Below are 55204 nucleotides of genomic sequence, written 5' to 3'. Positions count from 1 at the left end.
AGATCGGTACTGATCAGTCCAATGATTTCCGCTTCCGGGAGCCATTCTACCCCTAAACCAGTTGGTGGAGCTTCCTGAACGCCCTGAGCCTCCGGTTGAAGCATCCTGATAGACGGGCAGGCCAAACTGCTGGTCCTCGGGTGCCAGCCCCATGGGATCGTTGAAGCTTATTGGGTTGTTAAATGCATACTGATACGGCGTAACACCACTCATCTGGTGGGTTAGCGCATCCGCTCCGGTAAACCTTCCTGTAGCAGGGTCATATCGCCTGAAGGGTGTCATGTACTGCCCGGTGTTTTCATCCAGTTCAGAACCGCTGTTATAGAGATACTTGTTTTTCAAACTCGTTACCCGGGTCCAGCTTGAGGCATGCTGCAAGCCAAAAGGGTAGTAATCTGTTACCGCTATTACCGGATGCTCATTGACTGTTATGCTCAGATCATCAAAGTGAACATCCACCAGGTATGGGTTCTCATTACTCACATATACCATGACATAGCCATTGGCAGGTGCTTCAAAGCCTTCAACTTTCAGTTCATCAAAGGGACGGTTGACGCCATCGCCCACCGGTTGGGTAAAGCCTGCACTCAGTTGGTCATACGCAAAAGTAGTACCATGCTCCAGGGAGATCACTTCTCCTTCCGGCAGGAACATCACATTCAGGAAAGCATATGGGGCGTTCTGATCCTCATAAGGGAATCCTGCACTTCCTATCAGGGAGCCTTCCCCAAAACTGTTGTGTATAGACTGGCTGCCTGTTTCAGCTACCCCTGTTGAGCCTGTAAAAGCCCCCACCAGGGTACTGGCAATGGAGGTTGTGGCTCCTGAGAGGGTCTCTGTTACTTCTACATATTTGGCAAAAGCCTTTGCCGTGACCTTGTCGCCTGCACCTACCGGAATGGCTATCACTGAGCCTACACGCTCACCCTCACTGCCACGTAGCAATTGGGAGTGCTTGGCCGTGGTACCGGCGTCGGTGTGGTCCATCAGGTTGTTCTCATGGGTGGTCACAGCCTCAAAAAGATCCGCATCATCGGGCATGCTTTCATTGTTCTCATAATTGAGTGTAAACACGATCTCTTTGGGCTTTGTAGTAAAGGCTGTCCGTGTGTTGCCCTGGTGGTCGCCTATAAAATACTGATACTCATAGCTACCATCAGTTGTGGGTACAATGCGCCCTTCAGCATGCATAATGTATTGAAGCAGATCGTTTTCGTAGATATAGCCTCCTGCATAGTCGGTACGCTTTAGCAGGGTGTTGGCATCGTCATATATCTCTTCTGCCAGTTTTTCTCCTGCACCTGTGTAAATGTACCGGATTCTGCTTCCGTCTTGTCGCGTTATGGTGTCTGGCAGGTTCAGGGTATTGTATGTGATCTGGCTTATCTCGTTGTTCAGGTCCCGGGTCATATTACCGTCCTGGTCGTAAATATAGTCATTGCCAGTCATATGTCCATCATCAAACCCAGCCTTACCGGTAGCCCCGTTATCGCTGATGCTCATAAGTTGGTGACCGTCATATACATAGGAGAGCTCATCCATATTTTCTCCCTGTGCTCCTTTTCTGTTCAGGGACTTGATATTGCCCCCGGCATCATATTGCAGGCCATTTACGCTATAGGCATCCATCAGGCTCTTACCTGCCTGGGTTACTTCAAAATAGCCTGCGGCCTGCAGTCTGCCAAAGTTGTCGTAAGTATAGTCGTAGCCTTTCTGTTTTACATTTCCTGCCTGGCCGCTACTCCAGGTCAGGCTGTTAATTTTTCCATCTAAAGCATTGTACTCGAAGGCCATACCAAAGTAATCGGTATTTTCATCATTATCAGCGCTTATAGTCAACGTAGGGTTGTTGATGCTGGTAAGCCAGCCTTTTATGTTATAACGATAGTCTATGGACTGGGCGAAGTTCAGTCCATCTTCGGCATGCAGTTTTTTATCTATCAATTGTCCCAGGGCATTGAATTCGTTACGCGTAAGTATTACGTCGGGGCCGTTGTCGATATTGTGTACTACTTCCAGAAGCCTGCCCTGATGGTCGTAGTTATAAGTGTAATGCTGGCTGATGCTCTGGTGGGAGGTTTCTACCTCCAGAGCCTTGCCTTCGAAGTCATACTTTACCGTGGTGACGTCGGTGCCCCCCAGGTGGTGGTCGTTCAGGTTTTGTATGGCCCTGCCACGGTCGTCATAATATACCACGGCATGTAGCCAGGCATTGTCCTGCCCAAGTACTTTTACCTTGGAGCCTGTTACGGCCCCTTTAACATGGTCATGAGCGTTTTGATGGCCTAACGCCTGCTGCATGGGGTAAGCAGAGGCGTGGGCAAAGTTGTAATCGTCATAATATACTATACTCAGGTAGTTGTTTTCATCGGCTTCCTGCGGGTAGGCATTGTTGGTATATCCATGTACCGCATTCCCCCTGTCTTCATGATATACGGAGCTGTTATGTACTGCCAGACGGATGGCGGCTACATCTGCGCTTAGTTCGGTAATACCGGTCAGGATAGTCCTGTTGTAGCGATCATACTTAACGAAAGACCATTCACCTGCCGACCTTGCCCTTTGATTGCCATTCTGGCTCAGCACAACGCGGTTTCTTCTATCGTATACCTGATACACAGGCGCTATGCCCGGCGCCTGGCTTTCTATTATTCTTCCGTACTTGTCGTAGGTGTATTTATATAAGTATTTTTGGATAAAGGTCTCATCAGGCTGATAATTGGCCTGTTCCAGAGCCAGTGGGGGTATGATATACACCAGCCTGTCGAAGAGGTCATACACATAATATTTACTTAGTGTTTCTCCGGTCGGGGCTATGCTTTTTTCCAATAGCACACGGCCTCTTTTGTCTACAAAGGTCTGGGCTTTTGCCCCCTGGCTGTCGACCACCTCACTCATGGATACCTGGCTGGCAGGGTACTCACTGGTGCTGACTGGTTTTCCCTGGGCATCCAGCTCCCACTTTCTGACTCCTGCTACATTGTTTTTCCAGTCATACCGGGTGGTATGGCCACCGGGTTGCCAGAGGCTGCCTGCACTTCCGGCTTCACGTATGGTGTGTAAGGGGCTGGCCTCGTATACGCTTGTGGCGTAGGGATCGTTATCGTGTGCTACTGCGGGAGTGTTTTGGTAAAACTGATATTGCTCACTGGCCTGGTAACCTCCTTCGGCGGTTAGTGCTTCTTTGTGGTAAGAGCCATCGGCCAGGTTACTTACATAAGGCATGTAGGCGGCTACGGGACGGCCAAACCGATCGTAGGCCGCGGCATGTACCACGTCCTGCCCTTGCGGCGAGGCTTGCAGGGCTACCTCCTGGAGGGGGCGCCCGAAGCCATCTTTGTAGGTGATGGACGATCGCTTATCTGCATTGTTGAGTGTAGAGAGGTCTGCACGGGCTACGCCGGGCTTCAGCACGCGGGTAATAGCGTGGCTGTTATAACCAGAGGAGGCAAGCATATCATCACTAATCACGGTGACAGTGACAGGTGTTGAGGACAGCTCGCGGCCGGCACTGGTAGCCCTTACTTCATAAACACCCGGAATAGAGGTGGTAATATGTTGCGAGGTGTAAGGTATTTGTACACCTCCCCGGTACCACTGGTAGGTATCGAAGCCTTCCAGCGCAGTAAGGGTAACGTTTTCACCGGCATACAGGGACAGGCTGCCGGATACATCAATGGTTGGCGCCATAGATGCGGTTACAGGCACACTGTTTTCAGACTCACACCCTGCTGCTGAAACGGTGGAAACCCGGAAGGTACTTGTGGTGGTGATGAAGGGGCTATAGGTTGCCGTGTTTGCTCCTGCAATGATGTTGTCTTCGCTATCATACCACCGGTAGCCGGAACCACTGCCTCCGGAGACTCTCAGGGTAACTGTACCCGGTCCATAGCGCAACTCATCGTGGGCAGTGGTGGGGCCGTCCGGGATGGTGTTTACGTTTACATTCACGGTAGTAACATCACTCCAGCAGCCCGTGCTACCCCTGGCCCTCAGGTATAGGGTGCCCGGTTGGGTGAGGTCTTTATAACTGTCATTGGCTGCGCCGCTGGTAGTGGTGCCGGAGGTCCAGTAGTAACTTATTGACGAAGTATTGGCAGGCTTATATACACGGGTGTCACCACAGTTTTCTGTCATCGAAGGTATCCCCGGAGTGGCAGGTTTGGTGCTGGTGGTTACATAGACCCGGGAAGATGAAGTGCTCCAAAGGCCGCTACTCGTACTATAGGCCCGCAGGTAATAATAACCGGAGCTGGTGGCTGAATAATACAAAGCTGAGGAGGACTTGGAGGTACCACTGGAGCTTTTTCCCTGCCAGTACCAGGTTACTCCACTTGGAGGTGAGCCTCGCTTGATGGTATAGGTGCCGTCGCAGTTGTTGCTATATAAAACCGGGGTACCAGGCGTACCCGGAGGGGGCACGGCTTCTACCTTCACATACAGCTTGGCGGTTTGGGTACCCGCAGAGGTATTGGCCGTACATTGTACATAACGGTTGGTGCCGGCACTGGTCCATTTTACCTGTACCCACCCCTGGTATTCACTTACTTTTTGTCCTCCATATACTGTCCACTGGTGGTTGCTTTGAGAGCTTGCCCCTATGAAGTAGTACATATGAGTGGTGCCATTGTCTACTATGGCAGGGCCGTCGATATAGGGGTCGGCGCTGCTACCGCCACCACCAAATTGAGCCTGTCCGGTGCTATAGGTTTGTAATATTACACTTATTGCTAGTATCAATACGGACCAAAACGGACGGGGTCTGGCATTATTCATTCTTAACAAGGGCGTTGTTTTATATATATTGATCATTATTATTTGCTCCAAGGGTATATATTAATTCGGTATCTCTCTCAACATAGGAACTTCTACATAGCTGGAATAGGCACCATTGGCATCCTTTACCCGCACGCGAACACTGAAGGCTCCTGAATAGGTCTCTCCACTCCCGGTGGTGGGAAAGGTGAATGCTTCCTGAGGTGCACTTCCCGTGCGGAGCAACTGCCAGGTGTCGCTGTCTCCTTTGGCTTCCCAGTACCACGTAAGGCTGGGTTTTCCATATTTTACCGCGGTGGTGATGGTATAAATATCGTCATCAACACCTGCACCCTGATAGTCGATCTGTACGGTTACGTCATCATCTTCCAGTACAGGTGCGGCATAGTCCACATTTACCGTCAGTGTGGCTTCTGGGGTAGCTGCATAATACTCATGGGTTTGATAAGCTGTTACGGTATAGGTACCAGGGGTTTGGTAACGGTGCTTAAAAGTGTTGCCATGGCTACCATCGCCATAGTCTATTACAGTTTCAGCATCAGGAGGGTTACTGTTCAGAACAGGAGAAAAGCTGGCTTCCTGATTTTGTATAACGTTGTATATGGTTGGGTTGAAGGCAAGGGTCATCGTGCCGGAGAGCAAGTGATGGGCTTCCCTTATTGTTTCTATGCCCTCAGGATGTTTTATAACCAGCCTGAGGGTTTTCCTGCCCAGTCTGTGAAACTGATAGTTTTGTGATTGTCCGGAGAGGCTGGTATTATCGTCAGGGAGCTCCCAGGTATACGTGGTACCTGTTAGGTTGGCTTCACTGCCTGATACACTTAGTGCCACCTGCCGGTTGCCCAGGTCTTCTATCTGTATTTCACCGCTAAGCTCTACATATACCTGCCTGGTATAAACGTCTATAATGTCTTCTCCATCACTAATGGTTAGTGTTACGGTATGTGCTCCTGGCTGGCTGTAGGTTTTGTTTACCGTTTGGCCATTCAGAGCAGCTTGTCCATCGCCAAAATCCCAGGAATAGTCCAGTGCAGATCGTCCATCGGAAGTGGCAAAGGAAAAGGCTGAAGGAGTTCCCAATAGTAGGGGTTGGTGCTCTATAAACCCGGCTATACCCACCACACCATAATTTAAGTGGCTAACAATATTCCCATCCTGGTCTTTTATCAGCCTTTTGCGATGTAGGCCATCATATTCATAGTATACTGACTGGCCGTTGACACCGGTGCTGCTGGTCAGACCGATATCTGGTTTGTAAGTAGAGGTTTGCATCAGGGCTCCTTCAGGGTAGAGTCGTACCTCATCGATCAATGCCCCGGTATTATTGATAGTTATGCTACCTCCGCTGAGGCCTTCCCATACATAATAGGTCCATGCAGGGCTGGTGGTTTTTGATTTACCCGCTATGGTGATGCTATGACCTGTGCCTTTGGCCCATAGTGCTACAGTATAGGTTCCTGCAGGTAAGCAACATTTGCTGAGCGAGCCGCTGTAGGAACGGTTACCGGTTTTGCTGTCATGTTCCTCAATCATATTGTCGTCCAGGTTTTCCCAGTTGCCGGGGGCAGTGGCTTCAAAGCTACCATATGCTATCTGGTTATGATGGGCATGGCTTACGCGTGCTATGGCTACTTTATCGGCGTAGCCATAAAGCATACTCTCATACTGCCCGGTCTTGTCGGTCACCTCTATAAGGGTGGCATCTTCATCATAGGTATAGGTGGCATTCAGCTCGTAGGGGCTTGCTGGCTCTCCGTAACCGTTATAGGAGGTCCAGTTGTTCGCGGGGGTTTCCAGTACTGCGCTGTAGTTACTCGACGGTACGATCATGTTATTGATGTGGTCAAAAAGGGTGACCTGGCTTCCATATAACTTTTCCGTGCCGTTTTCCTCTACCCATTGTTGCTGGTCAATGATAATGCCCAACTGGTTGAGGGATTTTATTATTCCCACTACTCCGTTCATCGCAGCATCGTCGAAGTCGGTCACTCGCCGGTACTTGGATTTGTAGGTCTTGCCAGTACCATCTACGGCCCACTCTTCGCGGGTAAGGTAGGGGTAGCTGGTATTATACAAATATTGCGTGGAAGACGAGGTGGCATTACCGGTAAGGGACTCTTTGCCATCATAGGCTACCCGGGTAGTGCCTTGCAGTGAAATTAGAGAGGACTGGTAGGTATAGCCTGCCATTTCCAGGTATTTACAGCCTTCATTGGCGGGCAGGTTGATTTTATCTACCAGACCAGACAGTATCCACCCTTTTACGGCCGTCTTGGGGGTGGTGATATAGTTATAGGTAGTTTCTTTCACGGGGTAGTAACCAGACTGATAGTAGCGTTCCACAGTGGATTTTTTGAGGTAGCCTTTTCTTGGTTCAGTTACGACGGGAGGTACTCCGGGAAGTGGTGTTTGCTCATAGCTCGATGATGGCAGGCCGGAGTCAATAATGTAGCCATAGTTAGGTTCATCGGAGGCATTGTAGTATTCATAGATTACCCTTCCATTTGAAGGTTGTTGCTCCTCACCTTCATATACAGTGACATAATCATACCCTACGTACCCTCCCTGAGCTGAGGTGGCCAGTGGTACTACACTGGTAGATTGTGCAATAAGGTAAGTGCAGTTGTGTACTGCCACTACGTTGTTACCCAGGTCCGTCTCATAGTAGGGCATATCACTATAGTAATAGTATTGGGGCCTGATCATCAATCTGCCGGAAGAAGTTGTAGTGCCAGGATCGGTGTATTCATACCTTTTTACCAGGGAAGGGTTCAGCCCCTGTCCATCTTTTTCTACAATTTTTTTGACCCGCAGCCCACCTCCATGAGAGATGTAGCCCGGAACTCCAACTTTCGTATATGTATTATAGTTTACCGAAATAGAGGCTTTTTGACCACCGTTTTGATGGTCGACATTTCCCGCATAGTCTACCCACATTTCATAATTGCCCATAGGAAGCGTAAGGGACTGGGTACCGGAGATTTCGCCTACATCCGGCAGATTCTTGGTAAAAACTATTGCCCCCGTACCGGTGTTTTTGATATGAACTGCGGTTTTAGTGGTTACATTGTTGTAGGTTTCTTCGGTGCGTTTCAGGTGATAGTTCACCTGCACAAGGCTGTTTTCGCGGTTCAGACTGAAGCTGGATGTACCGGTAACTTCATTGCCCGCACATTCGGTAAAGCCTCCATAACAAAGTTCGCGGCTCTGGGGCACGGGCTCATACGTATAAGTCTCTGTAACAGTGTAAGGCTTATACTGTTGAGATTCATAATCGTACTCAGTGATACTACCCTGAGGGTGGTCTATACGATGGAGTACACCGTATTTCACTTTCTCAATATCGGTGTCGCGGTTAGCGCCATCATAAAAATGGGTAGAAGAAGTGTTAAATGCCGGGACCAGATCTTCATTATTGGCAGCATTATAGTATCCCCAATGGTCCTGGGCGTAGGAATCTACACCTGGAAGCAGGGCTTTGTTGTAGTAGCCGAATCGGGTTGGACGCAGCATACTGCCATCTTCTCCGCTCTCCTGCATACTCATAAGCCATAGGCGCTGTTTGGAGGCATCGCACTCATATTGAAAGGAAATTTTTTTGAGTAACTCATCCTGGTTGTGGTATATTCTAATCGCGTCTACCTTTTTTGCGCCGGGAAGGTCGCACCGCTCAGATGTCACAAACTCTATTCTGGAGTCGTTTAGGATGATTTCTGCAGGGTAGAAAGTGGTAATGGTCTCATTCCTTTCTACTTCTGTGGTTTTACTTTCGCAGGCAGTACCTTTGATCAGGTGGTGACGGGTTTTTAGTGCGGGAAGGGGTTGTGTAAAAGATACCTGCTCATAGTTAAAAACGGCCACTTCACCGCTTAGGTCAGTTATTTTCTTTAAATACCAGGCTGTAGCTACATCATTGCTGGTTTCTACATGGCTGGCTCCTCCAAAAGTATATTGGGTACCGCTCAGGGTCGTAAGTACCCATGTGCCTGTAGGCCCATCCGGTTTTTCTATTTTAAGCCCGAACTGGTCCAGCACCACCGGATGGCCGTTGTTGTCAAATACAAATTTGCCAGAACCTCCCGGAAACGTAAAGTAAAAAATATCGGGACTGCTATCACGGGTACCTCCAAGCATTTGTTCTACTTTGTTATATTGGTCAGTGCCATTCACAAGGCAGGATTTATTCAGGTCCGTAAGGTCAGCAACGGGCATATTCAGATGCCCCCGAGTATCAAAATCATCTATGCCTCGTACCACCCTACTGATCGTACCTCCGGCTGAAAGAGACCAGCCAAGCCCTACACTGGAAGCGTAGTCTTCCACTTTTACGCCTCCGGCATGGTAGCTCATCGATAAGCCCACTGATAAGCTGTGGCTGTCAATACCTCCTACAGGGAGACTAATTCCTGGAATACCGGAATACAACCCTACAGGGTTTTGTGCAAAGCGGTTGGTGGCAGCCACGTCCGGGGATTGTCCTTGTACAACTCCTAACTGCAGCCCTAACGAAACCAAAAGAAAGAATAACACTACTAAAGAGGATGAATACCCCTTAAACAACAAAGTATTAGACATTAGATAAATTTATTGGTTAATAACTGTTGAATATGTAATAAAACGGTTCTTTACAGGAAACACGCAAGAAGCTTGTAGCCTTGACCTCAGTGGCTCAACTGATGAACAGGGCAACTTAATAGTTACACGAAAAGCAGTCTCAGGTGTAGCCGGTTCGAATGCTGCAGCAGCATGCTCCCCAAAGAAATGAAAAATTAATTGCAGAATACCATTCCAGAATACAGGTTGGATAAGGTGGATAACTAATAATGAACCGGTCATAAACGCTTTTTGAAAATTTTAACACCAACCTGTAACGCCACAACCTGCCCTGCCCATCACCTTTACCGGTCCTGGTATTTTATTCTTTATTTTTGTTTGTCTAAGTTCTACAGAAATGCTGTACATATGGGGAGTGCAAGCGGCCTGTGGAAAAATCGCCCGCAATAAAAGTATTCAATCCCTGAAATCAAAATATATACTAAATTAATTTGATTATTTTATGACCTAACCTGCAGTATTTAACTTATCTCAGGGGTAAAGTGCAGTTTATTTGCAGTGTGGATGCTCATACTACCATAGCATGCGAAAACATTCACTTTTATACGACTGTTCTTTATGAAGAAAGTTTAATCTCTATTCATGCCCGCGTCATGTCATATAAAACCTTTTTGCCTGGAACATTTGTACTTAGCATCCTCTTCGCATCGTGCCTTACTCAACAACCTATTCCTAAAACCGACCACACCCCTAACGACACCCTGCCCCCTCCATATGCCACCAAGGGCGTGGCTAATTTCAGTAAAGTGAAAGGTTGGAACGGCCGTAAACCAAAAGCACCGGAAGGCTTTACTGTTTCAAAATACGCAGACGGACTGGAGAACCCGAGATGGATGTATGTGCTGCCGAATGGTGATGTGCTGGTAGCCGAAAGTAATTCCAATTACGGGCTGCTCAAGAAAATTGGTGCCGTGCTCATAGGAGCACACAGATCAAAAAGCCTTAAACACAGTGCCGACCGGATCACATTGCTGCGTGATGCCAATGGTGATGGATCCCCGGAAAGCAGCTATATTTTTTTGAAAAACCTGAATCAGCCTTTCGGTATGCTGGTTCTGAATGGATGGTTTTATGTCGCCAATACTGACGGTGTATGGCGCTATCCTTATAAATCAGGTCAAACAGCCATAGAAGGTAAGGGTGAAAGGATAACCGTGCTTCCGGCGGGCAAGCATAACCAGCACTGGACAAGGAATATCATTGCTAACCGGGATGGGTCAAAGATCTACATAGCGGTTGGCTCGGGCAGCAATGTGGCTGAAGATGGCATAAAAGCCGAGTTTATGAAGGCCAATATACTTGAAATGAATCCTGACGGATCAGCATTGAAGGTTTATGCCGGAGGCCTGAGAAATCCCGTAGGTATGGACTGGGCGCCAGGGTCAGATGAGCTTTGGACCGTAGTCAATGAACGCGATATGCTTGGCGATGAGCTTGTTCCGGATTACCTCACGAGTGTAAAAGAAGGTGGTTTTTACGGCTGGCCTTATGTTTACTTTGGAAATCATGATGAGCCACGTGTAGCCGAAAAGCCGCCTGTTGCTGACCAAACCATTGTTCCTGATTATGCACTCCGGTCTCATACAGCCTCATTGGGATTGGCTTTTTACAATGGCAGCAGCTTCCCTGAGAAGTATCATGGTGGTGCTTTTATAGCGCAGCATGGCTCCTGGAACCGGTCCTCATTAGTTGGCTACTGTGTAAAGTTTGTACCTTTCAAGCATGGGAAACCCGCCGGAAAGGCCAAGGATTTCCTTTCAGGATTTATCGATGAACCTGATCAGGCAAAGGTGTATGGAAGGCCGGTAGGTGTGATTGAGATGCCTGATGGTTCCTTACTGGTAACGGACGACGTCACCAATACCATCTGGAAGGTCACCTATGACCAATAATCTGTTTAAAACAATCTGTAGTAACTGCTGTTTTTAAGGTGGTTGGCTTCAATAATAGTTCCCCAACGGGATAGATCCTGAACAAATATACAATGAGCACAAGATCAGGCAATTATTGGAAGCAAGCAGCCGTAGGCGTAAAGGGGCAGCTAAATCAGGACCATGTTTCCATAGTGGCGGCCGGCATCGCTTTTTATTTTTTTATGGCCATATTTCCAGCCATTGCAGCGGTTGTATCCATTTATGGCCTTATTATGGATCCTGCCGAAGTAGAACAGCAAATCTCTCAAATCTCCGGCGAATTACCGGAGCAGGCCAGTAGCCTGATCAGTGATATACTAAAGGGCATTTCTGCCGAACCTGACCATGCACTGGGCTGGAGTCTGGCTCTTGGTATTTTGCTTAGCCTATGGAGTGCAAACAAAGGTACTTCTGCTGTATTTGAAGGGGTTAATATTGCTTATAATGAAATTGATGAACGTGGTTTCCTTAAGAAATACGCCATTACCCTTCTCTTTACCCTGGCAGGGGTAATTACAGGTTTCCTGTGTATTGCTTTCGTTGTCGGTTTTCCTGCTATAGTGGACAGGATCAACCTGCCTTCAACTCTGAAAACCATTGTACAGTGGACCAGGTGGCCTTTACTGGCTGTGGTGGTCATGGGTGCCCTGTCTCTCATCTACAAAGTTGCTCCTGACAGGGTTGGCAATAGTAAATTCCAACGGACGATGCCAGGAGCTTTAATGGCTACCATATTCTGGCTTTTCGGATCACTTCTTTTCACTCTTTATATAGATAACTTCGGAAGTTATGATGAGACTTATGGAAGTTTTGCAGCCATAATAATTTTAATGCTCTGGTTTTATCTTACCGGGTTTATCATATTGCTTGGTGCTGAGTTCAATTCACAAATTGAACGCCAGGTTGCCAAAGGAACGGCCAGCCAAAAGCCCCATAAGGAGCATGACATCTGGTTTTCTTATGAGCAGGAAGAAAAAGAAGAACCTGTAAAGCGCCATGAATGAAAAAGCCCCGCAGGAATAATCCCGCGAGACTCTTTACTCAAACCTGCGAATCAATTTACTTTAAAATGTATGTTCATACAGTTCAATTTCTGACAGGTAAAAATCCGGACCGTTCTGGGTGTTCATTGGCACCACATATACCTTTAAGGTCTCTCCTGCCGGTAATTTTTTGACTGCCTCGGTTACGTCAAATACAAAGGTGTGGCTAAACTCCTGACCCTTTACCATGGCGCCCATGGCATGATGTCCGCCACCATGCTCCATAGGGTGCGTTGAGCCGAACACAGCCGTAACCCCATGTACATAGGCATCGTCCAGGTCGCATGCATTCCAGTCCATATCAGAAGGGATGGAGAATACTGCCAGTTGCTGGAACATGTTCCTGCCAAACTTCAGGCTTACTTCAATGGTATAGCGAGCCTCTCCTCCATTGGACTTCAATGCTTTGGCGTTATTGAGAGCCAAGGCATGGGGCTTTCCGACTTCGCCTAAAACCTCAGGGGTCTTCTTTACAATTTCATTAACCAATTGCGAGGCTTTCGGCTTTTGCTGGGCGCTGAGCATTTTCTTATTCACCGATGGAAGTTCTTCATACGTATAGTCTATGGCATGGGCTGCATCCAGCATCTCCTGCATGCTGTTGTAAGTGATCCAGGAGTTTGTTGGTGTATCCCAAAACTGGTAGATATGCTTGATAGAATCCCACTTGCCGGCATAGGTATTCATATCCTCAATGGTAATGGGGCCATAGGTGGCTTCCCATGCGGCAAACATACGGTCGACATTAGAGTGGTGAAGAAAGAAGATCGGGTCAAACCCTGCACTTGGGATCTGCCCCATCAGGCCAAAGCCGCTTTTGGTGCTTTGATAGATACGGTTATACAGATCATGGGCCAGGTCCACCGAGTCCACGGCACCACCAATATAATCGTGCATCACATTATGCAGGCGGTCTTCCAGGCCACGTGAAAACTCACTCACATCCGGTAATGAGAGAAAATCATTAACATCAAGCGCCTGTTCCATAGTTTTGATGCATAGGTTCTTTACCGATCCATCCGGTAAAGTAACCGCGATGCTATCACTGGAGTTATAGTCTATTGGCTGTCGGTCCATCAACGTAGGAGAACGGCCAATTTCATAAAGCGGGTTATCTACCAATTTTACGTTTTCAAAATCATACGATTTTACTGTAAACGGCTTAGGCATATTCCCCTGATCGGTATAATCCCAGTACGGCAGACTAAACTGGTTGGCGATGGAATCACCCAAACCAGGAAGCCCTTCTCCTCCTTTGGCTATATGATGTCTGATGTTACGCTCATAATAATAGATGTACAGCCTGTGCCACGTGAGGAAGTTGAGCTGCTGGTGCGTCGGGTACATGTGAGGACAAGAGTTCCAGGCTCTCAAAGGCGGAACAGAATCGTAGGGTGGGCATAGCTCTACCGTAGGTCCTTCAATTTCGTCTCTGGGTGGTACGGAATGCATACTCCCCTGGTAGTACCAGCTTGCAGGGTCAGTACAGTCCAGCTTTTTAATGATAGCCATACCATACGCATACAGGTCCAGTACTTTGTTGGCATCAGGGCTTGTGTCGGCATTCACACGTTCATACCTTACTTCCTCAACCACTTCGGTGGTAGTATCTGAGTTGTTTTCTGCCGGGCCACAACTGAACAGCACAGGGCAGGCACAAAGGGTAAATAGCAGTTTAAATTTCCAGGTTTTCAATTTTTGTTGGTTTTTAAAGTTGGTTATACATTAATTTAAAGCAGAAAGGCTGCCGATCCGCTGTCCCATCAAAACGGAAACAGAAGAAAAAGCTCCTTTTTGAAATAACAGGATATTCAGGGAGCCTCCATAAGCAAAATGCCCCAACTCATCTCCTTTTTTCACTTTCACCGGAGGGTTTCCCGGAGGCACCATAGTAGATGATTTATTGATCATGGACGGCTTGATGGCACTGATGGTATTGAGGCCTACCGGTACCACTCCTACATAACCGTATTTAGAGGTTTTGATGATGAAGTATGCCCTGTGGAAATCCTCAAAAATGCTGAAATCAGTAGTACTTTCACCGACATTGAAAATGTTGAACCAATCTTCACCATCCATAATGCCATTGTAAATCCCTGGTATTTCAACTGACTCCACTATTTCACCGGTAACAGGGGCATGGTACCTATGGTAATTGTTAGGCATGAGCACACACGAGATGGCATTGCCTCCTACAAACTCAGCGGCATACTTTGAACCCTTAAGCAATTCATTCATACTGATTTGCCTTGATTTTATATCCATCATGGTGTCCAATGTCAGCTCAGATTCAATGAAATTAATTTCGGAGTCGGCACTGGCAACTACCACAGAATCATCATCCGGTTTGGAAATTGGTCTGGGATTGGCAGATGGCTTCAATTCCCGGGTAAAGAATTGATTAAATGATTTAAAGCCTCCTTGCGGAACGATAAAATCATCGATGTGGGTAGAAGGATCTTTGATCCAGCTATCAATATATTTTAATGATTCTTCTGAATCCATAAACTCGCCACGTGCCTTGATAAACTTCACTGTCCAGTCAAAGATCTCTGTAGTATAAGGTTTGTCGGGGCTTTTCCTGCTCTTAAACTCATTGAGGAAGTAGAAAGCAGACTCATTGTTATAATAAAAATAAGTAAACGGCACAATTTTGCCGAGTCCACCGGCAGGCTGAGGCAAAAAGGCAAACCATGATTCAAAGTATTCTACAAAGTAATCGATGGTCTGTCCTTTCCAGGGGTTAGGTGCTCCTGTCCATAAAATGGGATGCACATTGGCAATGGCGTCGTTATAGGCTGCTTCCACTACTGGGTTGCTCACAATTTCGCGAAGCTCCCTGATCAGTGAAGCCAGCTTGTCATTCTCAAACTTTTTTACTTTTTCAATAGGTTCGGTTTCCATGGCTTTATTGTTTTGAAGTAATTATTTGTTCAAATTTTTCGACGTAATTCTTGATTTGTGAAGGATTGGCATTTTCCAGGGCTTCATCTACCGTAAGCAGTAGATCAGGCTGAGGTACAGGCTTACCGGCACCAAAGTCGAGCAGGAAGCTGAAATCCGTGCCTCCGATCTGGGCCTGGCCATGGCAACCCTGGCAACCACCCATGTTGTATGATTCGCCTTTGTACACTACATTTTGAAGGCTTGCATTAAATGGGTCGGCAAATGATCCGTGAAACACTGTTAACAGGCTGTCGGATTCGATCACATAGTTGGCCATAAAATAGTTGTCATCCTGCCCCTTATTGGTATAGTCAACCGGTATGCCCTGAACCCCTATCAGTTGATAGTATTGCCAGAGGGACTCAGGGTTTTGGGAGGTTATCAGGTTATGTGCCTCGGTGTTTACAGATTGCAGTGTGGCTGGAATATTTCTCGGAACTACTGGCTCAAGCTGATGAGGATCAACATTAGGGTCCGGCATATTGTTTACCAGCGGAGTATCCAGTCCTATGGTTTGCATGTCGGCATTTCGTACGTCTAGCTGCTCCCAGGAGGCAAAGATGAATGAAGGGTAATTTTGAGTCTTACGGATGATATGCATCCCTATAAGGCCCATGGTACCGGTATGTGCCGTAGGCAAACCATTTTCTTCAGTGTAGTAAACTACCGATTTGGTAATGAACCTTGACGGATCATCTTTCCCATTGAGCAGGAACCTCCAGGCGGTTTTAATTTCAATGGTTCCCTCCTCGGTATCACTGCCACAGGGCAAACATATTACATGACTGGCGGTATCGCTATTGCAGGTTGCTCCTTCCTGAGTCACCTTCTTAAGGTAGCTCAGACTGGGGTCCGTACCGTTATCTACCGCAATTTTGAGCAGGCTATCCGTTGGGAAGTTGTTTTTTACGTAAGTATATTCCACCAGGTTGGATTTAGCCATATACAGGACTTCGGTGGAGTCATAGGCAAAAACGTACGCAGAGCCTATCTCATTATCCTCATCAAGATTGACCCAGTAATCGCTGAGTGCTACATTGTTGGTGGTGGTGTCAACCGGATTAATGAAGGTATAGTAGGGCTTACCTGACGTCAGGCTACGGGTACGCTTTCCGTTGGCAGGCCGTAGCTCTGTTCTGTGAATGTACGTTTCCCAAACAGCTACACCGGGAGCAGGACCACTTCCGGCAAACTTCCAACTGGTATTGGGAGTAGCTCTTTTTTGGTCATTGGGCCAGGAAGAAGCCCAGTTTAATGCAAAGAATTCATTCCAGGCAAATTTGGCAAGTTCCTCTTCTGACGCATCCGCGGGAAGGTCGCCGGGAATTTGATAAGAAATATTCAGTGTAATTGAGTCTTCTGAATTTTCCAGAAGAGCTTCATCCTTCGTGGATGATTCTTTGTTGCCGCCACAGCTCATGAGCAATAGCAAAGCAAGAGCATAATAATGCATGTTGGTTTTCATGGGTAGTTAGTTTAGGTCATAAACACAGCGCTTTTTGAACCCCGGTTATGTGGCCCGAAAAGATGCATTTAGCAGGTTCTTCTACCCAATAAGCAATAATTATGGTATAGAGGCAATACCCAACCTTGGGTATATGGAAGTAGCTTCAGGCCAAGAAGGTCACGGTCAGGATGTTCCGAAGAAAGAAAAATTTAAGAAAATTTAAATAATTTTTCCTTTTGGTATTTAGACATATGAAATGGATTATAAATTACCTGCAATGGATAATTCTACCCAACAGACAACAGGTAACTTTTTCCTTGATGTATAAGGTGGTAAATCAAATCACTTCAGCAACCAATACATCAGAGTTCTGCTCAATGCTTTTGATCAACCCATCGAACTCGTTAAAAATATATTTCAGGGTGTCGGCAGTGTAAAGACCGGAAACATAGCTGCACTGGATCTTTATACCATTGTTATAGATCAACACGCCAAAATCCATATCGAAATAAGGATGACATACTGTATTATCCGGACCATTTAAATATATATCTTCCGTAATCGTAGTGTCCTCAACATTCATAACGTTGAGAAAAACCTTGCTTATCGCATGCAATGGTTTATCCAGATTATTGATGAGCGTTTCAACAGGATAAAGGCTGTGGTCATAAGCCTCAAGCAGGTTTTCATCTACAGCTTTCACAAAGTCTTTCACCGGGAGGTCTTTATCTGCTTTGTTGCGAAAAAAAATAGTGTTTGTCATCATCCCAATCATATCCTTTAGGTTTCCATTCTCTCGAAGCATTCGGTTGAGGGCTATTATGGTGTCTGTCTCCTTGGTTACTCTGCTTAAAAGCAAACTAAAAATAGCTACTAAGGTTACCGAAACAGAAGTATTTGTGGCTGATGCAAGCCTTTTCAAAGTATCCAGAATTTCGTGGCCTCTTGTATAGTCATACCTGTAGCCTTTTCTGAATTCAATAATTGCCAGTACTCCAAAAAAGTTTTCTTCCTCTTCCGGGGTCATTGTCCTGTACCCCTGCCCTTCTCTCAGTTCCTTTCTAAGCTTCTCTTTATAAGTCAACCCAAGGTTCGGTGATTTCGCATAACCCAGCTCTGTTTCAATATTTCGTATGGGTAATTCCCTGAGCTTATTAAACCAATAAAGCTGATGTGAGTTGGCATCATCTCTGGCAATCATTCTGCTCGTCCAATGCACATAATCTTTGAAATGGATTTCTACAGGAGCCATCGAGGGAGTACGTCCTGCAAGTAACTCGGAGTAGATATGCGCCAGCTCCTTCTCAATAATACCTATCGACCATTTATCGGAAATAGAATGGTGTATGGTAAATATCAATAAGTGTCGCTTATCTTCTACATGTACCAGGCGCAGGTCAAATAATGGTCCTTTTTCGAAGTCGAAAATGACTGGCTCACTTTTTAATTTTTTAACGTATTCTTCGACATTTTCCGAGTCTCTGGCATCCAGTTGTACCAATTCCCAATCCAACTCGTGAGGAGCCAGCACCTTTTGTTTAACCTTATTATTCACGAGAACAAGTACCGTCCTTAACACTTCATGACGCTCAACTAAAATAGAAAATGCCCTTTTCAAAGCAGGTATGTCAGCATCCTCAACCTCCAGTGTCCTTTCAATGTTGAAGGTATATTCATATTTTTCTTCAGGGTTCCTAAACAAAGTAGCCAAGAGTGATGCCTGCTGACTTATGGATGCATCATAGTAGTCCATTTTTTTAACCGGTTTCAAGGCATAGACATCTTCTGTTAACTGACGTATATATGAGATCAGGTTGTGCTTATTTTCCTTGACCTCCAGAAGAATATCAGTAGCATCGAGCTTATCTGGAATATTTAATTTAAGCCGGTCTTCAATGACACTAATAGAAATATTATTTTTTTTAAGTTTTAGGATCAGTTCTTCCATGGTTTTGGGGCGGTTGAGTTAAAATATGATCAGCATAGTTTCTGCCTATCGACAGTAACCAACTAGAGATCAAAGGGTTCTGCGATTTAGAATATTTTTATCTTTCCTAAAGTAGTAAATTACCCTGTTTTTGCTAAAAAATGAGCAACAACATTATGTTACCTTTTACAGTAAACAGCTAATAATGTGGGATCTTTATAGCATTCATCCATGGCCTAAGGGCGGCTCGATATTAACCCTTTGCAGAAGCATTATTTGAGTTATATTGATTCAAATCGATAAACAAAAAACTGCTGATTATTTTACAGGCGCGTCGCGTATCATTCATCTAACCCAGTTACTGCGGTATGCCGCCAATGTGCTCTGAATATCCGCTTTATACTCATATTCATTCAGGCATTGTCCGCAGATGATCCCCATCTTTGTGCTGAATAATTTGCTAAGAGGTTCCTCATCGGCATCCTCTCGTACCTCATAAACATCATGGAGCTTCAATTGCTCTTTTAAGGTATTAGTAACCACATAATTCATGTCGAGAAGCAGTTCATCACTGTCAAAATAAAGCACCTTGACCTCTGCAAGATTGTCATCATGCAATCGGTCACCTTTTAGCATCTTTTCACATATTTCCCGCTGGATGTTTATGGCAATACCTTGCTTACCATGTTTATTGCATATGATCAACCCCATTGTTTAACTATTATTAATCCCAGAAATTTCCATCATGATGTTAACCCACTTAAGCTTGTAATAAGCAAATCAAAATTAGATTTCAATAAGATTTGAAAAAAGCCTGTTTTTGGTGATTTTCATCTATCACTGTATTTAGTGATTAGCTATGGGAGCGAAAATTTTAAAATTACAACTTCAGTCAGGCAATTAAACTCTAAGTGAGCGCTTGTATATTACCATGATCACATAATTACTACAATTATTACCAATGAAATCAAAAAGAGAACATGCATTAAACCCGGAAGACCGGAGGTATGAGATTACCAGAAAATTTGGGAGGGAAAATACAGAGCTCGTAGAACAACTTCTGTCACAAGTAAAAGACCCAAAGGAAAATATATTGGGAGCCATCATATACCTCGCCAGGGATGGTAAAATTGATGATGTCAAAAACTATGTTCAGATGGCCAATGAGCAGGTTGAAGTCCTGCTCCGGTGTGCAACAGTCAAAGAAGAACGCTCCTACTAACCTGTTACGATTCCTAATGCATTAAAGCTGTTCAAGCGCATATGCATAATCCGCCTGAATATCCTCATGTAGTGAAGACAGGGCTTTTTTAATTTTTACCAATAGCCTGTCGTACATATTGCTGATCACGCTGCTGCGGTGTATGGCAATACCCGAATCTTTAATGGATCTGGCAAAATGAAGAAGCACTTCTACCTCCGTTTGCTTATTACCGGAGTACCTGATGTATTTATTGAGGTTGCGGTTGATTTTTTGAAGTCCTTTCTTGGCATAATATAGATGGCTTGTATTGATCTCCTCAATCATTTCGTCAATTTCGTATTTGATGGAAGAAATATAGCCCTCTTCATCATTTGCATCGAAAAGCAGGTAGGTAAGCAGCTCTTTATTGTCTTTTTTAAAACGACCGAGCCGGAGGCATATTTGCATGATCTCCTCAGGGTCGCGATGTTTCAGTTCTTTTTTTATCTCTGATAAAGTAGCAGCTTTCATTTGTTGTTTTTAGGTAAAAGGCACGACAGCCCTACAATGTTGATTTTCAAATTTTGATTTCATTCATAATTTCTGCAAATATTCGGTAAGAATTGATCCTATCTTCATGGTGAAATATATGCGATGATACAATGACTTCATCGATCCCGGTTTGTTTCAGAAATTCTACTGTTTTCTCCTTTACGGTATCTTTGCTTCCTCTGAAAGCATAGGTCAGCATGCGCTGGAATGCTGGGTTTTGCTGCAAGTCTCTCAACTCCGGTGTCATATCAATAGGCTCTTGCATATAATCCAGGTTATTGGTCAATACTCCCAGAAGCATTCTGATCATAGTGGTTGAGATCCTTTCGGCTTCCTTATCCGTATCAGCGGCAATCACATTGATACCTGCAATGGTGTAAGGCTCCTCGAGAAACTCGGAGGGCTGGAACTGGTTGTAATAGATATTTAGTGCTTCAAAAAGATGGGTAGGTGCGAAATGACTGGCAAAAGCGTACGGCAGGCCTTTCTTAGCAGCCAAATATGCGCTGTCAGTGCTTGACCCCAAAATGTAAAGTGGAACATTTACACCTTCAGCTACATTCACACGGACCCGCGCACCCCTGTTATCAGAAAAATACTGCTGTATCTGGCCTACTGCCTCCGGAAACTGGTAAACAGCCTGCATCCTGTCTGGCCGGATGGCCTGAGCTGTGGCCTGGTCGGTACCTGGCGCCCTTCCGAGGCCAAGATCAATACGATCCGGGTAAAGGCTTCCTAAGGTACCAAACTGTTCCGCTACAATAAGTGGTGTATGGTTGGGCAACATGACACCGCCGGAACCTACCCTGATTTTACTGGTACCCCCAGCGATATAACCTATCAGTACAGCGGTCGCAGAGCTGGCAATACTTATCATATTATGGTGTTCTGCCAGCCAAAAGCGGGTATATCCCATCTCTTCAGCCTTTTGGGCAAGATCAAGGCTTCTTTTAAAAGTTTCATTAATAGTAGTACCGTAAGCGACACTGGCAAGTTCAAGAATGGAGTAATTTATATTCTTCGACATATCAAAGTTATAACTCCGATCGTCAGGTTCATGTTTCGTTTTGAAAGAAGTATTTATGGTTCACAATTCAAAGTTGCTGTAAACTATAAACCAGGAACAGTGAACTGCAAACAGTATTTTTTTACATAATTCACTTATAAGGTTGTGACGTTTTTTAATATTGTCTATTATATAAGTTCAATTTACTTACTATACCTAAGGTTATACCACACTACACCATAGAATGAAATACATTTTATCAATTGCCTTACTACTTACCACAACTTTTATTGCGGTCGCTCAAAAGAAAAAGGATTTTTATGCTACTCACTGGCTGAAGGTTTATCGCCTAGAGTTGAAGGAATTACCCAAATCCGCTCTGGCCATTGTTGACTCTATTCATGACTATGCCATACAGCATAAAAATGATGAACAACATATTAAAGCCTTAATCTATCAGTTGAAGTTTGCCCTGACGCTGGAAGAAGATGCAGAGTTGAAGGTGGTCCAAAAGCTTGAAAAGGAGATCGCAAGAACAAAAGCTCCTGCCAAGGCTATACTCCACAACTATCTGGCTGAGGTTTACGATCAGTATTACAACCAGTACAGGTGGAAGCTCTTTCGTAGAACAGATGTTGATGAAAAAGTAGATTCGGTCGACTTCCGCACCTGGGATGCCCGTACCCTGCTGAAGGAGATGCACTGGCATTACAGGCAATCCCTGCAACCCTGGAATGAATTAAAAAAAGCAAGCCTGGCCAACTTCAAAGTATTAACTGAACAGTACAACCCTAAATATGACATCTACCGCCCTACCCTTTTAGACCTGCTGGTGCATGACGCCATTGACTTCTACAAGTCGGATTATTCCCTACTCGTTCCGGGCAAAGAATTTGAACCTGACAGCTCCTATTTCGATGCATTCGACAAAATCAACCTTTCAGATACTGCTACAACAGCGCAGCATGAGGTACTTAAACTTTACCTGAAGCTATTGAAGTATCATGCAGAAAGAAATGATACCCACGCTTTAGTCGCCCTTGACCTGGAACGGCTATCTTATATTTCAGGCACCTCTTCAACAGCCCCTTTTAAATACACTAACAGCCTGGAGCGACTTTTGGCCACCCATAAGGAACATCCCGCTTCCACGCTTATAGAGTTTGCCCTGGCTTCGCATTACAGGAATTGGGGTGATTTGAATAAGGCCCTGAAATATTGTGAAAGCGCAATCAGGCGCTTTCCGGATAGTGATGGGGCGCAAAAGGCACGCGAACTACAGGAGACGATTTTAGCCAAATCACTCAGCATCACTACGGAGGAATTTGTAGTACCAGACAAGCCTTTTAAAGCCCTTGTAAAATACACTAACGTGGATTCCCTGCATTTCAGGATTTTCAGGTTAAGTCAATCGCAGATCAGGATCTGGAACAATATCAGGTTTGATTCCGTGCGGGTGGATTTCATTAAAAACTTATCCCCGGTAGTGTCGTGGTCAGACAGCCTGATCAATCCCGGAGATTACCAGCACCACGGGACTGAGGTTATTTTTCCAGCCCTGGACAAAGGTAGCTACCTCATCTATAGCACAACAGAGAACAACAGTGGTTATGACCCTATTACAGCCTTTGGACTTATTCAGGTAACTGATATAGCTTTAATTACGGCCAACATCAATAACCGCCAAAGGTTTCAACTGGTAGACCGAAGTACAGGAAAACCTCTGGAAGGCGGAACTATACGTGTTATCAATGATCCATTGAGCCATTCCAATGTCAGCCTGGATGAAACATTGACCAGCAATGAGCGAGGTTTTGCTTTTATTCCCCTGACTGATAATTATATTCCTACCCTTATAACAGTTTTCATGGATGGGGATACTGTAAATTTTGGCAGACACCATATTAACAGAAGTTACAGGTCTTCTCAAAACAATGAAAATGAATATGTAACAGCCAGGGCATTCCTTTTCACAGACAGGAGTATCTACCGGCCGGGACAAACCATTTACTTCAAAGGCATTCTTATCAAGGAAGTCAATGATAAGTCTTCCATAGTTCCAGGAGAATTTGTCGAGGTTTATCTTGATGATGTCAACAGTGAAGAGGTAGGCTTTTTAAGATTGAAAACCAACGAGTTTGGTTCTTTTAGTGGTGAATTTAAAATTCCGTCTACCGGGCTGAACGGAGAGTACATGCTGTATGCAGAAGAGGACACAGAAGACACCAGCAAATTCTATGATGAAGAAATAGATAATTTTGCCTACAGTGAACTTTACATTTCTGTTGAAGAATATAAGCGGCCCACTTTCGAAGTTAACTTTAATGCCATAAAACAAACTTTCAGTGTAAATGATACCATAAGTGTTGATGGCAAAGCTAAATCCTTCAGCGGTGCCGGTATCAGTAATGCCAAAGTTAAATACGCCGTTGAGCGAGGTGTAGAGCTTCCTTATTGGTATAGATGGGGGTACAACTCCAGGTTCTACTCTCCTCCTGTTGAGATCGCCTCAGGTGAAGTCATTACTGATAGTGAAGGTAACTATGAAATAAAATTTAAAGCTATTCCTGATGAAAGCACGGATGTTTCTGACCTTCCTGTTTTTACCTATAAAATAACCGCGGATGTAATTGATATTAACGGGGAAACACGCTCATCAACCACCAACGTCAAAGTGGGGTACCACATGCTATCAGCTTCATTAAAGGTGAAAGACAACATTGATGTTAATGAGAAAACACCAAAGCTGGGCTATGAGATAACCAACCTTAATGGTGAAAAAGCAACTGCCAGTGGAATGATAAAAATATACAAGTTGCAGGCTCCTGCTGCACCACTTAAAAAACGGCCATGGTCATTGCCTGATCTGCCTAAAATTTCGGAAGAAGAATATGGGAAGTTATTTCCCCATGAGCCTTATAGTGAACCGGGAGACTGGAAATCGTGGCCTACAGGTGAAGTTTACATGAGTACTGAGTTTAATACCGCGGACTCTACCCGAAGCCTGCCTGTAAATATCAATGAGAGCTGGCCACTGGGCGCTTACCTTGCCGAACTTATCACCACCGATGAAAAAGGCAATGAGATTAAGGCCAAGGCATGGTTTAAGGTGTACAACTCCAAGGTGCCGAAAGTTAGTGATAACCAACTGATAGAAGTAAAAACGGACAAAGCAGTGTATAACGTCGGTGATCAGGTTAAGCTTACCGTCGGGACTGCTTCCAAAGACCTGACGCTCATAGTAGAAGTTGATAAAGACTACAAAATCAGTGAAACCCATATTATTCAGCTTTCTGATGAGTCGAAAGTGCTGACGATAGACGTAACCGGCAATGACGCCGAAGGCTTTGCAATCCATTACTATTTTGTAAACTACAACACCTTTGAAAGCGGTACCCGGCGCATCGCTGTGAGCATACCAACAAATAAACTGGAAATTGAAACCCTGACTTTCCGCGACAAACTACAGCCGGGAGCAGAAGAAACCTGGAGTTTTAAAGTTAAAGGCAAGAGAAAAGAACGGGCGGAAGTGGAATTTCTGACCTCGATGTACGATGCCTCGCTTGACCAGTTCAAACCTCATGGTTGGAATTTCGATCCTAATGCTAATTCCGGCGGGTACTATTATGCCTATAATCCCAATAATGCCCATTCGTCTTTCGGACAGGCTTACTTCAATATCAGAAACATTTCGCAAAATTATTATCAGGCCCCGGTAATCAGGCATAATCAGTTTAACTGGTTTGGCTTTCATCTTACCCGTTCTGCTTACTATAACAACCGGTACCTGAACAGCCTGAGGCTCTATAACCTGGAGGATCGCCCCTCGTTGGCAAAATTAAGCCAGGACAAAAACCTGCCTGCCGGCTATGTCTACGGCATGGTAACATCTATCGAAGAAGAAAGAGTGCTGGCCGGGGTAAACGTAATTGTCAAAGGAACCACCCGCGGTACTATAACTGACGAACATGGGAAATATAAGCTTGCTGTCAAAAAGGGAGATGTACTGGTATTCAGTTTTATAGGCCTTTCAACCCTTGAGGTTGACCCCAAAGGCAAAAACGTTATCGATGTAGAGATGTCTCCGGATGTTCGTCAGTTATCAGATGTGGTGGTTACTGCCATGGCATTGGAAAGGAAAAAACAGGCTCTGGGGTATGCCGTAGAGGAAATTGTTGAAGTTGCCGATGAAGAAGAGATTTCGGAAGAAATAGCTGTTGATCTGGCTGGACGTGCAGCCGGTGTGGAAGTAAGCGCTATGGAGGGAAGCAGGCAAATCAGAATTAGAGGCAATAGTAGCGTAGACAGTGGAGATATGCCTTTGTATGTTATAGATGGTGTTATTGTACAGCAAGCGGATCTTGGAGCAGGCGACGTAGCCTCCATGGAAATATTAAAGGGCGACGCTGCCACAGCACTGTATGGCTCCCAGGCTGCTAATGGTGTGGTTATTATTACTACCAAAGCAGGTCAAAAGAAGCTGGATGAAATGCTTGCACAAGTTAAGGCAAGAAGCGACTTGCGAGAGACGGCATTCTTTTTTCCACAGTTGAAAACGAACAAAAAAGGTGAAATATCCTTCAATTTTACCACTCCGGAAGCACTGACTCGCTGGAAACTTCAATTACTGGCCCACAACAAAGATTTAGTAGTGGGTTACAAATTTTTACAAACCGTTACACAAAAGGAGTTAATGGTGGTGCCCAATGCGCCACGATTCCTGCGAAAAGGAGATCAGTTGCAATTGACCGCTAAGGTGGTCAACCTTATGGACGCACCTCAACAAGTGCAGGTTGAGATACAGCTTACCGATCCGGTTACCGGTAACGACATTACTTCAGGGCTTCTCCACTTAAGCCCGGTACGCACGGCTTGTAATGTGACCGCCAAAGGCAGTAACATGGTAAGCTGGAACCTTAACATACAGGGCGGCCACGATGCCGTACAGTATAAAATAGTAGCCACAACAGGCACGTACAGTGACGGTGAGCAGAATATCATACCCATACTCTCTAACAGGCAGCTTGTGACTGAAACGCTGCCACTAACGGTGAAAGCCAATACAACCAAAGAACTTACCCTGGATAAGCTGGTCAATAACAGTTCAACGACTTTGGACCATCATCAGCTAACCTTTGAATTGACCACCAATCCTGTATGGTATGCTATTAAATCTTTGCCGTACCTGATGGAATTCCCATTCGAATGCTCCGAACAAACTTTCGCCCGCTATTATGCGAATTCACTCGCTGCAGACATCATCAATAGTAATCCGGCGATCAAAGAGGTCTTTGAAAAATGGAAATCATCAGGTGCTTTGGTTAGTAAGCTGGAAACCAACGCTGAATTGAAATCGATATTGATACAGGAAACTCCCTGGCTCCGGGATGCAAAAAGCGAGGCTGAACAGCAAAAGCGTATAGCCCTGCTTTTTGACCTTGACAAGGTTGCCGAAGAATCGAAGGATAATTACCAGAAACTGGCACAAATGCAACTGAGTAATGGTGGCTTCCCATGGTTTAGTGGAAACCCCTACCCTAACAGGTACATCACACAACACATTATAGCCGGCCTTGGGCACCTTAGTAAAATTGACGCAAATAAAGCTTTGCCTGATAATGATGATTTGCAGGAAAAGGGCGTCAGCTATATGGATAGTGAATTGATCAATGACTATAGAAGGCTGCTGGCTGATTCGGAAAAACGCGAAAAGGGCTACCTTGAGAAAAACAACATCAGTAATATTCAGGTACATTATCTCTATACCAGAAGCTTCTATGAATATGACCGTTCTGAAGCATTGGAACCTGCTTATCAGTACTACCTCGAACAATCCGCTAAATACTGGACTAATTTCGACCTCATGCCCAAAGCTATGATAGCCTTGGCCCAGCACCGTGCAGGGAACAAAGAAGTGACAGCCGAAATTTTAGCTTCACTACAAGAAACCAGCATACTCAGCGAGGAAAGAGGCAGGTATTGGAAAGCCAACGAGGGAGGGTATTACTGGAACAGGTCGGATATTGAAACCCAGGCTATGATCACGGAGGCCTTTTATGAGATTATGGACAATGAGAAAGAGCGACAAGAGGTGTACAATGAACTGACGCAATGGCTGCTTAAACATAAACAGGCGAACCGGTGGAAAACCACAAAGGCTACCTCTGAGGCCATTTATGCCCTGCTACTGGATAGATCTCCGGAGGTTAGCAATACCAATGATGTATCAGTAAAGGTGGGCTCCCTGCCGGTAGAAGCAGGTCAGGCAGAAGCCGGTAGCGGTTACTTCAAGAAGACCTGGCCAAAAGAAAGCATTTCACAGGAAATGGGCAAAGTAACACTAACAAACCAAGGCAATAAGATGGTTTGGGGAAGCTTATACTGGCAGTACTTTGAAGATATTGATAACATCACTGCATCTTCGACCAATGCCATAACTTTGAACAAAGATGTATTTTTGGTTACCAGAGATGCTCAGGGTGAAGTATTGACCGCAGTTACCGATTCACTCAGCCTGAAGCCTGGTGACCTGTTAAGGATAAGGATCATACTGAAAGCTGACCGGGATATGGAGTTTATGCATATGAAAGATCAGCGTGCATCAGGCCTTGAGCCGGTAAGCACACTGTCCGAATACAAATGGCAGGATGGTCTGGGGTACTACGAGTCCACCAAGGATGCGAGCACCAATTTCTTTTTTGATAAGTTACCTAAGGGCGTTTATGTTTTTGAATACGACCTGAGGGTGAACAATGCCGGTACTTTCACCAATGGCATCACGACTATTCAAAATATGTACGCTCCTGAATTTAAAAGCCACAGTGAGGCAGTGACGTTGAAGGTGGAGACAGGGAAATAGTAGCAGTTAGCAACTGAGCATAATATAGCAATAGGCACAAAAAAGGACATCCTGACCGGGTGTCCTTTTTGTATTTTCATACCGAAAATTGGCTAAAAATGGCTCTTAGATAGTCATAAGGGATTATTTTGAGAGAAAAATTAACTCAAGTAAACGCAAACTCGCCGCAATGACGCACATGATACAGCAATGATAATGACAAGCCAAAAAGCATGGTTGCTATAACCTGATGTGCAACGCCAAGAAACAGTGGTACGGCAAGTACCAGAGTGGAAATACCAACTATAACCTGAACCAAAGCCATGAGTACAAGGAAATTTGAATACTTTCTCACCCGTATGGAACAATACCCTGACCTTATTTTCAGCCATGTAGCAACAATGGCGATGAAAACGATCCAGGCAAACCAACGGTGAAGAAACTGCACAAAAGCCCCACTCTCCCAAACTCCGGTGCCTGATGAAGTAAAGGTATCCCAGGGTATAAGCTTGCCGTCCATTAAAGGGAATGTGTTGTAATAGTAGCCGGACTTAAGGCCCGCCACAAAAGCTCCGAGTATAACTTGAATAAATATGGCTACAAGACAAACTACGGCCCATGGAAACCTTAAACTTTCTATGGAAGCAAATCTCTTCGGGCTGGGGTACTTAATCTTTAAAATAAGCCATAGTATAGCTCCAATAAGTAAGAAAGCCAGACTGAGATGTGCGGCCAATCGATAATGGCTCACATGAGGGTTATCAACCAATCCGCTTTTGACCATAAACCACCCCATGCCGCCCTGAGCCATACCCAGAAGCAGGATAAAGATGAGGTTTCTGGTGTCTCGCCGGGAGAGTCTTTTTTTCCAGAGAAAATAAACGAAGGGGATAATAAATACCAGTCCGATAACTCTACCAATCAAACGATGCGAATATTCCCACCAGAATATGCTCTTGAATCCCGAAAGTGTGAGGTGATAATTGAGCTTCTGGTATTCAGGGAATTGTTTGTATGCATCAAATGCCTTTTCCCATTCTTCAGTACTTAGTGGTGGAATGGTACCAGAAATCACCTGCCATTCGACCATGGATAAGCCTGAGCCGGTGAGCCGGGTTATGCCACCAATTACAACCATAGCCACTACCAGGAAAAGTCCTGTATACAGCCAGTTTACAACAGCAGTTTGATAATGTGCGGTCATATAGCTCAATGTTTGATCGACCGCAATGATCGCTTATACCTGCAGACAAATTTATGACGAGGATCATATTTATGACTGCTTTTTAACGGGGAACGAGATCAAAGAAACGCTATGTTATCTCTCAGAGATATGCGAAACAGGGCTTAATAGGTGGCGCCAGCCGTACTTACCCGTTATGAGTAAACTACTCAGGAGAGCAGAAAAACAGGACGCCTGCCCTATCATCAATGATCACCAGACGTCCATTTCATCGCTAATTAAGATTTTAAGTCAATGACAAAGCGGTACTTCACATCGTTTCGCTCAAGCCTTTCCAAAGCCACATTGATTTCATCGGTTTGGATTAACTCAATATCTGCGGTAATATTATGTTCCTTACAAAAATCCAGCATTTCCTGGGTCTCAGCTATACCTCCGATATTGGAACCTGAAAAGCTCTTGCGGCCATTGACCACATTGAAAGCCCCGATTTCCAGGGGTTCATTGGGTAGCCCAACCAGTACCAGACTACCATCTACTTTCAGAGTATTCAGGTACATGTTTACATCATGCCTGGCTGAAACTGTATCCAGGATCATATCAAACCCTTTCTGAGTTTTCATTTGATCCGCGTCTTTGGACAGCACTGCTTCATCGGCGCCAAGTCTCTTTGCATCATCCATTTTATCAGGGCTGGTGGTGAAAACGACAACCTGGGATCCCATTGCCTTGGCTATTTTGATAGCCATATGCCCCAGGCCTCCGATACCGATGATGCCGATCTTCTTGCCAGGGCCTGCATGCCAGTGTCTGAGCGGAGAGTAAACAGTAATACCCGCACATAGCAAAGGAGCTGCCGCCGCCAGGTTTTCAAAGGCAGGCATCTTTAACACATAATCGGCATCTGCTACTATGTTTTTGGAGAAGCCTCCATAGGTCACACCACCGAGGTGCTTGTCCGGTGCATTAAATACCAGCGTCCATCCTTTCTCACAAAACATCTCTTCGCTATTATGGCAATGCTCACAATTTCTGCAACTGTCCACAATACAGCCAATTGCAGCCAGGTCACCTACTTTGAACCTGGCTACCTTGTCTCCTGTTTTGGTAATTTTTCCTACTATCTCATGCCCTGGAACTATAGGATAAGTTGTTCCACCCCAGTCATTTTTAATAGCATGCAGGTCCGAATGGCAAATTCCACAATATAAAATTTCAATTTCCACATCATTCTCTAAAAGAGCCCGGCGTTTAATCTCCATATCATGAAGTGGGGCTTTTGCAGAATCCGTTCCGTATGCTTTTGTTAGTGTTGTGTCCATTTTCTTAGTTATTATACTTACTATTATTCAACTCCCGGTAATATTTGAATGGTTGCGGCTTTGGTCCTTTCACTGATCATAGCATTGAGATAGGGGCTACCATTATACTTCCGGCGATATGCCTCATCAATCTTTTCATTGATCTTCCCGCTAACGGGTTTAAAGCGTACGCTCTTCACCAAGCCGGCCGCTTCTATTTTACCCGCCCCCTGATCTATGGCAGACTTATACCATCTCGACCCGGTGCCATTATAAGCTCGAACGTACAGCTCCCCTTCTACCATTACCACCCATATCCATGTCGGGGTACCAAAGGTTTTTCCATCAGCTCTATAAGGAGCAATATGGAAGTCATCTTTTAGGGCAATCTGCGCTATTTCCTCTTGAGTTAACGTTTTAGAAATATTATCCATTTTTAATATATTGTTCATCCGACACCTTCTCCATCCAGGTTACCACTTCACCATCCACTTCTTCCTGAATGGCAATGTGGCTCATGGCCTTCCCGGGGGATGCTCCGTGCCAGTGTTTTTCGCCAGGTTCAAACCACACCACATCCCCTGACTGTACTTCCTCTATCAGACCGCCTTCCCTTTGCACCCGGCCAAGCCCTGATTGTATAATTAATATCTGGCCTGCCGGATGCGTATGCCATGCCGTTCTGGCTCCAGGTTCAAAAGTTACCAAAGCTCCGGCACTCCTGGTCTCCTCTCTTTTTGCAAATAAAGGATCTATTCTCACCATACCTGTAAACCACGCTTCGGGACCTTTTATCGAATCCAGCTCACTGTTTTTTACTATCTCCATACGTTTAATTATCTATTTTAAAAGTTACTGATGAGCTTGCAGTCAGAGCTTTCACAAACCCATCAACATCATTTATTCGGCCCATGGGAATAAGTCCGTTGGCATATCCGGCTTCGTCATAAAATATAGCAATATTACCCCATGGCCCGTAACACATAATATCTCCTACATTAGGGTCAGCGCCTTTGGGGGCCCCTGTTTTATTCAGGGGCTGCTTTGGCTGAAAGATCTTTTCTTTGCCGGCATAATCCTCCAACTCCACGGTAAAAGGCATTTGCTCAATTAAACTATGTGAAGTAGGATTATCGTACAGTATAACTTCAAACACGTGCGAACCTACTGCAACTTTTACCCGGGTTGTTTGTATATGTGCATTCATGTTATCAGGTTTTTCAACATCCTTATTGCAGCCAACGCCTACAGCACCCAATTCCGCAATAAATAGAGCTATTATTAGGGGAATCTTCATATAACATGTGGTTCCTTAGAAAGTTGCCGCGTCAATGACATACCTGTAGCGCGCTTGCTTATTTACAACCTTTTCCCACGCACTGTTAATTTCTGTAGCCTTTATCACCTGTATCTGAGGCCTGATGCCATTATCAGCACAATAATGGATCACCTCTTGTGTCTCAGGTATGCCACCTATCAATGATGCATTTAAATTAACTCTGCTTGAAGCCAGGGCCAGGTTATTATAAGAGAGCTCAAACCCCTCAGGCATTCCTACATAGGTAAAAGTGCCAAACGGCTTTACGCAGGAAATGTAAGGAGCGGCATTGAACTGATACGGGATCGTACAGATCATATAATCCAGCTTCTTACTGTAAGACTGCATGTTGTTAAAAGCCTCGTCTACTATAATTACCTCTTTCGCTCCCCATGACTTGATGTCTTCAACTTTATCAGGAGAAGTGGTAAAAGCATATACTTCCGCACCTTTGGATACAGCAAGTTTTACCGCCATATGACCTAAACCGCCAATCCCGGCAACCCCTACCTGATCACCTACTTTGAATTGTGCATTCATCAACGGCGAATATGTGGTAATGCCGGCACATAATAGCGGCGCGGCTTCTTCAAAGCTGATGTGGCCCGGTATATGAACGGCAAAATGGTCTCTGACTACTATTTTATCCGAGTATCCACCTTGTGAAATACCTGTGGGTTCGGACTTCATAGGATAACCGTAGGTAAACACGGTTTCTCCTCTGTCACAAAAATGCTCCTCACCATGTGTGCAACTTTCACATTCCATACAACTATCTACCATACATCCGACCCCGGCACGGTCTCCAACCTTAAATTTGGTTACATTCTTGCCAATCGCAGCTACTACACCTACGATCTCATGACCTGGCACCTGAGGATATTGCTGCTGTCCCCAATGCCCCTTCATCTGGTGGATATCTGAGTGACAGATACTTGCGTATTTGATATCGATCAAAATATCATCATCGCCTACTGGCCTGCGCTCAAACTCCCAGGGTCTCAGCTTTCCTGATTCATCTTTAGCTGCATACCCTCTTGTTTTTATATTTCTGCTCTTTTGTGGGTCTTGCGCAGACTGAGCGAATAGTTGTAGAGGGCTGGCCAATGCCAGTCCGGCACCGGCCATGGCAGATTGCTGCATGAAGGTCCTCCTGGAGGTTTTACCTTCATGGTTGTGTTTTGGTAAATCCATAATGCTTCAATTAATATTTTGATATTGTTCGTCTGAAACCGGCTCCATCCAGTTGACCACTCCCTTTTCAGTATTTGGTACAATGTACATCTGCTGCATTCCTGTATCGGGGCTGGCACCATGCCAGTGTTTTTTATTGGGCGGACATTTTATCACATCACCTTTTTGCAAAACCTCAACTGGCTCTCCTTCTATCTGGTGATATCCCTTTCCAGCCGTAATGATCAGGATCTGTCCTGCCGGGTGAGTGTGCCAGTTGCTCCTGGCACCCGGTTCAAAATATACATTCCCTACAAGCGTAGTATAGGTAGAATCCATAGGTACTAACCCATAGTTATAAGCATTGCCGGTAAAATACTCAGCGGGGCCTTTTTGCCCTTGAGGAAATATTGCGTCCAACTTATTCTCTGCTGGCTGCTGGCAACCAAAAAGCAAGCTGACGGCGAAGATTAATGGTATTGCAATGTGCCTCATGATTTACTTTATTTTAGGTTTTCTTTGAAAAAAGATTCCAGTTTTTCGAATGGAATCAAGTCCACTTTATCATATAAGTCTATATGTCTGGCTCCCGGTACTACTACCAGCTCTTTAGGTTCAGCGGCCCTTTTATAAGCGTCTTCAGTATAGAATTTCGAATGTGCATTCTCGCCCATGATCAATAGAATCGGACGAGGTGAAATAGTCTCAATGTAGCTCATCAATGGAAAATTGTTAAATGCTATGCTACTGGTAACGGTAAAGTTTCCTGTTGCGCGAGGGTGAAACCCCCTTTCCATAGCATAATATTCAAAAAACTCACTGGTTACGGGATCAAGCCCTTCCGGAACCGCCGGAAGAGGCTGGTCAGGGAATGAAGGGGTTTTAGCATATTTGCCCTCTGTAAAATCATTCCACCGCTGTTCGCTGCTTTGTTTTAAAGTCTGCTTATGCTGCTCATCAGTCATGCTATCCATAAACCCCTTACGATTCAATCGGCTTATGTCATACATGCTTGTAGTGGCAATGGCTTTAATTCGTGTGTCAGACTGGGCAGCGGTAAGCGCAAAGCCTCCACTACCACAGATACCGATAGCACCAATTTTTTCTCTGTCTACGTTAGGATGTGTACCAAGGAAATCTACTCCGGCACTGAAATCTTCTACAAAAATATCAGGCGAAGCAGTTTTTCTGGGCTCACCACCACTTTCTCCATTAAAAGACTCGTCAAAAGCCATGGCTATAAATCCGCGCTCAGCCATATTCTGAGCATATATACCCGCTCCTTGTTCTTTCACACCACCATAGGGAGTTCCTATAATAACCGCCGGATATTTCCTGGATTTATCAAAATCTTTAGAAATATATAAATGGGCAGCAACGCTTATCCCATACCTGTTTTTATACTGCACTTTTTCCATAGTCACCTTATCACTTAAGGTGAAAGTGAGATAATCCTTTTCTATCGCTTGTTCCATATCAACTGTTTTTGGTTTATTATTTTGTTGCGTATCAGAGCAAGCTTGCCCCATAAATGTGAGCAATCCTGCTATAATAATTTTCGAGTAATCCATTTTGTTATCCTTTAAGAGATTATTTTCAGTTGCTTGGCAGGAATTCCCCCAACAACAGTGTTGGCAGGAACATCCCTGTTTACTACAGCTCCTGCTGCCACCACCGCGTTTTCGCCCACGGTAACACCTGGTAAAATGGTAGCACCGGCCCCAATCCAGGCATTGCGCCTGATAATAACTGGACCGGGAACTAATGTCTTTTGTGCCGGCACTTCCACAGGGTGGTTTTCAGAAGTGATATTTACCCGCGGCCCGATCATTACATCATCTTCTATGGTAATGCACCCCAGATCTAAAAAGCTACAGGCATGGTTGATAAATACATTCCTGCCCAAAGAAATATGTTTACCGAAATTGGTATGAAATGGAGTAAAGACAACAGTACTATCATGTACCTCTCTACCAATTATTCTGCTTAAACAGGCTCGGATTTCATCCACATCCGAAGCCATATTGAGTTGGTTAGACAGTTTGATAGTTTCATTTACAATATGCCTGATCCTTCCGTATTGGGGATCATCCATAGGGACAGGCACACCGGATTTCAATCTTTCAAAAATGTCATTGCTTCCGCCTGAATTATCCATCGGTTTTCAATTTTGATAATGTTTAACAAAGGTATCTGATACAATACCCCTGTAGTTAATGATTATCAAATCAAAAATTAAGGAATTCAAACCTTCTGCATGCGTATGGCTTTAGGGGTGGTATTGGTGAGCTTTTTAAAGAAATTGTTAAAATAAGTAGGGTAGTCAAAACCCAGTGCATAAGCGATTTCGCTGATATTCCAATTGGTATGTTGCAGTAATGCCTTGGCTTCGCTCAAAATTCTCTCTGAAATATGAGTGGATGTGGATTTGCCAGTCACTTCTTTGACCGACTTGTTTAAGTAATTTACATGTACTGACAAGTCCTCAGCATAGTCCTGTGGTGTCCTTAGAAGCAATGGATTATCAGAACTTTCTATTGGAAACTGTCTTTCCAGAAGTTCAAGAAAAACTGAAGTTAAGCGGGATGCGGCATTTTTATGCTGATCATAATTCTCAGAAGGTTGCATTTTTAGTGCCTCATGGATGATCAGGTGGATATAATTACGGATTAGATCGTCTTTAAAAGAATAATCAGTCTGTTGCTCCTCAATCATTCTACGAAATATACCATTTAGGAACTCCCGCTGTTCCTCGTTGATGGTTAAAATGGGTGTGCCTCCTAACTTGAACAAAGGAGATTGAAGAATGCTTTCAGACCGTTCTGAAAGCTTTAAGAAATCTTCGGAAAACAGGCACGTGTAACCCACATATGTTCTGGAAATGGTCTCCCATGAATAGGGTATGTGAGGATTACCAAAAAACAGAACAGTACCCTCATGCTCAAAACTTCGATCTGCATAGTGTATACTGCTTTTACCCGTAGTCAGGCAGATCTTGTAAAAATCTTTGCGACTATAAATTTTAGTAGCATTACTATCCCGCTCAATTTGAAAAACATTAAACCCCTTAAGCTTAAGTTCATTATTAAACGCGGAAACCGACCTTTCTGTCTTAATATCCATAGTATAAAGTTAAGAAAATCAAACAACTGTTTAAATACATTGTTTGGTAGTTATTTTTCCAGGAGATATAGCATATCACTATGTGCATGCGTAGTTAGGCTTGCTACGTTACGATTGGGTAAAACGTAACGTAACATTCTGCATAAGCTGTAAATAATAGTTGCACAAGAATTAGGTTAGCCTAAATTTAAATCAATAAAATGCTGTATATCAATAACTTGTGCTTTCAAGTCACTAATTTACTTTATCTGTAAATCAAAACATTTCCGGATCAAGATAGTGATTGATGTTTATTAGAAAACCCCTAAAAATTAAGACACGGCAATTCAGCTATGCCTACCCATTCGGAGAGCTTTATTTTATTCTGCGTCTATAAAGCTCCTTGCGCATATAAACCAATAGCTGATCAAGCATAGCCACTTCAGGAGACTCAGGCAATGATGAATATTGATAAACCATCTCTATTTGTTGAAGCTTTAGCTCAGCCATGCTCAGGAGGTCATCATAATTATATTTGCCGTTTTTAACGCTTAGCAAAAACTCCCTGTCTTCCCTCCTGACGTTCAAAGTACCGGCCCTGCCAATCTCCTCACACATATTAAGTAACCTGATTGTGTGCATCATGTTTTTTGCATCATAGCCCTTGCCATGGTTCAGTGTACTGTTGTACCTCTGATCATTTCGTTTCTCCACCCAGTCCCAGTAAGCTTTGTACTCCCTGCAGTACGCTGAGTATGCAGATTTATTGAAAGACATCAGACCAACAGGTTCCATATCAGCCGGAACTGTACTCAGACAAACATCATTAGCCTCATCACTTTTAACAATTCCTTTAAATTCACCGCTTCCGTGATACAAGCCATACATCTCCGGCATGTGGGCTATCCGTGACAGCCCGAATTCATGCTGCTTAAGTCCGTGCTGTTTAAGAAATGCTTTAACAGGTACAGCCCCTTGCCCCTCGGCTATATAGCAAAAGTCCAGCACACTTTTGCGCTCTTTCTCCACAGGGTTCAGTATCTTCTTTTTCAAACCTCTGGCCTTTCTTATTTGTGCTATGCCATAGCCACCAAAGCTCTCCTTGCATTCTTTTGACAGCAACACTGACTGTCTCAAGGGCTTAAATATAGGATGCATGATTCTGATACAGTCTTCTGGAGAATATAGCAATTCAAGAATATTCGGATTACTTTTTGACAACAATTCGACAAATCTTCTCAGTTCGTAATAAACCGTATCATTACTTTCATCACTCACCTGGGACACGTAATTCAAGCCATAGAACTCGTCCTCAGGGAGAATAAAAACCCCTTTGATGTCGATATCAGATCCGGGAGTCGAAAGCCCATAAGCATGGCTGCCACTCAGGCATTCATATATGATCAGGTTTTTCCTTTTTAGTTCGTCAATTGTCATTGTTATCTGTTTTACACACTTTTAACTACCGCCCGGTAAAAACGGTCAAGCTTTTCAAAATCGCCCCTCGCAGAGGGTAAACTGGCCGCAATCAGGTCATTATCCTGAATAGTCTGTGCCAGGAAATCATTGAGCAATGGCTCCGCGGGATGAACATAACCTTCGCTTTGGCAGGATTTAACATCGATCAATTCATAAATCCTCCTGCAAACGGGTTCATCTGCCAATACAAGCATTTTGGTCAATTGTATGGGAGACATTGAGCCTTTTTCCCTTATCCACTTGCCCGCCATTGCCGCCCGCAGAGCATAGAAGTACCGTTTAAGTTTGACCTCCTTTTGCCCCTGACAGGCTTCATAATACTTTTTCGCCATACTTTGATAGTGATGCATCAATGCGATGGGTGAAAAATAGTACGGACACAATTCCTTTATCATACTGGTAAATGAATCATCAGCATGGTAAACTATAGGAGATTGCATCCACTCCAGAAATGGCCCGTTGGACTTCCATAACAACTTCAATGCCTTTCCCACTTCCCAGCCGCCAATATCAAGCAAGTCATTGACAGGGAGATCTATAGTGTCCTTTCTCTTTCTGATGGACAAACTCCAGTCAAGATCATGAGCATAAATAAACCGGACATCATAATCGCTATCCGGAGAGGGAAAACCCCATGCCCTTGAGCCGGACTCACAGGCATAGAGCACCTTCACTCCTTTTTGTTTTTCTATTGCTTTGAGTTTCTGTTTTATTAAAGTTTCCATTATTAATCTACCTCCTGAAATTTATCGTCTCCACACATTCTTACAATTTGGGGTTGAAACGAGCCCACTACATCTACCAAATCCTTTTGAGACTCCATAACCTGCTTAATGTCCTTATAAGCCATCGGTGCCTCGTCAATGCCGGAGCCGATCACTTCCACACCGGCAGCATGGATGTGTTTTACTACCGCCTGCTTATCCAATGTGTTCTTGGCCTGAGTTCTGGACATAGCCCGTCCGGCACCATGAGAAGCTGAGTTGATAGATGACTCCTCTCCTTTGCCCCTCACAATATATCCCGGAGCTGTCATTGATCCCGGAATAATACCCAGCACACCTTTTCCGGCCGGAGTAGCCCCTTTTCTATGTACAATGATCTCATTGCCCTGATGGTCTTTCTCCTTCCATGCAAAATTATGATGGTTTTCGACCATAGCCACCGGCGTCGCTCTCAGGCCAACAGCCATCCTCTCATGGATCTGGTGGTGGCAAGCCGAAGCGTAATCACCCGCAAGGTTCATGGCCAGCCAGTACTCCTGCCCTTCTTCAGTGTTCAGGTCAAGCCAGGCCAGGTGCCTTGCCTCGTGGGGCAGCTTACACTTGCTCATAGCCAGTTTGGTATAGTGCTGCGCTATGGCTCCTCCAAATCCTCTTGAGCCGGAGTGTGAAAGCAAGGCCAGGTATCTTCCTACCGGTAGTTTGAATTCATTATCCGGATCTTCAATTTCAGTGATACCGAACTCAACAAAATGATTGCCACCTCCTGAAGAACCGATCTGTGATGCAGCCTTGTCTTTTAGACCTCCTATCAGTTTGATCTCGTTAAACAATGGGTTTTCCAGCACTTCATGATCTTTTGGTCTGGAAAAGGTTGCTCTTCCGAACTTGGTATTTCTGATCAACATTTTCTTCAGGTCATCCTTACGCTCTGACAAAATGCTTTCGGGAATATCATAGATAGTCATGCACATTCTGCAACCAATGTCAACACCTACTCCATAAGGAATAACGGCATTTTCCGTAGCCAGCACACCACCGATCGGTAAACCATAGCCCTGATGAGCATCAGGCATCAAAGCCCCGGCACGTGCTACAGGAAGCCTCATAGCCATTTCTATCTGCTTCACTGCCCCCTGCTCAATACCTTCCGCTCCATATACCTTATAAAGATCAGGTGTATCCCTTAGCGGCAATACATCATCTTTAGGCTTCAACAACTCCTGAGCAATAGCCGATAATTGCTTATCATTAACAAAATCTTCCGGTTTCAAAAGCACTGATTTTAGTGCTCTGGAGGTTTGGTCTATATCATTAGATTCAAAATATTGCTCAACTGTTTCGAGAGCTATACCTATTACTTTTCCTTCAGGGTATCCTAAATCAAGTAGTTCTTTTCCTGTAATGTTTGTTTTCATTTCTTTCATGATCCAAAGTAACCACGCATATACGCAGTGTTTTTGCGTAGTAAAAATTATTTTAAGAATTTTTCAGAACATGGTCCTTCCCTTGGTCTGTCCCCCGACAGACCATTATTCGATACACACGCTTTGATAAACCATCTCTTTAAGTAGAAAACTAATTTGGAATAGTAGCCAAAAAACCGGCTTTACTAAACTTCCGAAAGTTTGGTAAAGCTTTAATTGTTCAGGGGCACTGGGCAGAAGGAAATACCCTCCATATCGAAAATGCGCTGCTCGTGTCTGTCTGGGGACAGACACAGGAGAGAGAACCCCCGAGCTGTCCCCAGACAACTTATTTACACGCACAAAAAAACAAGCGATTCAAAATTTCCTATTACCTTCACAGTTTAATTCGGTGCTTATGGCTTTAATTCTTGTATTACTTTCATTCATAATTCTTAATCTGGTTTATCATATTGGGTGGCTTATGTGGGCTATACTGTGGAAGATCCATCACGCTCATTATTTCTTTGGGTTCAACCCTAAAATTTTTGAAATAACCATTTATGGCACCCGGCTTTCTTTTGGGATATATATTCCAATCATCGGCCTGGCTAAAATTTATAAGATTGAAGGCTCTGAGCGAACAAGAGTTGATCTCGCCTGGCAATTTTTTGATCACCCCGTATGGAAAAGGTCGCTGGTAGCATTAGGAGGCACCATATCACTGATATTGATGGGCATTGCATGTTCCATTTTTACCACCTTTCTCGAAAAGGAATACTATATTTCAAAAGATACCGCCAATAAATATGGCTTTGCACCCTCTGAGACTGCTATGCAATACGGCTTTAAAAACGGAGATCAGATCATAAAAATAAACGGCAACGATTATGAGAGCATATCAGAACTCACAGAAGTTAATAAAAGAACTACCTATACAGTTGTAAGATTAAACGACACACTGAATATCAGTATTGAACCTGATGTAATCCAATCATCTTACGAACCCTTTTTAAACCTGATAACCCCTCCTGTAATCATGGAGGTCGATCCTTCGTCTTCTGCCGACAAAGCTGGATTAAAGAAGGGTGACCATTTAATTGAGATTAATGATCATAAAGTGTTTTCAACTAATGATTTACATGAAATACGGACTAATGTTGAATCGGATACAATGAGGCTTCTGATCAGACGAGACTCCTCCCTTATTAGCAAAACTTTATTCTTACCTGCAAATGAAGCCATGGGAATATTTTTTATGACTCCAGAATTCACCACCTATGAAAACACCTTTGGAGAATCGATCATTAAAGGTACTCAGCAGGCTTTTAGATTAATAGATTTAAATATAAAAGCATTTACCGGATTATTGGGAGGGAAAGTGGTAAGTAGGCGGCACTCCGGTCCTATTGGTGTGGCTCAAGCCTACGGAGGATTTCAATGGCTAAGGTTCTGGAGGATTACAGGATTGCTGGCAATGGTTACCGCATTCTTCAATCTACTTCCTCTTCCCCGTGCTGCCTTTTGGCAAAGCATTCCCCTTGCCTATGAGGCCATAACAAAAGAGCGGTTTAAGCTTTCCACTTATAACAACCTGATCCGGGCCAGTTACTTTATGGTAATCCTGCTAATGATCTGGATAGTCATTGGAGACATTTCTAAAGTTATGTGAAATATTTTTGGAGACTGCTTGGTTGGTAAGGCCTTAATAGTTCAGGGGTACTGACAGAAGCTAATACCTCCATATCGAAAACGCGCTGCTAGTGTCTGTCAGGGGACTGACACGGGAGAAGGGGCACAGACCAAGGGAGAGGTGTCTGTCTGGGGACAGACACAGGAGAGAGACCCCCAAGCTGTCCCCAGACAGCTTACTTCCACACGCAAAAACAAAGCAATTCAAAATTTCCAACCCTGAAAATTCTTTTGAAAAACCTTGGCAATATTTCGTGCATCATCGATACCTCGATGGTGGGTTCCTGATAGCTCAAATCCTTCGTGCTTCAGAGCGGCTTTCATGCCTACAGGTCTGCGGAGCTTCTTTATTTCTGCGAATTGGTGTTTTAGGCTGATATGGGCATTGACCCAACTTGCGTCTACACCGTGCAGGGAACAGTCTGCTTTCAACTGCGTCCTGTCATAGAAGCCCCATGAGCAAAGTACATAGGGTGCTTCAATATCAATCCATGTCTGAAAATCGCTAATAACTTGAGGAAAAGGCCTGGCTTTATCAATATCATTCTGCTGTATAGATGTCAGTTCCTGGCAAAAATCTGAAAGGCGGGGGTTAATGATCGGTTTTACGAAGGCATCAAACTCTGATACGATGTTTTGAGCACTGTCTATTTTAACAGCTCCAATTTCTATTATTTCCCTGATCCGGCCTGACTTCTCTTTCCAACAGGTTGATTCCAGATCAAATATTATATAATTCATTTTCTTCTTATTTAAGAAAAGGTGCCTGTAGTCGCTGATTAGCGCAACTAAAGGCACCTTACATTTTAGTCTCTATTTTGCTCCCGGCGCAAAGATACCTCTCAACTGGTCAAGCACCTGGCCGTTTCCGGATACGGTGATCTCGCCTATTTTCTCGGCTATCTTCTCGACGTATTCCATCTCTTTGAGCTTGAATAGCATCTCGTTTTCCTCCATAAGCTTGGCGGTATTCAGCAAGCTTCTGGTTGACGCCGTTTCTTCTCTTCTGGTGATCACATTGGCCTGTGCTTTCTTTTGAGCGATCAATACCTGGTTCATGATCTCCTTCATATCACCAGGCAATATGATATCCCTCACACCGCAACCTTTGATCTCTACACCCAGATCTTCGGCCTTTGCCTTCAAAGAATTCATCACATATTGGCTAATGGTTTCTTTGCTTTCCAGCAATTCATCCAAAGTCAATGTGCCAATAAACTCCCTTAATGCAAACTGCATGAAAACATATAATTGCTTCTGAAAGTCCTTATTGTCAACTACAGCTTTGGTAACATCGGTTACTTTATACTGAGCATAAAAATTCACCCTCAGGGCAGCCTTATCTTTGGTCAAGATCTCCTGACCGGAAACTTCCAATTGCGATTGTCTCAGGTCTACCCTTGAAACTGCTACTTCTTTGGCATTTTTCCAAAAGTAGTATTCTCCCGGACCAAGGATTTTTTCAGCCTTGTTGTCAACGAAAAGTACTGCGTTCTCGAAAGACTCCACCTTGCAAACCCTTACAAATGGCACAAGCTCTTTTCGCTTGATCGCCAGCAAATCTATAGCCTCGGTAATCTCGATTTTGCTTAAGTCAGCCTTTACGAAGGAATATGCCACCACACCCTTCCAGAAGGCATATTTACCGGGGGTCAATACACCTTTAAAGTTCATATCCTCGTACTGCAAGGCTATTTCATTATCCTTAACTTCCACTATTTGCAGGTGTTTGGCCAATGCCTCATCCCGCAAAAGCAAGTTAAGCTCGATGGCAGGATAGAACGGTCTGGACATATCATACTGCACCACAGTTTCAAATGGGTATAGCCAGTAATTACCTTCTGTAATTACTCTTTTGTAATCATCATTTTTGAAGACCAATCCAATTTTACCAGCATTAATTCTGATCCTTTTCATCATTTTATACATTTAGTTATTCATAATTCAAAACAAAAAAGCATTCAAAGCCAGGCCATTCTTCCTATGTGGAATCATCATTGAGTTTGAGCCGAACCTCATGGTTTTCTTCAAGAGAACGCTCTTTCTGATCCGCCCAGAAAAGGACTTCACATACTTAAGGTCAACTTCAAGAAAAGCAGTGGATCCATATCAAACGGTATCCTCATGATTTCGAAACATCATCAGAACCGCGCCATGGTGCCGAAGCTGCCATTTTGCAGGCCTGACTTCTTCTGCTTTTTTAATAGAGCCATTTTTAGAAGTTGGCGTCTTCATACGGAACTGGAATCCGGCGTGTTATCCATTACACTATCTCAAATAAAGTTGAGAGTGGGATTCGAACCCACATTACAAAGGGCTTGTACTCTAACCAACTGAGTTATTCCGGCATTACCCGGAAGAGGGATTCGAACCCTCGACATCAAGCGTGTGAAAAACAACATCAGGAGGAGCAGCATATCCCGATTTTTACCTCAGGATACTACGGAGCCATACAGAAACTCTCATCAGGTCTCTCGCCTTCTGTCTTCTTCGTGCTTCCCTTTAGGGGAAGGTCTTGAGTTCCTGACAAGCCAGGAACAATATTTTAATCATTTAAAGAACTTGTCATTACCTCTTGGGTAACCGTTGCCTCTCTCCCCGGATTCGAACCGGGACTTCCCGAGGGACTCATCCGGCTATAAATGCGCTTCCCTACTCAACTTCTCTGAGTGGTTTTTCGGTGCTTCTGCAAATTCTGTCCATTTAAGTGCGTGTCCTAAACGGCGTTATCCGGATAATACACGGTCACGTCCATAACTTTTACCGCAGCACTTCCTTTTATGCTAGAGAGAGTTTGTGAGGATGGCAGGATTCGAACCTGCTCAGCACTAAGCATTAGATTTATCCCGATCGCTATCGGGACCCGACTCTCCATCGTCGGCGCACCCCCTTTCTAAATTTTCAAAGTCTGAGAAGCAGGATTCGAACCTGCAACCTCCTGCGTCCAAGGCAGGCAAACTACCACCGTTATCTTCCCAGTTTAAATCCCCCGGCCATTTGCCGGGGGGCAGCTCGCACATGTTCGTAGTGTCCTTGTGCGTTATTGATAGTTCAAAGTTGAAGGGGTAGTGCGCAATCTTTTTGCGCAGCAAATATTTTTTTTACTTTTTTGTGAAATTATTTTTAGGGCACCTCATTCCCGGCGCTTCTCCTCAAGGAGAAGGGGGAAATTATTCTCCTGAGGAGAATAATTCATAATATGGGATAGCAATTTGAGACCTTATTAAAAACAATGTCACAACTCCCTCACCGCTACGGATAGGGCATTCTGGCCAATGCTACCCCACAGGCCTTTGCAGGGTGAGGTCATACGCACAGAAAAGTAAGCAGCCTTTTATAAAGAGATAGAATGGCCTTAGAAAAACTTTAGCTGAGGCTATAAAACAAAAAAATAAACTATGCCGGTAAACAGAAACGCGCTAATTCGCTATAAAACCATAGATAACTGCCTTAGGAACAGGTACAGGCTCTGGACGCTTGATGACTTGATTGAGGCATGCTCAGATGCACTGTATGAATATGAGGGTATAGACAAAGGTGTGAGCCGCAGAACGGTGCAGATGGATATTCAAATGATGCGTAGCGACAAACTTGGTTATCACGCACCTATTATTGTTAAGGATAAGAAGTATTACACCTATGAAGATCCTGATTACACTATTACAAACATTCCGTTGACCGATCAGGACCTGGGGAAGCTCACAGAGGTAGTAGACATCCTCAAGCAGTTTAAGGGCTTCACCCATTTTCAGGAGTTGAGCGGTATGGTGCAGAAGCTGGAAGATAAAATACATGTTTCGAAGACCAAGGAGCGGCCTGTCATTGATATTGAAAAGAATGAAAACCTGAAAGGGCTGGAGCATATTGATCCTTTGTACCAGGCGATCATCAGTAAAAAATGTATTGAACTGACTTACCAATCATTTAAGGCGCGAACCTCTAATACTTTTGTATTTAATCCGGCATTGCTTAAAGAGTTCAGGAACCGCTGGTTTGTATTGGGCAAAAAGAAAAGCAAAGACCCTTTCTTGCTGCTGGCGCTGGATAGAATCGAAGATATCAAAGAGTCAGACCAGCCTTGTATCTCCTTTGATGAGGCCAGCATTTCAAATTTCTTTAAAGATGTGGTTGGCGTAAGTGTGAATAACGGCGAAGAACCACAGGAAATAAAGCTGTTGATCAACCATTCCAATGCACCTTATGTACTGACCAAGCCTATTCACCATAGCCAGCAATTGGTTGAGAAGAATGATGAGGGTATTGTTATTTCCCTGCGTGTCCAGCACAATTTTGAGTTGGAAAGGGAGATACTGGGCTTTGGCGATTATGTAAAGGTGCTGTCACCTTCCAGGTTACGGTCAAGAATAAAAGAACGGCTTGCTCATGCCATTGACCTGTACAGTACAGAATTAAATAAAAGCAGGGTTAAGCATTTTGGCAAAAAGCTGGAAGCTAAAGGTACAGTTACTGTTAATCATGTCTACACCCGCAAGGAAATCTCCAAAATGGGCTCGCTCCTGCATCATTACAGATCAGCCAACCCTTTTGACAATCAACAAGTATATGCCATCAGAGGGCTGCTCAGCAAAATTCCTGAGTTAAGGGTATTCTTGCTTAACAGGAATATGAAAACCATACTATCAAATATTGACGGCAACCTATTTCTGACCAAAGCACTTTTCTTCAACAAACCTGCCCAGTCTAACTGGTATGTAACCTGGCATCAGGACAAGACCATCAATGTGCTTGAAAAAAAGGAAACTGAGGGGTTTAGCGGCTGGACTAAAAAGGAAGATCATTACGGCGTAGTTCCGCCGGAAGAAATATTACGAAATACGGTCACCGTCCGTATACACCTTGATGATACTACAGAGGAAAACGGTGCTTTAAAGGTAATGACAGGTTCGCACAATAAAATCCTTAATGATGAGGAAGTGGGCCTCATTACCGGAAATGGTATTGCCTCAACCATTGAGGTGATGTCAGGAGGTATACAACTTATGAAGCCGCTGCTTCTGCATGCCTCATCTAAAACTACCAATAACAAGAACAGACGGGTAATCCACCTGGAATTTAACTCCATGGAGCTGCCAGATGGACTGGAATGGGCTGAGAAGTAGGTGGTTAGGTAAAATATCTTTTTGGGTTTAAGCAATACCAAATTTTGTTACTTTTACCGTTTCAATTATATATATGCCCGTATTCAAATACATATCCAAGCGTTTAAAATGGAATGACCCCGTGATTGTAATGCCTTATGGAGGCTATGCCAGTGACCAGGTGATACATGCACAAGCCAGGGTGCTTGAAGACGAAGGCATAAGGCACTCTGAAACAGACTCTGCTTTAAGAAACCTTTACAATTCGTTTAAAAGGTTTGAATCTGACGAGAAAAAAGGCATGAAGGTGAAAGCTAAATGGGGTGATCAGGAGAAAGTACTCATTTCCGATAAGGAAGGGTACGTCTACCTGGACGAAGCTCTGAACGAGCCACTAAGCCATGACGAAACTCTTTGGATACCTGTAACCTACCAGCTTATGGAAGGTTCCGAAATCATATATCAGACCACTTCCCAGGTCATGAAGCCTTCTCCCAATGCTGAGTTTGGCGTGATCAGTGACCTTGATGATACTGTTATCCAAACAGGAGTTTCTTCAACGCTGAAATGGAGGCTTCTCGTCAACTCATTGATGAGGCATAGTCACAACCGTATGCCGCTTGAAGGTGCCCAGGAGTTTTATAAGCTGCTGCACAGAGGAAGATCCGGCTATGCAACCAATCCCTTTTTCTACCTATCCAACAGCCCATGGAATATTCATAACTACCTTTGCGCATTCCTTAAAAAATATGATTTCCCGACAGGCCCTGTATTGCTCCGGGATATTGGAATAAGCTGGCCGCGCAAAAAATCATTTATGGAAGGAAATAAGTATCTGAAGGTAAAGCACATTCTGGAAACCTACCCGTCCATCCCTTTCATACTGATTGGTGATGCCGCCGAAATAGATGCAGATATCTACCTCAAAATAGCACGGACTTTCCCGAAACAGATCAAGGCTATTTACATTCGTGCCGTAAAAAAGCAGTCACTAATCAAAAGGGTTGAAAACATGATTGAAGCCAACACGGATATTAAGGTCATGCTGGTCCGGGAAAACCAGGAGGCGATTGAACACGCGAGGGAGAATGGTTTTATTCGGTAATCGGTGACAGGTCAGAAGTCGGAAGACCGGAGACCGAAGTGATCTTTCATTATCGTCAGAGTGATCAGTGAACGAGATGTTTTTTTAAATATTTTAACGGACATTAACTATCCATGGAGGGCATTATAGGAGTGTTCTGGTTCGGCAAACAGTGAACCAGTAAATGGTAAATAAATGAATTGGTCGGGTGAACAGTGAATAATGAACTGTAAACTTTCTCAAAGTGAGTTTTTTTTGCAATTCCCCCATTTGGTGCTATCTTCCATTATGCAAATAAGCTTCGCCCCAACTCTCTTGTCTATAAATTGGCGTAAAGTATTATTCTATGTGTTTATTATGGCAGGACTCATTTCATGCAGTGATGATGAGTCTGGGAAAACACCTGTCCATAACCCACTGGCCAATCCGGCTGATGGCCCACCCGCTGGCAACCCTGGAGCCTCCTATCCTATCCCTGCTATAGCGACACCTGAGGATGTTTCCACACCAGATCAGGTAATAGGTAATGGTACCCCTGAAAGCTGTACCGGGCAGTTGGTGGTAGATGCCATTGCCAAAGGAGGAAAAATTATCTTCGACTGTGGTTCAGAACCTATAACCATAACTTTACCTGAAACGGCCAGAATATTCAATGATGCCAGTGATGAGGTGGTAATAGATGGCGGTGGCCTCGTGACCTTGAGTGGCGGCGGGGTAAGAAGGATACTTTATATGAACACCTGCGATCAGGATCTGAACTGGACCACCTCCCATTGCCAGGATCAGGACCATCCACGGCTAACCGTACAAAATATAACTTTCGCTGATGGTAATTCTGTTTCAGAAATAGAGTATTCAGGCGGTGGCGCTATTTGGGCAAGAGGAGGCCGTTTGAAAGTGGTTAACTGCCGTTTCTTCAATAACATCTGCGCTTCTACAGGCCCGGATCTCGGAGGAGGAGCCATAAGGGTGTTTGATCAGTTTCAGGATCAGCCAGTTTATATCGTCAATAGCACATTCGGCGGCGCTGAAGGATATGGAAACTCAGGCTCCAATGGTGGTGCTATCAGTAGTATTGGTGTTTCTTGGACCATTATCAATTCTTTATTCTCTCACAACACTGCTGTAGGCAATGGTGGCAATCCGGCCGAAGCAGGCACTCCTGGTGGTGGTAGCGGAGGAGCAATATATAATGATGGTAATCATATGACACTCAGCATATTCGGATCATTAATCGAACAAAATGAGGTCAATGCCTATGGAGCCGCTATTTTCTTCGTCAGCAACAACCATACGGGCAACATCGTCATCGACCAGTCCACCATCCGAAATAATATAGGTGGCTCGTGGTATCCGGTATATCCTGATATTTCTATGCATGCAGATACGGATATTGCGGTAACAAACTCTGAAATAACAGATTGACCTTTCATTAATTATTAACCTATGAATTTGGCGTAATCCGATGGCATAATCATAGCTACACCTGTTGATTTCTGGCTCATGATCAATCAGGTTTGCTCCCGAATATTTTAGATTTCGAAAAATCATGGTGTAAAATAATTAATAATATTTGTATATTGTTTTTCACATCTTTTGTCTATACTACATGAAGGGACGTGAGGAACTAATTCGCAAAGTGTTATATCACAGGTCGCTCCCCTTTAAGGATAACCGGATTTACAGGATATTTAACATTATGCTGGTCCTCGCGATCGTTATTGTATTCCTCATGGGCATTTTCCTGATCAGCCTGGGCGAGGTACTGCCTTTTTGGATTTGTATGAGCGAAATTGTTATTTTTTCAACAATGCTCCACTTCCATCTGAGAGGATACTTTACGGTCACCCGATACATTTTTTTTGTATTTGCTATTTCCGTACAGGCTTACGGTAGTCTGTACCATGGCCCTAACGGCGGTTTTGACTTCTTCTACCTGGCTACTGCCCTGACACCCATCCTGTTCTTTGATAAAAAAAGGTATTACCTTTCTCTTTTCATCTTTAGCCTTGCCTCTTTCATTACGGTAAAGTTCCTCTATGACTATGTCGACCCGGTGTTACCTTTCGAAACCCGGCAGATACTACCCTATTATTTAAATATTATCATAAGCACTGTACTTATTTACATCGGCTACGCCATGTTTAAATCTGAGCACCTCAAATATGAGCAAAAACTACAGGAGCAACGCGCTGCCCTATCCGCGGTAAAAGACCAGTTGGAAACATTACTACAAGCCAGCACTAAGAAGATCGAAAGACACAATGAAACGATGATCAGGTATGCATTCCTCAACTCTCACAAAGTAAGGAGTCCGCTGGCCCGTATACTGGGGTTGGTTAATTTAACAAAATATGAAGACCTCGATGATGAGAACAGAAGACTTTACTACTTTGAAGAGCTCAAATCCAACGCTGGAGAACTGGACAAGGTCTTAAAAGAAATGAGCCAGATCCTTAACAACCACATGGAAGAAAAATGATCTTCGATACACTTTTCAGTCTACAGTTCAGGTTCATAGCTTCATAGTTTTACAAGTCCATTAACTGCGAACTATGAATTGTGAATAGTAAATTATGTATTGCGAATTACGAACGGCCAAAGCGCCGTTCAACCAAGATATTGACCGTAAGGGTTTTACTTTTTCCTATAATATATTTAAGCAGAAAACCACAGGAAAAGACTGGCTAAAGTGTGCTAATTAAGCTAAATTAAAGGAATCATGGCAGAATACACTTTAAATATCAACGGAAAGCCCCATCACGTAGATGTGGCCCCGGATACACCGCTATTGTGGGTATTACGGGATCATTTGAAGCTATTAGGCACCAAGTTTGGCTGTGGCATCGGCCAATGCGGAGCCTGTACCATTCACTTTGATGGAGTTGCCACACGATCATGCCTGATACCTGTATCAGCAGCAGGCAACACCTCCATAACCACGATCGAAGGTTTATCGGAAAATCAGGACCACCCGGTGCAACTGGCCTGGCTTGAACATGACGTGCCCCAGTGCGGCTATTGCCAGAGTGGGCAAATGATGAGCGCAGCATCACTTTTAAAGCAAACACCTCGTCCTACGGATGAAGAGATAGATGCTGCAATGTCAGGAAATATCTGCAGATGCGGCACCTACGTACGCATAAAAGCAGCCATCAAAACTGCATCATCCAAAAGTTGATCCCGGTTACTTATAATCAAAAAACAACATTCCCATGACGCTTATCAAAACCAATTATAACAGACGATCATTCTTAAAAGTATCTGCAGCAGCAGGTGGCGGAATTATTTTGGGTTTCAACTGGCTGGTGTCCTGCACACCATCGGAAAAGCAGTTGGCACAAATGCCGGAAGAGTGGTTTAATATCAATGCATTTCTCAAAATTGGTGACAACGGTATAGTCACCATCATGTCCCCCAACCCTGAAATAGGCCAGAATGTAAAAACCTCCATGCCCATGATAGTAGCCGAAGAGCTGGATGTGGACTGGAAGAACGTAGTAGTAGAGCAGGCAGGGCTTGACACCCAGAAGTACACCAGACAGTTGGCCGGAGGAAGTCAATCCATACGTCAGGGATGGCAAAGTTTGAGAATGGCCGGGGCAACCGCCAGACGCATGCTTCTGGAAGCTGCAGCAAAGCAGTGGAATGTGCCGGTTGGCGAGCTTACCACCGAAGGAGGTGTAATAAAGCACAAGTCTGGCAAACAGATCAGCTATGGTGAAATAGCCTCAGCCGCCGCGAATATTGAAGTGCCGCAGGAGGTACAGTTGAAAGACCCGAAAGATTTTAAAATAATAGGACAACCTACAAAGAATGTTGATGGCCCGAAAATAATTAAGGGAGAACCTCTATTCGGGCTGGATCATTACGAAGAAGGGATGCTCACCGCCATGATAGTACATGCTCCGGCATTTGGCCTTAAGCCCAAGAGCGTAGACGACAGTGAAGCCAGGGCTATGCCTGGGATCAAGGATGTATTTATTATCAACTCACTTCCCGATGGTGTTGAAAAGCAATGGTCAGATGTCAATGCTTTCCCCGAACTGGTGGTAGTGGCCGGCACCAGTACCTGGGAAGTAATGAAAGCAAAAAAAGCCTTGAAAATAGAATGGGAACGGGTATCTCCCGGAGAAAGCACTTCCGATTACATGACAGGCCTTGCCGACTTGATGGACAAGGCGCCCGCCGAGCCATCACGTAAAGATGGTACCCCTGAGCAGGCCTTTAAAAATGCTACCAAAGTACTGGAGCGAACATACACTGCACCTTTCCTGGCCCACAACACCATGGAGCCAATGAACTTCTTTGCCTGGGTTACGGAAGATAAAGCCGAGCTTGTAGGGCCAATTCAAACTCCTGAATACCTTCGAAAGACACTCGTAGAGGTACTCAGCCTGCCAGAAGATAAGATCTCCATCATGATGACCCGAATGGGCGGAGGTTTTGGGCGCCGGCTCTATGGAAACTTCGCCGTTGAGGCCGCTGTAATATCCAAAAAGCTAAATGCGCCTGTAAAACTGGTATACACCCGTGAAGATGATATGACCCAGGGCACTTACAGACCGGCATATACCGTAAAATATCAGGCTGCCCTTGATGCAGATAATAACCTGGTCGGATTTAAGGTAAGAGGTGCCGGGATCAACGGAAGCCCGGTGTTCAACAACCGGTTTCCGGCAGGTGCGGTAGACAATTATCTGGCAGAAAACCACTCTTTGGGGTCAAATATTTCTACCGGTGCATGGCGGGCGCCTTCATCTAACTTCATAGCTTTCGCCGAGCAGTCTTTTTTAGATGAAATTGCTGAAACCGCAGGTAAAGATCCTATCGATTTTAGACTGGAGCTGTTTGAAAGAGCCAAAGCAAACCCTGTAGGCACAGAAAACGACTATGACCCTGAAAGGTATGCAGGTGTACTCAAACTGGTCAGAGAAAAATCCGGATGGGGTACCGATAAACCTGGTGTAAGCCGAGGTGTATCCGCTTACTACTGCCACAACTCTTATGTAGCGCAGGTAGTGGATTTAATTATGAAAGATGACACTCCGGTGATACAAAAAATCTGGTGTGCTATAGACTGCGGCATAGTGGTAAACCCGGAAGGTGCCCTCAACCAGGTGGAAGGCGGCATTATCGATGGAGTTGGCCATGCCATGTATAGCGCTATGACTTTCAAAGGAGGAGAACCTGATCAAAGCAACTTCAATAACTATAAATTGCTCAGGATGAATGAGGCTCCGCTTGAGATAGAGACCTTCTTTGTCCAGAACGGCATAGACCCAACAGGTTTGGGCGAGCCTTCCTTACCCCCTGTTGCTGCGGCCCTGGCTAATGCCATTTATTCAGCTACAGGCACAAGGGTATCAAGTCAGCCTTTTGCTGATCACATGAACAAAGAGAAAGTAGTAAGTTAAACGATATACGCACAAAATTTAAATAGTACCCAATGATGAAGAACCTGTTGCTTGCCGTGGATATCAAACCAACTGACCACATCCTAATGGATTATGCTATTATGCTGGCAGAGAAGTTCCAGTCCAGGGTATGGATCGTTCATATAGCCGCACCAGATCCCGATTTTGTGGGCTATGGAGTGGGGCCTACCTATATACGCAACAGCAGGGCTGAAGAGTTAAGAAAAGAGCACAAAGAGCTACACTCCTACCTCGACAGGTTTGAAATTAAATCCATCACTGCTGATGCCCTGCTCATACAAGGCCCAACGGTTGAAATGCTGGAAGAGGAAATCAGTAAATTACAAATTGACCTGCTGGTCATGGGGAGCCACAAGCATGGCCTTTTATACGAGATGTTTGTGGGAAGCACAACAATAGATATGGTTAAAAAGCACAGCATCCCTATGATGATCATTCCTTTGCCTGATGTGGATTAAGAAATGTTTACTGCAACTTTAACCGGTAATTCCAGATATTAAAGTTATTTGATCAGCATCTAGAGCCATCGGATTTCTTCACTATCAACCTTCACAACTTCTCCGTTTGCTTTAGTAAATTTAATGGTTAGTATTTGGTCAGGACTTTTTGATGGCCTAGGGAATTTCAGGATCATATGAGAGTTAAAATGAACAAAAACATTTGTCCAGAATTTGTGTTTCAGCTTTTCAGAAAATGGCTCTTCATAAGTGTATTTTTGAGCTTGAGAATCCCAATTCCCATAGTAAGCCAAATCTTTTAAAGAAGAGCCCGCCAGATGAACTTCATCCCAGTCCTGATTACTGACTATTTCCACATTAACTATTTCATATTTTCTACCATCCTCGCCATCGTCGGGACAAGAAGTAGCCTGAGCAGAACTTATAAGCCCACCGAGACCATTGAATTTGGTCTCAGAAGCTAAAAAATCGATGCTATCCATGGCTATCTCTATAACAAAAAAGCTGCTATCATATACCTCCGTTCCCAGGGGGTATGATAACTTAACCGTTTTAAAATCGTAGAACGGCAAAACATCATCCGGGCATGTGCAACTGGTAATGGTAATCGCCGTAAAGTGGTATAGCAAAACCATCAGCACTGCTTTCTTAATCATTTGAAAACGAATTTATACGATAATAAATATAAAATAATCAATAAATATAACTTAAAATATTTTTATTGCAAAAGGAAAGTGAGTTAAGCATTTATAATTTCTTTGTCCAATAAATTTATCTACTCAAAATCTCTACAATATTATCATAAATAACTTCTGATACAGTCAATATACAACTTACTGATGCTGGCAATCTTGAAGAATGCCTGAGGATCAATTGGTATCTTATTTTCCCTTATTTTGTAAGCCGGCTGCATAAAACTCGGATGAACGGCCTTCTTAGTCTACATAAACTATAATACCATCCAGGTTATAATCCAAGGCATGATCCAACTGTTCCTGAGTGGTATCCGGCACGGGAGTTAACCACGCCCTTACAATAGTCCAGGGTATAAATATTGCAGAACAACCTATTGACACTAATAATATCCCTGTTTTAAAAGTCTTTTGGTGTGTTTTATTTTTAATGAAAGCCAGTGTAGAGTTTCGCTTTTAACCAGGCTCTTTATCCAACAGCATAGCCTTTGCCCTTTTACAAAATTGTATTGCCAATCCCCAGGGATCACGCATCATAACCAGATGGGAACCATCCTCCAAACGATCTTCGGCAACTAATGTCGCCCCGGCTTCCAGCAAATTATCTTTATCAACATCCGGCGATTCAGATACAAAAGCCAGGTGCAAAAGCAAAGGATTCATGGTTCGGTAAGGTGGTATTTCATCAGCAGGGTTTTTATATATCTCAACCATTACCCTTCCACTGTCATCCGCCAAAAAAGCGGTAAAAGGAGCCTCCATTCGCTGGCTCACTACTTTAAGGCCAAGATGTTTAGTATACCATTGCACCA

40 protein-coding genes and 1 tRNA gene are annotated in these 55204 nt (G+C 44.2%); 13 read left to right on the top strand and 28 right to left on the bottom strand.

Annotated features, from left to right (window positions below):
* Both E1163_RS27695 and E1163_RS27690 read right to left on the bottom strand, forming a co-directional pair.
* Window positions 1-4776 (bottom strand): DUF6443 domain-containing protein (locus E1163_RS27695; protein WP_221418096.1); only part of this gene is annotated, 4776 nt, incomplete at its 3' end.
* Window positions 4777-4836: 60 nt separating this feature from the next.
* Window positions 4837-9351, bottom strand: coding sequence for a PKD domain-containing protein (locus tag E1163_RS27690; RefSeq protein WP_155176574.1), 4515 nt, complete (start codon window positions 9349-9351; stop codon window positions 4837-4839).
* Between the two features lie 632 nt (window positions 9352-9983).
* Between E1163_RS27690 and E1163_RS27685 the strand changes: the two genes are divergently transcribed.
* Both E1163_RS27685 and E1163_RS27680 read left to right on the top strand, forming a co-directional pair.
* On the top strand, window positions 9984-11282 hold the full coding sequence (locus tag E1163_RS27685) for a PQQ-dependent sugar dehydrogenase (protein ID WP_155176572.1): 1299 nt from the start codon (window positions 9984-9986) through the stop codon (window positions 11280-11282).
* Between the two features lie 92 nt (window positions 11283-11374).
* A complete protein-coding gene (locus tag E1163_RS27680) occupies window positions 11375-12307 on the top strand; it encodes a YihY/virulence factor BrkB family protein (protein ID WP_155176570.1) in 933 nt (310 codons plus the stop codon).
* Window positions 12308-12367: 60 nt separating this feature from the next.
* Here the strand turns inward: E1163_RS27680 and E1163_RS27675 are convergent, their stop codons facing one another.
* From E1163_RS27675 to E1163_RS27665, 3 genes are read right to left on the bottom strand one after another with little or no spacing between them, the layout of a single operon-like run.
* Window positions 12368-14041, bottom strand: coding sequence for a tyrosinase family protein (locus E1163_RS27675; protein WP_155176568.1), 1674 nt, complete (start codon window positions 14039-14041; stop codon window positions 12368-12370).
* Window positions 14042-14071: 30 nt separating this feature from the next.
* Entirely contained in the window at window positions 14072-15250 is a 1179-nt protein-coding gene (locus E1163_RS27670; RefSeq protein WP_155176566.1) for a phosphatidylserine decarboxylase, read from the bottom strand.
* Between the two features lie 4 nt (window positions 15251-15254).
* On the bottom strand, window positions 15255-16757 hold the full coding sequence (locus E1163_RS27665) for a hypothetical protein (protein ID WP_155176564.1): 1503 nt from the start codon (window positions 16755-16757) through the stop codon (window positions 15255-15257).
* A 34-nt stretch (window positions 16758-16791) separates the two neighbouring features.
* Between E1163_RS27665 and E1163_RS27660 the strand changes: the two genes are divergently transcribed.
* The gene (locus E1163_RS27660; RefSeq protein WP_155176562.1) at window positions 16792-16962 is read left to right on the top strand and encodes a hypothetical protein; all 171 of its coding nucleotides are present in this window, start codon (window positions 16792-16794) and stop codon (window positions 16960-16962) included.
* A 114-nt stretch (window positions 16963-17076) separates the two neighbouring features.
* Here the strand turns inward: E1163_RS27660 and E1163_RS27655 are convergent, their stop codons facing one another.
* Window positions 17077-18687, bottom strand: a complete 1611-nt coding sequence (locus E1163_RS27655) for a condensation domain-containing protein (protein ID WP_155176560.1) — start codon at window positions 18685-18687, stop codon at window positions 17077-17079.
* Between the two features lie 324 nt (window positions 18688-19011).
* Window positions 19012-19377 carry a hypothetical protein gene (locus E1163_RS27650; RefSeq protein WP_155176558.1) on the bottom strand — a complete coding sequence of 122 codons (366 nt, stop codon included), beginning with the start codon at window positions 19375-19377 and terminating at the stop codon, window positions 19012-19014.
* Between the two features lie 250 nt (window positions 19378-19627).
* Here E1163_RS27650 and E1163_RS27645 point away from each other — a divergent pair, with 250 nt between their 5' ends.
* On the top strand, window positions 19628-19888 hold the full coding sequence (locus E1163_RS27645) for a hypothetical protein (protein ID WP_155176556.1): 261 nt from the start codon (window positions 19628-19630) through the stop codon (window positions 19886-19888).
* Window positions 19889-19909: 21 nt separating this feature from the next.
* On the opposite strand, the gene E1163_RS27640 is transcribed toward E1163_RS27645, so the two are convergent.
* Window positions 19910-20380, bottom strand: coding sequence for a hypothetical protein (locus E1163_RS27640; protein WP_155176554.1), 471 nt, complete (start codon window positions 20378-20380; stop codon window positions 19910-19912).
* Window positions 20381-20426: 46 nt separating this feature from the next.
* The gene (locus E1163_RS27635) at window positions 20427-21428 is read right to left on the bottom strand and encodes an LLM class flavin-dependent oxidoreductase (RefSeq protein WP_155176551.1); all 1002 of its coding nucleotides are present in this window, start codon (window positions 21426-21428) and stop codon (window positions 20427-20429) included.
* Window positions 21429-21651: 223 nt separating this feature from the next.
* On the opposite strand from E1163_RS27635, the gene E1163_RS27630 reads away from it, so the two are divergent.
* Window positions 21652-28266, top strand: a complete 6615-nt coding sequence (locus E1163_RS27630; RefSeq protein WP_155176549.1) for an alpha-2-macroglobulin family protein — start codon at window positions 21652-21654, stop codon at window positions 28264-28266.
* A gap of 145 nt (window positions 28267-28411) precedes the next feature.
* Here E1163_RS27630 and E1163_RS27625 read toward each other — a convergent pair whose 3' ends face one another.
* The 13 genes from E1163_RS27625 to E1163_RS27565 form a co-directional block, all read right to left on the bottom strand.
* A complete protein-coding gene (locus tag E1163_RS27625; RefSeq protein ID WP_155176547.1) occupies window positions 28412-29449 on the bottom strand; it encodes a COX15/CtaA family protein in 1038 nt (345 codons plus the stop codon).
* Between the two features lie 257 nt (window positions 29450-29706).
* Window positions 29707-30750: an NAD(P)-dependent alcohol dehydrogenase gene (locus E1163_RS27620; RefSeq protein ID WP_155176545.1), complete on the bottom strand. Its 1044-nt coding sequence runs from the start codon at window positions 30748-30750 to the stop codon at window positions 29707-29709.
* Window positions 30751-30773: 23 nt separating this feature from the next.
* A complete protein-coding gene (locus tag E1163_RS27615) occupies window positions 30774-31163 on the bottom strand; it encodes a DUF2255 family protein (protein WP_155176543.1) in 390 nt (129 codons plus the stop codon).
* The gene (locus tag E1163_RS27610) at window positions 31156-31557 is read right to left on the bottom strand and encodes a (R)-mandelonitrile lyase (RefSeq protein WP_155176541.1); all 402 of its coding nucleotides are present in this window, start codon (window positions 31555-31557) and stop codon (window positions 31156-31158) included. Before E1163_RS27610 ends, E1163_RS27615 begins: the two co-directional genes overlap by 8 nt.
* 4 nt (window positions 31558-31561) lie before the next feature.
* Window positions 31562-32026, bottom strand: a complete 465-nt coding sequence (locus E1163_RS27605; protein ID WP_155176539.1) for a cyclophilin-like fold protein — start codon at window positions 32024-32026, stop codon at window positions 31562-31564.
* Window positions 32027-32041: 15 nt separating this feature from the next.
* A complete protein-coding gene (locus tag E1163_RS27600) occupies window positions 32042-33241 on the bottom strand; it encodes an NAD(P)-dependent alcohol dehydrogenase (protein ID WP_155176537.1) in 1200 nt (399 codons plus the stop codon).
* 6 nt (window positions 33242-33247) lie between these two features.
* Window positions 33248-33715 (bottom strand): (R)-mandelonitrile lyase, encoded by a 468-nt coding sequence (locus E1163_RS27595; RefSeq protein ID WP_155176535.1) that lies wholly within the window; start codon window positions 33713-33715, stop codon window positions 33248-33250.
* 8 nt (window positions 33716-33723) lie between these two features.
* Entirely contained in the window at window positions 33724-34791 is a 1068-nt protein-coding gene (locus E1163_RS27590; protein ID WP_221418095.1) for an alpha/beta hydrolase, read from the bottom strand.
* Between the two features lie 11 nt (window positions 34792-34802).
* Window positions 34803-35378 (bottom strand): DapH/DapD/GlmU-related protein, encoded by a 576-nt coding sequence (locus E1163_RS27585; RefSeq protein WP_221418094.1) that lies wholly within the window; start codon window positions 35376-35378, stop codon window positions 34803-34805.
* Between the two features lie 86 nt (window positions 35379-35464).
* On the bottom strand, window positions 35465-36343 hold the full coding sequence (locus E1163_RS27580; RefSeq protein ID WP_155176533.1) for a helix-turn-helix domain-containing protein: 879 nt from the start codon (window positions 36341-36343) through the stop codon (window positions 35465-35467).
* Window positions 36344-36697: 354 nt separating this feature from the next.
* A complete protein-coding gene (locus E1163_RS27575; RefSeq protein ID WP_155176531.1) occupies window positions 36698-37759 on the bottom strand; it encodes a nucleotidyltransferase domain-containing protein in 1062 nt (353 codons plus the stop codon).
* A gap of 11 nt (window positions 37760-37770) precedes the next feature.
* Entirely contained in the window at window positions 37771-38526 is a 756-nt protein-coding gene (locus E1163_RS27570) for a nucleotidyltransferase domain-containing protein (RefSeq protein WP_155176529.1), read from the bottom strand.
* A gap of 2 nt (window positions 38527-38528) precedes the next feature.
* Window positions 38529-39950 (bottom strand): RtcB family protein, encoded by a 1422-nt coding sequence (locus E1163_RS27565; RefSeq protein ID WP_221418093.1) that lies wholly within the window; start codon window positions 39948-39950, stop codon window positions 38529-38531.
* Window positions 39951-40347: 397 nt separating this feature from the next.
* Here E1163_RS27565 and E1163_RS27560 point away from each other — a divergent pair, with 397 nt between their 5' ends.
* Window positions 40348-41601, top strand: coding sequence for a site-2 protease family protein (locus tag E1163_RS27560; RefSeq protein WP_155176525.1), 1254 nt, complete (start codon window positions 40348-40350; stop codon window positions 41599-41601).
* A gap of 224 nt (window positions 41602-41825) precedes the next feature.
* Here E1163_RS27560 and E1163_RS27555 read toward each other — a convergent pair whose 3' ends face one another.
* The 3 genes from E1163_RS27555 to E1163_RS27545 all read right to left on the bottom strand — a co-directional run bounded on the left by E1163_RS27555 (window position 41826) and on the right by E1163_RS27545 (window position 44600).
* Complete coding sequence (locus E1163_RS27555; RefSeq protein ID WP_155176523.1) at window positions 41826-42362, bottom strand: 3'-5' exonuclease; 537 nt, start codon at window positions 42360-42362, stop codon at window positions 41826-41828.
* Between the two features lie 72 nt (window positions 42363-42434).
* On the bottom strand, window positions 42435-43541 hold the full coding sequence (locus E1163_RS27550) for a slipin family protein (RefSeq protein WP_246223942.1): 1107 nt from the start codon (window positions 43539-43541) through the stop codon (window positions 42435-42437).
* Between the two features lie 987 nt (window positions 43542-44528).
* Window positions 44529-44600, bottom strand: a tRNA-Pro gene (locus tag E1163_RS27545).
* A gap of 419 nt (window positions 44601-45019) precedes the next feature.
* On the opposite strand from E1163_RS27545, the gene E1163_RS27540 reads away from it, so the two are divergent.
* The 7 genes from E1163_RS27540 (at window position 45020) to E1163_RS27510 (ending at window position 53700) form a co-directional block, all read left to right on the top strand.
* Window positions 45020-46741, top strand: coding sequence for a WCX domain-containing protein (locus E1163_RS27540; RefSeq protein ID WP_155176521.1), 1722 nt, complete (start codon window positions 45020-45022; stop codon window positions 46739-46741).
* A 73-nt stretch (window positions 46742-46814) separates the two neighbouring features.
* Complete coding sequence (locus tag E1163_RS27535; protein WP_155176519.1) at window positions 46815-47825, top strand: App1 family protein phosphatidate phosphatase; 1011 nt, start codon at window positions 46815-46817, stop codon at window positions 47823-47825.
* Between the two features lie 336 nt (window positions 47826-48161).
* Window positions 48162-49229 (top strand): hypothetical protein, encoded by a 1068-nt coding sequence (locus E1163_RS27530; protein WP_155176517.1) that lies wholly within the window; start codon window positions 48162-48164, stop codon window positions 49227-49229.
* 274 nt (window positions 49230-49503) lie between these two features.
* On the top strand, window positions 49504-50286 hold the full coding sequence (locus E1163_RS27525) for an ATP-binding protein (protein ID WP_155176515.1): 783 nt from the start codon (window positions 49504-49506) through the stop codon (window positions 50284-50286).
* A gap of 240 nt (window positions 50287-50526) precedes the next feature.
* Window positions 50527-50985 carry a (2Fe-2S)-binding protein gene (locus E1163_RS27520; RefSeq protein WP_155176513.1) on the top strand — a complete coding sequence of 153 codons (459 nt, stop codon included), beginning with the start codon at window positions 50527-50529 and terminating at the stop codon, window positions 50983-50985.
* Between the two features lie 34 nt (window positions 50986-51019).
* Window positions 51020-53221 (top strand): molybdopterin cofactor-binding domain-containing protein, encoded by a 2202-nt coding sequence (locus E1163_RS27515; protein ID WP_155176511.1) that lies wholly within the window; start codon window positions 51020-51022, stop codon window positions 53219-53221.
* Between the two features lie 32 nt (window positions 53222-53253).
* Entirely contained in the window at window positions 53254-53700 is a 447-nt protein-coding gene (locus tag E1163_RS27510; protein WP_155176508.1) for a universal stress protein, read from the top strand.
* Between the two features lie 59 nt (window positions 53701-53759).
* On the opposite strand, the gene E1163_RS27505 is transcribed toward E1163_RS27510, so the two are convergent.
* The 3 genes from E1163_RS27505 to E1163_RS27495 all read right to left on the bottom strand — a co-directional run bounded on the left by E1163_RS27505 (window position 53760) and on the right by E1163_RS27495 (window position 55202).
* Window positions 53760-54356 (bottom strand): hypothetical protein, encoded by a 597-nt coding sequence (locus E1163_RS27505; protein WP_155176506.1) that lies wholly within the window; start codon window positions 54354-54356, stop codon window positions 53760-53762.
* A gap of 279 nt (window positions 54357-54635) precedes the next feature.
* Window positions 54636-54776 carry a hypothetical protein gene (locus E1163_RS27500; RefSeq protein WP_155176504.1) on the bottom strand — a complete coding sequence of 47 codons (141 nt, stop codon included), beginning with the start codon at window positions 54774-54776 and terminating at the stop codon, window positions 54636-54638.
* Window positions 54777-54848: 72 nt separating this feature from the next.
* Entirely contained in the window at window positions 54849-55202 is a 354-nt protein-coding gene (locus tag E1163_RS27495) for a VOC family protein (RefSeq protein WP_343033988.1), read from the bottom strand.
* Window positions 55203-55204: the final 2 nt, after the last annotated feature.

Source organism: Fulvivirga kasyanovii, assembly GCF_009711405.1.
GTDB lineage: Bacteria > Bacteroidota > Bacteroidia > Cytophagales > Cyclobacteriaceae > Fulvivirga > Fulvivirga kasyanovii.
Note: the sequence above shows the minus strand (reverse complement) of the source record. Positions and strands in the feature narration are given on the sequence as shown.

Bases quoted from the DNA above. Each gene is read 5' to 3' on its own strand.
- E1163_RS27520 (WP_155176513.1), top strand. From the start codon at position 50,527: ATGGCAGAATACACTTTAAATATCAACGGAAAGCCCCATCACGTAGAT.
- E1163_RS27690 (WP_155176574.1), bottom strand. From the start codon at position 9,351: ATGTCTAATACTTTGTTGTTTAAGGGGTATTCATCCTCTTTAGTAGTG.
- E1163_RS27665 (WP_155176564.1), bottom strand. From the start codon at position 16,757: ATGAAAACCAACATGCATTATTATGCTCTTGCTTTGCTATTGCTCATG.
- E1163_RS27650 (WP_155176558.1), bottom strand. From the start codon at position 19,377: ATGGGGTTGATCATATGCAATAAACATGGTAAGCAAGGTATTGCCATA.
- E1163_RS27560 (WP_155176525.1), top strand. From the start codon at position 40,348: ATGGCTTTAATTCTTGTATTACTTTCATTCATAATTCTTAATCTGGTT.
- E1163_RS27505 (WP_155176506.1), bottom strand. From the start codon at position 54,356: ATGATTAAGAAAGCAGTGCTGATGGTTTTGCTATACCACTTTACGGCG.
- E1163_RS27580 (WP_155176533.1), bottom strand. From the start codon at position 36,343: ATGGATATTAAGACAGAAAGGTCGGTTTCCGCGTTTAATAATGAACTT.
- E1163_RS27570 (WP_155176529.1), bottom strand. From the start codon at position 38,526: ATGGAAACTTTAATAAAACAGAAACTCAAAGCAATAGAAAAACAAAAA.
- E1163_RS27595 (WP_155176535.1), bottom strand. From the start codon at position 33,715: ATGAGGCACATTGCAATACCATTAATCTTCGCCGTCAGCTTGCTTTTT.
- E1163_RS27625 (WP_155176547.1), bottom strand. From the start codon at position 29,449: ATGACCGCACATTATCAAACTGCTGTTGTAAACTGGCTGTATACAGGA.
- E1163_RS27525 (WP_155176515.1), top strand. From the start codon at position 49,504: ATGCTGGTCCTCGCGATCGTTATTGTATTCCTCATGGGCATTTTCCTG.
- E1163_RS27635 (WP_155176551.1), bottom strand. From the start codon at position 21,428: ATGTCGAAGAATATAAATTACTCCATTCTTGAACTTGCCAGTGTCGCT.
- E1163_RS27510 (WP_155176508.1), top strand. From the start codon at position 53,254: ATGATGAAGAACCTGTTGCTTGCCGTGGATATCAAACCAACTGACCAC.
- E1163_RS27555 (WP_155176523.1), bottom strand. From the start codon at position 42,362: ATGAATTATATAATATTTGATCTGGAATCAACCTGTTGGAAAGAGAAG.
- E1163_RS27565 (WP_221418093.1), bottom strand. From the start codon at position 39,950: ATGAAAGAAATGAAAACAAACATTACAGGAAAAGAACTACTTGATTTA.
- E1163_RS27550 (WP_246223942.1), bottom strand. From the start codon at position 43,541: ATGATGAAAAGGATCAGAATTAATGCTGGTAAAATTGGATTGGTCTTC.
- E1163_RS27620 (WP_155176545.1), bottom strand. From the start codon at position 30,750: ATGGACACAACACTAACAAAAGCATACGGAACGGATTCTGCAAAAGCC.
- E1163_RS27655 (WP_155176560.1), bottom strand. From the start codon at position 18,687: ATGGAAGAACTGATCCTAAAACTTAAAAAAAATAATATTTCTATTAGT.
- E1163_RS27610 (WP_155176541.1), bottom strand. From the start codon at position 31,557: ATGGAGATAGTAAAAAACAGTGAGCTGGATTCGATAAAAGGTCCCGAA.
- E1163_RS27640 (WP_155176554.1), bottom strand. From the start codon at position 20,380: ATGAAAGCTGCTACTTTATCAGAGATAAAAAAAGAACTGAAACATCGC.
- E1163_RS27515 (WP_155176511.1), top strand. From the start codon at position 51,020: ATGACGCTTATCAAAACCAATTATAACAGACGATCATTCTTAAAAGTA.
- E1163_RS27535 (WP_155176519.1), top strand. From the start codon at position 46,815: ATGCCCGTATTCAAATACATATCCAAGCGTTTAAAATGGAATGACCCC.
- E1163_RS27590 (WP_221418095.1), bottom strand. From the start codon at position 34,791: ATGGATTACTCGAAAATTATTATAGCAGGATTGCTCACATTTATGGGG.
- E1163_RS27670 (WP_155176566.1), bottom strand. From the start codon at position 15,250: ATGGAAACCGAACCTATTGAAAAAGTAAAAAAGTTTGAGAATGACAAG.
- E1163_RS27685 (WP_155176572.1), top strand. From the start codon at position 9,984: ATGTCATATAAAACCTTTTTGCCTGGAACATTTGTACTTAGCATCCTC.
- E1163_RS27575 (WP_155176531.1), bottom strand. From the start codon at position 37,759: ATGACAATTGACGAACTAAAAAGGAAAAACCTGATCATATATGAATGC.
- E1163_RS27530 (WP_155176517.1), top strand. From the start codon at position 48,162: ATGGCAGGACTCATTTCATGCAGTGATGATGAGTCTGGGAAAACACCT.
- E1163_RS27680 (WP_155176570.1), top strand. From the start codon at position 11,375: ATGAGCACAAGATCAGGCAATTATTGGAAGCAAGCAGCCGTAGGCGTA.
- E1163_RS27645 (WP_155176556.1), top strand. From the start codon at position 19,628: ATGAAATCAAAAAGAGAACATGCATTAAACCCGGAAGACCGGAGGTAT.
- E1163_RS27600 (WP_155176537.1), bottom strand. From the start codon at position 33,241: ATGGATTTACCAAAACACAACCATGAAGGTAAAACCTCCAGGAGGACC.
- E1163_RS27585 (WP_221418094.1), bottom strand. From the start codon at position 35,378: ATGGATAATTCAGGCGGAAGCAATGACATTTTTGAAAGATTGAAATCC.
- E1163_RS27615 (WP_155176543.1), bottom strand. From the start codon at position 31,163: ATGGATAATATTTCTAAAACGTTAACTCAAGAGGAAATAGCGCAGATT.
- E1163_RS27630 (WP_155176549.1), top strand. From the start codon at position 21,652: ATGAAATACATTTTATCAATTGCCTTACTACTTACCACAACTTTTATT.
- E1163_RS27540 (WP_155176521.1), top strand. From the start codon at position 45,020: ATGCCGGTAAACAGAAACGCGCTAATTCGCTATAAAACCATAGATAAC.
- E1163_RS27605 (WP_155176539.1), bottom strand. From the start codon at position 32,026: ATGAAGATTCCCCTAATAATAGCTCTATTTATTGCGGAATTGGGTGCT.